Raw genomic sequence first — 56,050 nt, forward strand, 5'->3', positions numbered from 1 at the left:
CGTGCATGGGACATGCAGACTGGGGCAATCGCAGTACGTGGCCGAAACGTTCCCCTACGCGTTCGGCGGCAGCAGGCTTTTCACTGAGACGCGGAGGACGCAGGCGATGCGCAACAGGTGGCTGATCTTTGCGTCTGTCGTGCCGCCCTCAAGGCGCTGGATCGTTGAGCGGTCGATGCCGGCATGCTCCGCCAGTCGCTCCTGGGTCAGGTTCTCGTGAATCCGGGCTACGCGAATGCGGTCGCCCACCACTTTCTGGGCGTCGCGAATCCACTGATCTTGTTCGGGCGGCACCAGCCCAGGTCAACCTAGCAAGATCAACTTGTCAGCAGCAGAATTGCGGCATCTTGTGATCAACGTTGGTCGGTCGACCGATCGACGCACTTCTATCGGCGGGAGACGCCCCATGGAGCCCGAGGAGATCCTCGCCCTCTATCAGTGGCGGGAAGGCGCCTGCTTCCGCCATCCCGCACTCGGCACAACCCAGACAACCCACCTTGGGACGCTCCATCCCCGCGCCGGCGACGAGGCTGACATCCGCGGCTGCCGCGCCTGCGTGCTGGACCTCGAAGCGGAGAGGATGCGGGCGGCGATGAGAGCCGGCTTGCGCTACGAGCCTGGCCATCTGGGCAGTTAGGCCCTCGCCCTGGGGAGCAGCTGGGGAGAATCTGGGGAGTGGGGGGCGTCAGGGGAGACTCAGATGCCTCACTCAATCAAGCTCAATCTCACTCAATCAAGCTTAATCTCAGCAGGTCACGCCCTACGTGAGGTAGCTGGACGTGATCGTCGCAGACCGCGAGGTCACCGGGCGACAGAACCCGGCGTACAGGCCGGCTCGTCTGCCATTTCCGCCCCGAACCGCTTTCACCGGTCCGGGGCGGTTCTGTTCTCCGCAGGGGACGGGTGTGTGCCGGGGCGCTCCCCGCAGGGCGTCGAACGCACCGTGGCTCGGCCCTCCGCCCCCCCGCCACGTTCGGCGCCCGAGGAGACGCCCGGCGCGCGCCCGGCCCCACCCGAACCGGCGAAGCCAGCCGACCCGGCCGCCGGCCCCGGCCCCGGCCCCGCCCGAACCGGCGAAGCCAGCCGACCCGGCCCCGGCCGAACCCGCCACCCCGGCCGGCGAGGCCTACCGCAGGTGCGACGTGTCGTTCAGAAGGCGCACCGAGGCGTTGCCGTCCGCGTAGTAGGCGACGGCCGAGAGGGAGGCCGCCGAGAGTTCCATGCGGAACAGCGCTTCGGGCGGGGCGCCCAGGGCGAGGCGGACCAGGATCTTGACCGGGGTCACGTGGGTGACCAGCAGGACCGTGCGGCCCGCGTGCGCGGCCAGCAGCCGGTCGCGGGTGGCCGAGATCCGGCGGGTGGCGGCCGTGAAGCTCTCGCCGCCGCCCGTGGGGGCCGCCTTCGGGGAGTCCAGCCAGGCCTGGAGGTCGTCCGGGAAGCGCTCCTGCACCTCGGCGAAGGTCAGACCCTCCCAGGCGCCGAAGTCCACCTCGCGCAGGCCCTCCTCCACCGTCACGGTCAGGCCGAGGCGGTCCGCGACCGTCCGGGCCGTCTCGCGGCAGCGGCGCAGCGGGGAGCTGATGACGGTCTGGACGGTGCCGCGGGCGGCCAGCGCCTCGGCCACGGCGGCAGCCTGGCGGCGGCCGGCCGGGGACAGTTCGGGGTCGCTGCCCCCGCTGCCGGAGAAGCGCTTCTGCGGGGTGAGGGCGGTCTCCCCGTGCCGGAGCAGTACGAAGGTGGCGGGCGCCCCCATGTCCGGGCCCCAGCCGGTACCGCCGGCGCCGGCCGTGCCCGGGGCTTCTGCCCGGGCGGCGACGCGCGCCTCGTCCGGCGCGAACAGCGTGTCGGCGGCAGCCGGCTCGGCCGCGCCGCGGGCGGCCGTGGCACCGCCGGAGGCGAGGGCTGCCCGTACGGCTGCCGCGCCCGCCGCGGCGTCCCCGGGCGGGCCGGACGGCGGCGGGACCGCCAGGCTCCGGGCCGCCGAGGCGTCCAGGGCGGCCGTGGAGTCGGACGGCTCCCACTGCTTGCCGCGCTTGCCCGCGTCCATCGCCTCGTTGGCGAGCCGGTCCGCGTGCTTGTTCTGCTCGCGCGGGATCCACTCGTACGTGACCTGCGCGCGGGGCAGGATCTTCGCCGCCTCCGCCGCCAGGGGCTTCATGTCCGGGTGCTTGATCTTCCAGCGGCCCGACATCTGCTCGACGACGAGCTTGGAGTCCATCCGGACCAGGACCTGCGCGTCCGACGCGAGCTCGCGGGCCGCCTTGAGCCCGGCGATCAGGCCTTTGTACTCCGCCACGTTGTTAGTCGCGATGCCGATGTACTCCGCGCGCTCGGCCAGCGTCTCGCCCGTCGCCGGGTCGAGGACGACCGCGCCGTAGCCGGCGGGCCCCGGGTTGCCCCGGGACCCGCCGTCCGCCTCCACGACGAACCCGACGGGCCTCTGCATCAGATGCCCGAGTCCGCCGTACGGACCAGGATGCGGCCGCAGTTCTCGTGACGTACGACCTGGTTGCGGGCGGCGGCCTTGATCTCGTTCACCTCGGCCATGTCCAGCTCCAGCCGGCAGCCCTCGCAGCGGCGCTGGTACAGGCGCGCGGCGCCGACGCCGCCCTGCTTGACGCGGATCTTCTCGTACAGGGCCATCAGGTCGCCCGGCATGGACGTGACGATGACCTCGCGGTCCTTGGTGACCTTCGCGACCTCGGCGTCGATCTCGGTGGTGGCCGCGTCCCGGCGCCCGGTGGCGTCCGCCACCTTGGCCTCCAGGGCGGAGACGCGCTCGGTGAGCCCGGTGACGCGCTCCTGCGCGGCCTCCAGGCGCTCCATGACCTCCAGGACCACGTCCTCCAGGTCGCCCTGGCGCTTGGCGAGGGAGACGACCTCGCTCTGCAGGTTCGCCAGGTCCCGGGCCGAGATGCCCACGCCGGAGTCCAGCCGCTGCTGGTCGCGGACCGCGCGCTGGCGCACCTGGTCGACGTCCTGCTCCGCCTTGGTCTGCTCGCGCGCGGTGTCGCTGGCCTGGGTCTGGGCGGCGACGAGCAGGTCGCGCTGCTGCGTCAGGTCCTTGGTGAGCGAGTCGAGCTCGGCGTGCTCGGGCAGCGACTTGCGCTTGTGGGCGAGCTGAGACAGCCGGACGTCCAGCGCCTGGACGTCGAGAAGTCGGATCTGGTCGGCGGGCTCGGCGTTCAGTTGGGGGCTCCAGGGATAGAAGGGTGTGTGACGGACGGCGCGTGCGCCGTCCAGGGGTCGGTGACCGTGCGCGAGACATGGGTGCGCAGACCCCAGCCCTTGCGCTCGGAGATCGCGTCGAGCTGCGCGGCGGCCTGCTCGCACCAGGGCCACTCGGTGGCCCAGTGGGCGGCGTCGACGAGGGCGAGCGGGCTCTGCTCGCGGGCCTCGGACACCGGGTGGTGGCGCAGGTCGGCGGTCAGGAAGGCGTCCACGCCCGCGGCCCTGACCTGCTCGAAGAGGCTGTCGCCGGAGCCGCCGCTGACGGCGACGGTACGGATGAGGGCGTCCGGGTCGCCCGCGAAGCGGATGCCCTGCGCGGTCTGCGGCAGCCAGGCGGCGGCGCGGGCCGCGAACTCGCGCAGGGTCTCGGGGTGGTCCAGTTCGCAGATCCGGCCGAGGCCGCGGCGGCCCTCGGGGTCGGTCGGGTCGGGCACCAGCGGGCCGGTGATCCGCAGGTCGAGGGCGCCGGCGAGGGCGTCGGAGACCCCGGGGTCGGCGGTGTCGGCGTTGGTGTGGGCGACGTGCAGGGCGATGTCGTTCTTGATCAGCGTGTGCACGACGCGGCCCTTGAAGGTGCCGGCCTCGACGGTGGTGGTGCCCCGCAGATAGAGGGGATGGTGGGTGACGATCAGGTCGGCGCCCAGCTTCACCGCCTCGTCGGCGATCTCCTGTACGGGGTCCACGGCGAACAGGACCCGGCCGACCTCGGCTTCGGGGTCGCCGCAGACGGTTCCGACGGCATCCCACTGCTCGGCCCGCGAGGGGGGCCAGAGGGCGTCCAGCGCTGCGATGACTTCAGAGAGACGGGGCACGGGCCAAGGCTACCGTCCCCGTCACCACGACCCGCCCGGACTGCTTGACCGGGAAGCCGCGCAGCTTCGTCGAGGACCTCGTCGGCGGCGAGGGCGACGGCGGCGGTTCCGCGGCGTCGGAGGGGCAGGTCAGAACCCCTGCGGGTGGGGCGGAGGGCGAACGGAGGATCCGGTAAGGCTTACCTGAACCTCACCTCACCCTAAACGCCCAGATATCGCACAGCACAATCACCTCGCCCACCACAAACGAATCGCTGCCCGGACACCCGTATGTGTGAAGCCGGGTTGGTGGTGTTGTTCGGCAGGAACCCCGAAAACTAGCTTCACCGCGGAGGTGACGCACGGGTACCGGGATCCCCCTCCGACAAATGGAGCCGATCTGCTGCTCCTGTCGAGGGCCGCCGGTACCAGCATCAGCCAACAGCACACATGTCGAGGTGAAGGAAGTTGGCTACGTTCCACGTAGGCGAGAAGACCCACCGGCCCGTGCTTCCTCAGCGGGCCGCTCTGGAATTCGAGTCAGCAGACACCCCCCGGACCGGGGACGAAACGGGACTCGGACGCCGCCCTGCGGCAACCGGCGTGGAACATGTGCGAGGGGAGACCGCCGGTGCTTCACCTGGCATCGACGGCGTCACCCCCCATCGCAAGGTGGGGGAGAAGGCCCGTGAGGGTCACCCTGTCGTGTTCGTCCTGGACCGGCACCACACACCGTTGCAACCGACCAGCCCCGCCAGGGCCCGCAAGCTTCTCCATCAGGGCCGGGCGGTCGTGGTCCGGCACACCCCGTTCGTCATCAGGTTGAAGGACCGCTCCGCGGACCAGTCACAGGTCGACGGTGTGGAAGTCGGGATCGACCCCGGATCGAAGCAGACCGGCATCGCCGTCTTCACGGCCAGGAATGGCAACCGCCGCGGCCTTTACGCCATCGAACTCGCCCACCGGGGCAGCCGGATACGGGACGCGCTCACCCGGCGTGGCGCCTACCGCCGCGGCCGGCACACCCGCAACCTGCGCCATCGCGAGCCCCGCTTCTCCAATCGAGCCCGACGTGCGGGCTGGCTCGCCCCCTCGCTGCGTCACCGTGTGGACACCACGGTGTCGTGGACCACACGGCTCGCCCGCTGGGCACCCGTCCGCGCGGTGCACGTGGAGCGAGTCGCGTTCGACACCCATGCCGTGTCCAAGGGCGAAGCACTGGCGGGGGTCGACCACCGGCACGGCACCCTCTACGGCACAGAGGCCCGCGCATACCTCCTCGCCAAGTGGGGGAAGGCCTGCGCCTACTGCGGCACCACCGGAGTCCCCCTCAACATCGACCACATCCACCCCCGCTCACGCGGAGGCAGCGACCGCATCTCCAACCTGTGCACCGCCTGCGTCCCCTGCAACGAGGGCAAGTCCAACCAGCCTGTCGAAGACTTCCTCCGGCAGTCACCGGAGCGACTGGCCCTCGTCCTCGCCCAGGCCAAGGCCCCGCTCCACGACGCGGCCGCCGTCAACGCCACCCACTGGGCTCTGTGGCACGCCCTCGACGCCGCGTTCCCCACCGTGCGCACGGCATCGGGCAGCCGCACCAAGTGGAACCGGCTGCGGACCGGCACGCCGAAGAGCCACACACTCGACGTCCTGTGCGTCGGCGAACTCCAGGCCGTTGACCGCGCCCCGGCGCGCGTCCTCGTCGTCACCGCGACAGGACGCGGCTCGTACAGCCGCACCCGCACCGACAAGCACGGCTTCCCCCGCCTCCGCCTGCCCAGGCAGAAGCGGTTCTTCGGGTACCAGACCGGGGACCTTGCCCGCGCAGTCGTGCCCACGGGCAAGAACACCGGGACTCACACCGGCCGCATTGCCGTCCGCGCCGGCGGCAGCTTCGACATCAGGACCGCACGCGGTCTCGTCCAGGGCATTCGCCACAAACGTTTCCGCCTCCTCCAGCGGGCCGACGGCTACGCCTACGCCAACCGACCCGAAGGGCCCACGCCCTCTGCATGACGGGCACCCCCGTCGAAGAGATCTCCGCGCTCTCCACGAAGGACATGAAGAATGACTGCCTGTGCTGTGGCTGTTGCGGCGTTCACCATCGCCGCGGACGGGTCGTACGCCGCCCGGCTCGCCGGGGAGGGGGAGGCGCGCTTCGTGGAGCGCTGGACCCTGGCCGGGCCCGAGCCGTATGCGGTTCCGCTGCCGCTCGCGCAGCCCGAGGAAGGTGACAGCGAGGTGCTGCCGCTGGCCGACGGGCGGGTGCTGATCCACCGGCGGGTCGCGGAGCGGCACGCCTTCGCGCTGCTGTACCCGACGGGCGCGGCGGCCGGGCCGCGCACCGGTGAGCTGCAGCTGGGCGCGGTGGACGCCGAGGAGGGCGTACGGGTGCGCCTGCTCCCGCCGTCCCCGGACGGATCCTGCGCCTTCGCGCTGGCCGCGGCGGACGGGGTGACCACGGTCTGGCAGGTGGCCGGGTGCTCCTTCGGGCCGCAGCCGGTCGCCCGGATCCCGGGGCGGTGCTCCGGTGGCGTGTGGCTGGACCGGGCGGGCCGGCTGCTGGCCCTGGACCGGGAGCTGGAGGGCGCGACCAAGGCCGTCGCCGTGGACCTGGGGCGCGGTGAGGTGTCCCCGCTGCTGCAGATCGCCGAGGACAGTGACGACCGGCTGCTGCTGGCGGACCCGGACAGCGGGCTGCTGCTGATCCGCTCCGACGCCCCGGGCGAACCGCGCCTGGGCTGGGGGGTGCTGGGCAGTTCGCGCCCGGTCCGGTTCCCGGAGTGCCTGCGGCTCGGGGACGCGCTCCCCTTCGCCGCGCAGCCGGGGCAGGCGCTGATGCCGGAGACCTGCGGGGTGGCGCTGCGGCTGCCCGAGGGTGACATCGGTCTGTGGCGCCCCGCCGACCGGCACGTGTTCCGGCTGGCCGCTCCGGCCGGCTGGCTCGGGGGTACGGGCCTGTGGAGCCCGCAGGGCCGCCTGCACCTCCCGTACGCGACCCCGGAGGTGCCCTGCGGGATCGTCGGTCTGGCCCTGCCGGACTCCCCTCCCCCGCCGGTCCGCCTGGACCCGCCGCCGCAGCAGGCCCCTCGCCCGGTCCCTCTCCAGCAGGCCCCCCTGCGCTGACAGGCCGTCGGCCCCTCTCCGAGCGGTGCGCCTCGCCGGCGGCGGAGCCTGTTGCGAACGCCGGCTTGCGATCGAGGTTCGCCGGTGGAAGAACGTGGCCGCCGATGGCGGGACCTCCGTCCCGGGGCCTCGGTGACGTCCGATGCGTCTGTGCCGGCGCATCGGAACTGTCCTGAAACCGCGCCCGTGTCGTCCGCCTGCGGGACGGCCTCGCCGGGACCGGGCAGGCCGCGAACCCCGGTAACGCCTAGGGAATCAGTCCATTTATGCCCCGCGAGTGCAGCCGAAATCGACTCGGCGACCGCCTCTGCGAGCGGGATTCCGAACCCATCGGACTCTGGCTGAAAACTACATCTTGCGTGAAGTCGGGTTCACATTCCGGCCCGCGAATTCGGCCGCAAGCCCGGATCCGAACACTCCTGACTACGTAGGCAAACCTGCCCCCAATGGGTCATCGCGATTGTGAACCCGCGGACGCTAATGTCATTGACGTTGATCTTGCAGCCGGATACGGTCCTCGAACAGAGAGCCGGGGAGCCGCCCCGGTAGCAACTCTGAACCTACGAAAGGGGGCGAAGATGAATCCGCAGGAAGAGACCAGCATCAAGTCTATGGATGCCATCCTCGAGGCACTCAACGCGGCTCACGAGGCGCCGGTGGAAATCGCGCGCAGCATGGCTTGGTCCATCGGATGGCAGAACTGTTCTCTCTTTTGCCGCTGAACAACGTGAGCCGGTTGGCTGATCTGATGGCCAATGACGTTCTTGAGCCGCCCGACCAGCCTCGCACCACCGGAAGGGCATTCGAGATCATCGCCAAGTTCGATGAATCTCATATGTCCGCATCCGCAGCCTTCGGGCCAGTCTCCAAGGCCACCTGTATTGTCACCTGGGCTGCTCTCACAGAGATGTTTCGGCTATACACGAGTGTCGACTCCGCGTCGCATCACGAAGAAGTCCGCCCTTCGCTGGAGTTCCTCCGGTCCCGCTTGAACTCCCTGTTCGGCAGGATGACGATGGCTCCGCGACCAGAGCGCGAAATCATCACCGCGCGCGCGGGAGAGAACGGGCATCAGTCATACGTCTTCACGGGTGAAGATTCGGATATGCATACAGGACGGGCCTTGCTAGGTGCCTTCCTGGCGGCCCTGCATCAGTGCGGCGAAATCTGCGACATAGGGCTCCTCTACGCCGCCTCGGAGACCAGCGGGATTCGGGTTTTCAGGAACCCTCTGTCCTTTACTGAGCTGATGCATGGGGCGCGCTTCGGGTCGACAGTTGTGAAGCATCCCATGCTGGTCAGCCGTGGGGAATCCGTGATATGCGCCGGAGAAATGTTTCTGTCTTTTACGGAAACCCGCGAGCCGGCAGTATTCGTGACGCGAGCGTCCGGGCACTATCAGCCGCTGCTGCCGGCCGAGCATGCATTGGTGGAGCTCTTGCGGAAGACCCACCTGCGGCATCCTTGGGCTGTCCAGTCTCTCTCTAAGGCAATAACGTGATCCTGTTCCAGAGACAAGCCGATTCTCATCCTCGCGCTTTGCCTCGTGGAACGGTTTCGTTCATTGCGGCGCAGTCGCTCTCAAACGGATGCACGGCCATCGAGATTTTGACACTAAGCTGGCTGACGCTGTCTCCTCAGCAGATGGGCCTGGCACCGCACTACTTTGCCGCGGTCACTGGCGCTCTGTTCCTTCCGTTCCTGGTCGTCGGCCCACTCTATGGACGTATGGCCGCCCGGTGGGGGGCTAACTTCCTGTGGCGTACATGCCTTCTGGGTGAAGCAGTGGCCTGCTCTCTCTTCGGCGCCGCGATATTGCTCTTCGGGATGCCCGACTATCTCATTGTCGTGCTGTACGCCATTTCCATCGGAGTGCTTCAGGCCATTGAGGTCCCCTCACGTCAGACATCTCTGATGAATCACCTGGAGGATAGTTTCTCGACTGGTTACGCGGCTTTCACGTCCACAAGTCGCGGCATTTCGGCAGTGGCACCGCTGGCGGGTGGAGCGCTCATCGCGGTTCTCCCTATCGGAAGCGTGTTCCTGGTCAACGCGGCCAGCTTTGGGCTCGTCTTCATCGTTGCCCTGAAGTTCTTTGACCCCGCGGTGGCCGAGGCCGTTGGTTCGAAGCCTGAGGGCGGTGCAGGGAGTCCGTCTCTCGGCGCAACTCTTCTCCCGGTCCTGGCTATGGGATTCTGTATCGGCGCGCTCGGATATCAGTTTCCCGTCACGAACCTGTTGTCCCTGGACAGGCTGTCGGTCACTGGCAGCATGGATTTCGGGGTAATTTCGACTGCCGTTGCTGTCGGCGGAATACTGGGCCCGTGGCTGGGGGCGAAGCTTTCAGGGGCAAGAAGCCTGTGTGCGGTTGTCGTAATTTTTGGATCATTTGAGCTCTTGATGGGCATGAGTGACCGGTTGGCTGTTTACTGCGCGTTCGCGTTCGTATGTGGTGCAGCGTATTCGTCATTCACGGTCGTATCAATGGGTTACGTCCGGTCGGCCACCAGCGGAAACGACCGCGCGCGATGGGTGGGCGTGCTCTCCACGGTCACCATCGGGTGTGTTCCCGTCGGCACTCTGCTCGTCGGCGGCCTGGCAGCAATCGGTTCCGAGATGACACTGATACTGCCCGCAGTGCTCTGCGTGGCGGCCGGCGGAATCAGCTACCTTCTTTTGTGGACCAAGCGAGCTTCCACGTTGCCGCTTTCACATAGCGAGGAGAAGTGATGGACGACTTCGACGGCGTGGTGCGATTCCTTTCCTCGGACGTCGATTGGGATGCGTCCGAGGATGACAGCGTGGTATGGCGGGTTGGCGATTTCCTGCGCGAGAAACTGGCCCGTCATCCCAGTCTTGTTCAGGAGCGATTTTCTGCCATCGCGCGATCGTCGAAGCTCATGGACGAGCTGGTGCCGCATTCCGAGTTTCCCCACCAGCGTCGAGACAAGTTCGTTCTGTACCGGGACCCGCAGGAGAGGTTCGTGGTGCGGGTCCACCGCTTCCATCCTTGCGGCGCAGGGGATGCGGAGTTCGGGCCTGTGCACAATCATCGTTACCCTGCGGTCACGTTGCTGCTCAAGGGCTCCTATGAGGAACGTGCGTTCCGCGAGACGAGTCGCGACGAAGAGATGGGCACGGCCGAACTGACGCAGGTCAAGACCCATTCGCTCGCGCGGGGCGATGTGGATGTGAAGGGATGGGACCAGGCCCATCAGGTTCGCAATGCTGCCAGCGAAGAGGCTGCCTTCACTCTCTTCGTCCGCGGACCGTCTATCCGCCGTTTCGCGGACATCTACGATGTCGAGCAGGGCACGTTCAGACCTGCAGGCGGCATGCACGATCTGGCTCGGGTCGGTTTCATCGCCACCATGCTCGGGTCGTCCAGCATCCGTTCCAGGCATGAGGCCCTGCGCTTCATGGGCTCCGCAGAGGAATGGGCGGCGCGCAAGACCGGCATGCTGGATGCCGCTACGCAGGGACGGTTCGACCTGCCGGACGCAGGCAAGACCGGGTGAGCGTTCAGTTCGTCTGTCCGGCGAGGGTGAGATGGGGCAGGCGGGCGAAGCCGGGCACGCCGTGATGGCCGCCGTCGGCGATCGTCAGGATCTGGCCGACGGCGGCCCCGGCGCAGGATTCATCCGGCACCTTGCAGTCGTTTGCGGTTGCCGGCGGGCGGTCGGCCGACCACGGTGGCCGGCAGGCTGCCGGCGTCAGGCGTGCTTGAGGCCCAGGACCTCCGTCGCGGCGAAGGTCTCGTTCGCCGGGCGGGAGTCGTAGTGCGGGGTCAGGACCTCGTCGAGCTCCTCGTAGGAGAAGGCCTCCTTGCCCGTGTCGAACTTGGCGGCGACCTTCGGGCGTTCCATGACGACGACGATGCCGCCGTGTACGACGAACAGCTGGCCGTTGGCCTTGGCTGAGGCGGGTGAGGCCAGGTAGCCGACGAGCGGGGAGACGTGCTCGGGGGCCAGGGCGTCCAGCTTGCCGTCCTCCGGGACCTCGAACCCGGCGAAGACGTCCTCGGTCATCCGGGTGCGGGCGCGCGGGCAGATGGCGTTGGCCGTCACCCCGTACTTGGCGAGGGCCAGGGCGGTCGAGGTGGTCAGGCCCACGATGCCGCCCTTGGCCGCCGCGTAGTTCGGCTGGCCGGCCGAGCCGCCGAGGAAGGCCTCGGAGGAGGTGTTGACGATCCGGCCGTAGACCGGGCCGCCCGCCGCCTTCGACCGCTCGCGCCAGTGCACGGAGGCGAAGTGGGTGGTGTTGAAGTGTCCCTTGAGGTGGACGCGGATCACCGAGTCCCACTCCTCCTCCGACATCGAGAAGACCATCCGGTCGCGCAGGATGCCCGCGTTGTTGACCAGGATGTCGAGCTTCCCGAAGCTGCTCACGGCCAGCTCGACCAGCTCGCGCGCCTGCTCGAAGTCGGCCACGTCGCCCAGGTGCGCCACCGCCCGGCCGCCCGCGGCGCGGATCTCCGCGGCGACCTCCTCCGCCGGGGCGGCCGAGGCCTCCCCCGAGCCGTCGCGGCCGGGCTGGCCGAAGTCGTTGACGACCACGCTCGCGCCGAGCCGTGCGAGCTCGATCGCCTCGGCCCGGCCGAGCCCGCGGCCCGCGCCCGTGACGATGGCGGAGAGTCCCTCAAGTGGCAGTGACATCCGTACGGTTCCCCTCGGATTCGGCAGAACGGGCGGTCAGAGTTCGATGCAGGTGCGCAGGGCGACGCCCGTGCGCATCTGGTCGAGGGCCTCGTTGATCTCGGCGAGGCTCACCCGGTGGGTGATCAGGTTCTCCAGGTCGATGCGGCCGGCCCGCCACAGCGCGATGGTGCGCTCGTAGGAGCGGAGCACGTCGCCGCCGCCGTACATCGACGGCAGGATCTTCTTCTCGTCGAAGAACAGCGAGAACATGTTGATCTGGAAGTTGTCGTCGAGGGCGCCCGCGCCGACGATGACGACGGAGCCGCCGCGCCGCGTCATCTCGTACGCCTTCTGCGCGGTCGCGGACTTGCCGACGACCTCGAAGACGTAGTCGAAGCCCTCGCCGGCCGTGATCCGGTTCTTGGCGTCGGCGAACTCCTCGGGGGAGACCGCCTCGGTGGCGCCGAACCGCAGCGCCGCCTCCCGCCGCGACGCGACCGGGTCCACGGCGACGATCTGTGCGGCGCCCTGGACCTTGGCTCCCTGGATCACGGATATGCCGACGCCGCCGCAGCCGATGACGGCGACCGACGAGGCGGCCTCCACCTTGGCGGTGTTGATGGCCGCGCCGAGCCCGGTGGTGACGCCGCAGCCGATCAGCGCCGCGATGTCGAAGGGCAGGTCGTCGGGGATCGGGATGGCGCAGGCGGCCGGTACGACCATCTCCTCGGAGAAGGTGCCGGTGCCGGCGAAGCCGAAGATGTCGGTGGCCGCCCGCTTGAAGTTGGGGGTGGCGACGTTCCCGAAGGCCTCCAGGCACAGGTGCCCCTGGCCGCGCTTGCAGGAGGGACAGTGCCCGCACGGCGGCAGCCAGCAGACGAGCACCCGGTCGCCGATCTTGTGGCTGGTGACCCCGTCGCCGACGTCCGTGATCACGCCGGAGCCCTCGTGACCGGGGATGAAGGGGGCGGGCTGGGGCAGTACGCCGCTCATCGCGGAGAGGTCGGAGTGGCACAGGCCGGTGGCCTTGATGCGGATCCTGACCTTGCCTGGGCCGAAGCCCACGGCCTCCATGTCGTCGACGACTTCGAGCTTGTCCTGGCCGATCTCGCTCTGCAGTGCTGCGCGCACGGTGCGGCTCCTTGTGTGGGTGCGGTGCGGTGCTACGAGTGTTCGACGACGGTGTCGGCGAGGACCGGCGCGTCGTCCCGTTCGACGGCGGTCACCGACGCCAGGACGCGGCCGGGCTCCTGCCACATCCGGATGCGGAGCGTCTCGCCCGGGAAGACGATCCCGGCGAAGCGCGTGCGGTAGGCGCGGACCCGGGAGACGTCCCCGCCGAGGGCCGTGTCGACGACGGCCTTGAGGGTCATCCCGTACGAGCACAGGCCGTGCAGGATGGGCCTGTCGAAGCCGGCCAGCTTGGCGAACTCGGGGTCGGCGTGCAGGGGGTTCCAGTCGCCGGAGAGGCGGTAGAGCAGGGCCTGCTCGTCGCGGATGCGGCGCTCCTCGGTGCGGTCGGGGGCGCGCTCGGGGAGTTCCTCCTTGACGGAGGGGCCGCGCTCGCCGCCGAAGCCGCCCTCTCCCCGTACGAAGATCTGCGCGTCGCTGGTCCACAGCGGCCCGTCGGCGTCGGCGACCTCGGTGCGCAGCACGATCACGGCCGCCTTGCCCTTGTCGTACAGGGCGGCGACCTTGGCGGAGGAGGTGGCGCTGCCCTTGACGGGGATGGGCCGGTGCAGCTCGATGGACTGGCCGCCGTGCAGGACGTTGGCGAGGTTGACGTCGATCCCGGGTGCGGCGAGGCCCCCCATCATGGCCATGCCGGCGCCGGCGACGGTCGCGAAGCTGGGGAGGACGTGGAGCTTGGATTCGAGGGTGTAGCGGAGCTCGTCCGGGTCGGTGGCCGGCAGGCCCGCGCCGAGGCCGAGGTGGTAGAGCTGGATGTCCTTGTGGTCCCAGCCGATGTCCCCCTGGCGGGGGTCGGCGGCGAGGGCCCTGGCGGCATCGATCGGCATGAGGATGCGGCTCCCTGTCGTTGGAGTGTCGCTGCCCTGGAAGACCTCGGTGCGGCCGTCCGCACCGTCGGCCGCACCGAGGTCGTATACGGGGGCCGGTTCTAGAACGCGTTCTAGGACCGGCCGGTGAGGGAATGTATAACGCACGCCCCCGCAGTTGGGAAGACCAGCCGGGAAGACTCCTGACTTCGCGTCAGATAGGCTTTCCCGGTGGACGAAATGCCCGTGGAACACCGCCAGGCCCGCGCCCTGCGGGTCCTGCTGGATCCGCCGAACCCGGCCCTGGCGCTCCAGCTCGGCCTCGTGCCGGACATCGAGGTCGTGCGGGACCTGACGGCCAGGCCCGCGGTGGCGCTGGTCGAGGAGGTCGCGGCCGTGACGGCCCTGCTGGAGGAGGACCCGGAGTGCCGGATCCTCGTCCTGACGGGCTCGGCCCACCCCGGCCTGGCCGCCGCCGCGCTCGACGCCGGGGCGGCGGGACTGATCCTGCGCGACGGCCCGATCGAGGACCTGGCGGACGCGATCCGCCGCGCCTCGATGGGAGAAACGGTGGTCGATCCGGCCCTGGGGTGAATCCTTATCCGGGGGCCGCGCCTCTTGTGTGTACGTGCCGATGCCAAGGTCGGCACATGACCTGGAGGTTGTCGTGATCGCTGTTCTCGTGGGTGCCGGCGCGCTCGTCCTACTCTGCACGTGCGTCCTCGTACTGCGCCGTGGACGGGGCCGGACCCGTGGCTGACCGTACGGACTGGCCCGGCGAGGCCCTGATCGTCGCCGCGCAGGGCGGGGACCTCGACTCGCTCACCGCCCTGGTCACCGGATCGCACCCGAACGTACGGCGCTTCGCGCACTCGCTGTGCGCGTCGCGCGAGGACGCCGAGGACGCGGCCCAGGAAGCCCTGATCATCCTGTACCGCAGGATCGGCATGCTGAGGGCGTCCGGGGCACTGGCGTCGTGGATGTTCCGCATCGTCCGCAACGAGTGCCTGCGCCGTGCCCGGCTGATGCCGCGGGAGCGGGCGCAGCTGCCCGAGACCTCCGTGATGTCGGCCGAGGACGAGGTGCTGCAGCGTCTGGAGGCGGGGCGGGTGGCGGAGGCGATCGCCGCGCTGCCGGCGGACCAGCGGCGCGTACTGATCATGCGGGACGTCCAGGGCTACAGCGGGCGGATGGCCGCGGAGTCCCTGGGTCTCAGCACGGCCGCGATGAAGTCGCGGCTCCACCGGGCCCGCGCGGCCGTTCAGCACTCCCTGGGAGACACCCGTGCCCTCCACTGACGCCCCTTCCTCCCCGTCCGCCACGCGCTCCGATTTCGCGAGCGCGTCCGTGCCGCGGCACCTGGCGCGCGGCGCGGTGGGCTTCGGCGCGCTGATCGCGGCCTTCGCCCTGATCCCGGCCTTCGGCCCGGCCACCCTGCTCCTCGCCCCTGTCGGCCTGGTCGCCCTGCGCGGCTGCCCGACGTGCTGGGCGATCGGCCTGGCCCAGACCCTTTCCCGTGGCCGGCTCCGACGGGAGTGCGTGGACGGCCGCTGCGAACTGAAACCGGGCCGGGCTGCGACATAGCCCCGCCGGAGGTCGAGGTCCCCCGGAGCAGGTCCGGGGGAAGGCCGGGGCAGCGGACGGCGGGGCACGGCCCGCCCCGACATGGGCGCAAACGTTCGATCCTGGCCACCGATTGACGGATTCCGCCGCAGCGCGCGTCCACCTGCCGGAGCCAGGATGAGACCTCTCAGCCCAGCTTCGTGGAGGCAGAAACCATGCGCGTATCCGCCCTGTCCGCCACCGCCGCCCTCGTGGTCGCGACCCTCGCAGGAGGCGCGGCCCCGGCCGCCGCCGACACCCCGGCCGGCCCGGTCCTCCAGGCCGACCTGGAGGCCGGCACGGGCCTCCACCACAACATCGGGACGGTGTTCTACAAGCGCGTCGACGGCACGGTGAACTCGGTCAGGATCATCTCGGTGTACATCACCAGCGGCGAGCGCGACTGCGCCTGGGTGTCGTGGAACGACCCGCACAACATCAACGGCTGGACCAACCTGACCAGCGAGCCCTCCTGCAACGGCACCGGCCTGGAGGAGCATCCCGACATCATCATCAAGGCGCCGGCCGACCACCCGCTCAAGGTGCGCCTGGCCGCCGACCACCCCGGCTCCGACGTGGTGCACAAGGACATCGAGAGGCTCTGACCGGCCGGGTCGGGCCGGGCCGGGCGAGGCGTTACGAGCGGTCGCCGGCGCGCGCGTGCGCGAAGACGGCGAGGAGGTCGTTCTCGCCCGGGGCGGTGAACAGCCGCTTGGGCAGCACCACGAGACACCTCCGGCGGCGCGAGCGGCCCACGAACACGTGCAGCCGGGGCGTCTCGTGGTACCGGCGCACCTCGTCCCACACGATCCGCTGCGACTCGCCGCCCCGGAACACCTCGATGCCCGTACCGTCCACCACCACCCGCTTGTCCTCGGAGGCCCGGCCCGTGCGGAAGCCCCGGGCCACCGCCCACCGCGGCAGGACCAGCAGCACGACGAGGCCGTACGCCACCGCGATCCCGAGGGAGCCGGGGCGCACGGTGAGACCCCCGGGGGACGGCGTCACGCCCGCTGCGGCGAGGAAGACCGTACCGAGGGCGGCCATCGCCCGGCCCTGCCGGAACAGCCCCGCCGCCTTGGCGCCCTCGTCGTACTCGTCCCTGGTCAGGCTGCCGGTGGCACTGAAGGACGCCTCGCGTATCTCGCTCATGGGGGCGGAGCCTAGCGCTCCGCCCCCATGGGCGAACGGGCGTTCCCGTCCCCGCCGGCGTTGGCGGCGCGGGTCCGGGCGGCTACCTCCGCAGCAGCGTCACCACCGCCGCCCCGCCCAGCCCGATGTTGTGCGCCAGCCCGACGCGCGCACCGTCGACCTGCCGCGCCCCCGCCTGGCCGCGCAGCTGCCAGACCAGCTCCGCCGCCTGCGCCAGCCCCGTCGCGCCGAGCGGGTGGCCCTTGGAGATCAGCCCGCCGGAGGGGTTCACCACCCACCGCCCGCCGTACGTCGTCGCCCCGCTCTCCACCAGCTTGCCCGCGGCCCCGTCCCCGCACATGCCCAGCGCCTCGTACGTCAGCAGCTCGTTGATCGAGAAGCAGTCGTGCAGTTCCACCACGTCCACGTCCTCGATGCCTAGCCCCGAGTCCTCGTACACCCGCCGCGCCGCCGCGGCCGTCATCGGCTTGCCGACCACGTCGATGCACGAGCCCGACGCGAAGGACTCCTCCGTGTCCGTCGTCATCGCCTGGGCGACGATCTCCACCGCCTTGTCGTGCAGTCCGTGCGCCACCATGAACCGCTCCGACACCACCAGCGCCGCCGCGGCCCCGTCCGAGGTCGGCGAGCACTGCAGTTTCGTCAGCGGCGCGTGGATCTCCTTCGCCGCCAGGATGTCCTCCACCGAGTACACGTCCTGGAACTGCGCGTTCGGGTTGTTCGCCGAGTGCCGGTGGTTCTTGGCGCCGACCGCCGCGAGCTGCGCGGCCGTGGTCCCGTACCGCTCCATGTGCTCGCGCGCCGCGTTCCCGAAGATCTGCGCGGTGGGCGGGGACATCTCGAAGCCGTGGCCGGCCGCCATGATCCCGTAGTGCCGGGCGACCGGGGAGGTCTTGAAGTCGCCGCCGTCGGCCCCGCCGCCCAGCGCTCCGCGCTTCATCTTCTCGAAGCCGAGCGCCAGCACGCAGTCGTTCAGCCCGCCCTCCACGAACTGCCGCGCCATCATCAGCGCGGTCGAGCCCGTGGCGCAGTTGTTGTTGACGTTGTAGACCGGGACGCCGCTCAGCCCCAGCTCGTAGGCCGCCCGCTGGCCGGCCGTGGAGGCCTGGAAGCAGTAGCCCACGGGGACCTGCTCGACCAGTCCGTAGTCCACCCCCGCGTCGGCGAGCGCCGCCGACCCGGCCTCCTTCGCCATGTCCCAGTACTGCCAGTCCCGCGACTCCGGCTTCTCGAACTTCGTCATGCCGACGCCCACGATGTACGACTTGTGCGACTTCATGCCCGATGACTCCTAGTCCCTTAGTCCCTGGGGAGGCCGAGAATCCGCTCGGCGACGACGTTGAGCTGGACCTGCGTGGTGCCTCCGGCGATGGTCAGGCAGCGGGACATGAGCATGCCGTGCACCGCCCGCTCCCCGGCCCCCTCCCGTACCGCGCCCGCCGGGCCCAGCAGTTCGAGCGCGAGCTCGGCGGTCCGCTGCTGGTGCGGGGTCTGGACGAGCTTGCGTACGGAGGCGCCCGCGCCCGGCTCCAGCCCCGACACCTGCTGGAGGGTGGTGCGCAGCCCGATGCAGGCGAGGGCGTGCGCCTCGGCGGCGAGTGCGCCGATCCGCGCCCGGTACGTTCCGTCGAGGTCGGCGGCGTGCGCGAGGAGCGCTTCCAGGCCGGTGTCGAAGGTCATCTGGTCGGCCATGTGGACCCGTTCGTTGCCGAGGGTGTTGCGGGCGACCTTCCAGCCGCCGTCGGCCGCGCCGACCAGGGCGTCCGCGGGGAGTTCCACGTCGTCGAACCAGACCTCGTTGAAGAGGGCCTCGCCGGTGATCTCCTTCAGCGGCCGGATGTCGATGCCGGGGGTGTTCTTCATGTCGACGACGAAGTAGCCGAGTCCCTTGTGCTTGGGCGCGTCCGGGTCGGTGCGGGCCAGCAGGATCCCGAAGTCGGCGCTGTGCGCGGAACTCGTCCACACCTTCTGTCCGTTGACCTTCCAGGTGCCGTCCCCGGCCCGCTCGGCCCTGGTGCGCAGCGAGGCGAGGTCGGAGCCCGCGCCCGGCTCCGAGAAGAGCTGGCACCAGGTGACGTCCCCGCGCAGGGTCGGCAGGACGTACGCGTCCCGCTGCGCCTGCGTGCCGTAGGTGAGCAGGGAGGGCACGACCCAGGTGGCGATCCCGAGGTCGGCGACCTTGACCCCGGCCGCGGCCAGTTCCTGCTGGACGACGAGCTGCTCGACGGGTCCGGCGCCGAGCCCGTAGGGCGGCGGGAGGTAGGGGGCCGCGTAGCCGGTGGGGGCCAGGATCCGCCGGGCGGCGGCGGGGTCGAGCCCGCGCGCGTCCTCGATGGCGGTACGGGCCTTCGCGCGGTGGGTCTCGGCCTCCGCGGGCAGTTCCAGGCGCAGTTCGCGCCGTGCGCCGCCCGCGGCGAGGCGGACGGCCCGCAGGCGGTGCCCGTCGCCGGACCCCAGCAGCTGGCGGGCGACGAGTGCCCGCCGGAGGAGGATGTGGGCGTCGTGCTCCCAGGTGAAGCCGATCCCGCCGAGGATCTGGATGCAGTCCTTGGCGCAGGTGTAGGCGGCGTCCAGGGCGCTCCCGGCGGCGAGGGCAGCCACGAGCGAGCGCACCTCGGCTGGTTCGTCCATGGCCTGCGCGGCGTCCCAGGCCAGCGCCCGGGCCTGTTCCAGCCGGACCAGCATGTCGGCGCACAGGTGCTTGACGCCCTGGAACCGCCCGATGGGCCGGCCGAACTGCTCGCGCGCCTTGGCGTACTCGGCGGCGGTGTGCAGGGCCCAGGCGGCGGTGCCGCAGGCGTCGGCGGCGAAGAGGGTGCAGGCCAGGTCGCGGACCAGGGCCGCGTCCAGCTCCAGCAGCCGGTCCGGGGCGGTGGCGACCCCGCGCGCCCGGACCTCCGCGGTGGGGCGGGTCGGGTCGGCGCTCTCGTGCGTACGGATGTCCAGCGCGGCGGCGTCGACGGCGAACCAGCGGGTGCCGTGCGCGGCCTCGGCGGCCAGCAGGACGAGGTCGGCCTCGCCGGCGCCGAGCACGGGCGGCGCGAGGCCGTCGAGCAGGTACCCGCCGCCCTCGACGGCCACGGCGGTCAGGGTTCCGGGCCCCAGTGCGACCGCGCCGACCCGCCCGGCGAGGGGCTCGGCGCCGGCCCGCTGCAGCAGTACGGAGGCCAGCGCGCTCGGCAGGTACGCCCCGGGCAGCGCGGCCCGGGCGGCCTCCTCGACGACGACGGCCAGGTCGAGCAGGGTCCCGCCGTCCAGGTGCGGTTCCAGCAGCCCCTGCGCGGTCATCGCGTCCCAGTAGGCGGGCCGCGCCCCGGTCTGCGGCGGGGTGTCGAGCAGCTTGCGCACCTCTTCGGGAGGCACGGCCCGCGCGACCCAGCCCCGCACCGCCTCGGCCAACTCGCGCTGCTCTTGCGTGATTCCGATGCCCATGCGCGGCAGACTAGAACACGTTCCAATCTGACGGAAGGTCAGATGACGGTGTTCTTCGCGGCCGGGTCCGGGCGACGCAGCTCAGCGTGGCACGGCGGCCAGCGCCGCCCGGGCGATCTCCTTCGCCTCGGTCTCGCAGGTCTCGGCGGGGTGCTGCGGACCGCCGAGCGCCACCCGCACCAGGAGGTTGCCGTCGGTCACGCCCAGCGCGCACGTCTCCGTGGTCCCCGGAGTCGACCAGTTCGCGCCGTCCCCCGCCCCGACACCGGTCTCCGGCCGCCCGCTGCCCAGGTTGAACCGCGTCCGCGAGGTCCCGCTGCCCGCGAGGCGGCCGCTGCGTTCCAGGGACCAGCTGACGGACGCGTGCGGCTTCGGCTCCTCCTCGCCGCCGACCGCGTCGAAGGCCGCCACCCAGTTGCAGCCCACGTACGACTTCACGGGTGACTCGTTCTCGCCGGACTGGCGCGTTTCCAGCGGCGGCAGCGGCAGTTTCCCAGCCGCCTCCGCGCACCGCGGCACGCTCAGATACCGGTCCGCCGGGGCCACCGGCGGCTCCTCCCCGAGCAACGCGAACGCCGCCCCGACACAGGCCGCCGCGAGGACGACCGCGGGCGGCAGCAGGTACCACGGGCGCAGGCGCAGCCGCCGGCCGCGCGGCGCGTGGGAACGCGCCGGGCCGACGGCCTGCGGGGCGGTGGCGGTCGGCGCGTCCGGGTCCACGTCCGGGCCTGCGAGCGCGCGGGCCGCGCCGTCCGGGTCCCGGAGCAGCCCGTCGATCTCCTCCTGCTGGGCGGCGGCCATCCGCTCGACCGCGGGCGGCCACAGCGTGGCGTCGGCCGCGCCGGTCAGGCCCAGGATCTCGGCCGGGGACGGCCGGGCCGCCGGATCCTTGGCCAGGCACCGGGTGACGAGCTCGCGCAGCCCCGGCGGGAGGCCGAGGAGATCGGGTTCGGCGTGCACGACGTTGTACAGGGTCAGTGCCACCGTCGCCGCCACGAAGGGACTGCGCCCCGTCGCGGCCAGCACCAGGACGGACCCGAGGGAGAACACGTCGCTCGCCGGGGTCAGGTCACCGCCCTCGGCCTGCTCGGGCGACATGAACGCGGGCGAGCCGATCACCGTCCCGGCCTGGGTCAGCTCGGTGACCTCGCCTGGCCGGGCCACCCGCGCGATCCCGAAGTCGATCACCCGTACCCCGTCCCGGGCGAGCAGCACGTTGTCCGGCTTGAGGTCCCGGTGCACCAGCCCCGCCCGGTGGATCTCGACGAGGGCCGCCGCCAGCCCAGCGGCGAGCCTGCGTACGGTCTCCTCGGGCAGCGCCCCGGCGCGCTCCACCGCGGCCCCCAGTGAGGGCCCGGTCACGAACACCGAGGCCAGCCACGGTGAGTCCGTGTCCGCGTCGGCATCCAGGACGGCAGCCGTGAAGGCGCCGGACACCTTCCGCGAGGCGGCGACCTCGCGCCGGAACCGGACGCGGAAATCGTCGTCGTCGGCGAGCCGGGCGTGCACCTGCTTGACGGCGACGAGCCGCCCGTCCGGTGCGGCGCCGAGCAGCACCCGGCCCATGCCGCCCCGGCCGAGCTCGGCGAGCAGCCGGTACGGTCCCGCCGTGGCCGGATCGGACTCCTTGAGCGGTCTCATCACTTCCCCACCCGTTCCACGACCGAGGCGGCGAGCTCCCGCGTGACGGCCTCACATCTGCCGGTCGGGTAGCGGGGGCCCGTCACCGAGACCGTGGCCAGCATGTTGACCTCTCGTACGTACAGACGGCAGTTCGGAAACCCGTCGCCCTGGGGCTTCTGCCACAGCCCCTCGTCGGCGAACCCGAGGTCGTTATCACGCCGGGTCCGGCCGCGTTCGTAGAAATGCTCGTACATCCGCTTCGCCTGCTCGGCCCCGGTGCCCTCGCCCTGGCCGGTCGTGAAGAACATCCACTCCGCTTCGATCGCGTCACCGGTCCGGTTGGTCCAGGTGCAGCGGGCATAGGCCGAGCCGTACTTCTCGACCGGTCCGAACCCGGCCGGCTGGGCGAAACCGGACGGCACGCGCAGCTCGCCCCAGACCTGTTGGCAGGACGGGGGCTTCGCCGGGTACTTGTCCTTCTTCTGATCCAGCCCTGTCGACCGGACATCCGCGATGAACTCGCGGTAGGTGTCCGCGAGGAACGGCCGCCACACGGTCAGCCCCAGCACGACCACGACGCCCGCCACGGCAACCTGCACGATCCGCTGCCGGGGCCACGGGCGACGCCACCGGGGGGACGTCCGGGGAGCCGTCTGGGGAGCCGTGGTCCCGCTGACCAGCCCGCCCGTCACGGCGAGCGGCTCGTGCTGGTGCTCGTGCTCGTGCTCGTGCTCGTGGACCAGCGTGTTCACCGCCTCCGGCCACGGCCGCGCCGAGGGCGCCAGCTCGCCGACCGCGCTCAGCAGCTCGCCGGGGGTCGGCCGGTCGGCCGGATCCTTGGCCAGGCAGTGCGCGATGATCCCGCGCAGCCCGGCCGGTACGTCACCCAGCTCGGGTTCGCAGTGCACGACCTCGTGCAGGATCCGCGGCACCGAGCTCCCGGCGAACGGCGGCTTCCCCGTACAGGCCATGACGAGGGTCGCGCCGAGCGAGAACACGTCGGTGGCCGGGGTGAGTTCCTGCCCCAGGGCCTGCTCGGGCGACATGTACGCGGGCGAGCCGATGAGCGCGCCCGCGTGCGTGATCCGGGTCTGGTCCCCCACCGCGCGCACGATGCCGAAGTCGATGACCCGTACGCCGTCCTCCGCGAGCAGCACGTTGGACGGCTTGAGGTCCCGGTGGATCAGCCCCGCCCGGTGTACGTCGGCCAGGGCGTGCGCGAGCCCGGCCGCCAGCCGGCGCACCGCCTCCTCGGGCAGCGGCCCGGCGGCGTCCACGGCCTGGCTCAGCGAGGGCCCCGGCACGAACTGCGAGGCGAGCCACGGCGTCTCGGCGTCGGGATCGGCGTCGATCACCGCCGCGGTGTAGCCGCCGGCCACCCGCCGCGAGGCATCCACCTCGCGGCGGAACCGCGCCCGGAACCCCTCGTCCTCGGCCAGCTCGGCGTGCACCTGCTTGACCGCGACGTACCGCCCGTCCGGCCCCACCCCCAGCACCACCCGGCCCATCCCGCCCTGGCCGAGCACGGCGACCGTCCGGAACGGCCCCACGAACTCCGACGCGGACAGCTCTGATCTCTCCATGCCTGTACTGCCCCTCCCCGATACCGGCGTGGATCCCCCGGACCGTCACCCTGCGCACGAGGAGCCGTCATGTGCGTGCCGCCACCTCCGGTGCGGCCCGTGCCTCCCACTCGGCCTTCGCCCGGCAGTCCTCCGGCGGGCTCGGCCGCACGCTCACCCGGACGGTCAGGTTCTCGTCACGGACGACGAGCGTGCAGGCCCACCGGTTCCCGGAATCCGTCCGGTATCCCCCGTCACCGAAGCCGACTCGTCGAGCTCCGCTCAGCGGGGCATCGCGCCCAGCGCCCCCCGGACGAGGTCCTTGGCGTTCTGCTCACAGGCGGCGATGGTCCGCCCCCGGACCCCGAGGGTCACCTTGATGGTGAGGTTGCCGTCACGGAGGGAGAGGGAGCAGTTCACGGTGCTCCTGCGGGAGCCCCAATAGGCCTCGTCACCGACGCCGAGGCCGGTCTCCCACTCCCCCGCGCCCCGCTGAGCGCGGAAGGTGTCCCGCTGGACCGTCGTCGCGTCACGGCTTGAATTGGGGCTGCGCCTCAGGTTCCACAGGATCTCATCGGTCGGCGGGTCGTACTGGGTGAGCCTGTTCCAGGAACAACTCGTCAGTGCGTCGAGCGAATTCTCGGTGTGGTGGTCCAGGGTGAGGTTCCGGCCCGACGGAATGTTCTGCCCCATCCCCTCGCAGGTGGGAAGCCGGGAGTACTTCCCGGCCGCGGAGACCGGCGCGGACGGGGCACGGGACTGGGAACCGGGGGGCCCCGATGGTGTGCGGGCCCCGCCCTCGTTCCGCAACAGGCTGCTCGTGACGACGATGCCGGCCACCACGAACACGCCGGAGGCCAACATGGCCAGCAGGCGGCTCGGCCGGGACATCGGTTGCGGTGCGTACGTCGCCCACACGTCGGCGCGTTCGGTGACCATGGCGGTGCGTGCCGCCGTCGGCGCCTCGGCGGCAGGCACCGCCACCCCGGCCGGCCCGGGCCCCGGCTCCGGCTGCGGCTGCGGCTGCGGCTCCGGCTGCGGCTGCGGCTGCGGACGGGGCTCGGGCTGCGGACGGGGCTCGGGCTGCGGGTCAGGCTCGGGCTCCACGCCCTCCACGCCGGGCTCGGGCTGCACGCCGGGCTCGGCCAGCGGCTCCGGGCCGTCGTTCCCCAGCAGCCTGTCGATGTCCGCCCGCTGTGCGGCGAGCATCCGGTACACGCCGGGCGGCCAGAGCCGACCGGCCGGAGCCACGGGACCGAGGAGTTCGAGCAGCCGCGCCGGGGACGGCCTGGCGGCCGGATCCTTGGCCAGGCACTGCGCCACGATCGCGCGCAGCCCGGCGGGCACGGCGCTCAGGTCGGGGTGGAGTGGACCACGTCGTAGAGCGTCTGGAGGGTCGAGGTCCCGGCGAAGGGGCTGCTGCCGGTGACCGCCATGACCAGCACCGAACCGAGCGAGAACACATCGCTCGCCGGGGTCAGCGGCTTGCTCTCGGCCTGCTCGGGAGACATGAAGGAGGGCGAACCGATCACCCAGCCGGTGCGCGTCAGCCCGGTGTTGCCCTCGCCCTCCGTCATCCGCGCGATCCCGAGGTCGATCACCCGCACGCCGTCCTCGGCGAGCAGTACGTTGTCGGGCTTCAGGTCCCGGTGGACGAGGCCCACCCGGTGGATCTCCAACAGAGCCGTGGCCAGCCCCGCGGCAAGGCGGCGTACGGTCTCCTCGGGCAGCACCCCCACAGCCTCCACCGCGGCGCCCAGCGAGGGCCCGCGTACGAACACCGAGGCGAGCCACGGCGTCGGCGCGTCCGGATCGGCGTCCATCACCGCGGCCGTGTAGATACCGGGCGCCTTCCGCGAGGCGGCGACCTCACGGCGGAACCGGGCCCGGAAGCCCTCGTCGTCCGCGAAGTGGGCCAGCACCTGCTTCACGGCGACGAGCCGCCCGTCCGGCCCGGCACCCAGCAGGACGCGCCCCATCCCGCCCTGCCCGAGCACCCCGACCAAACTGAACGGCCCTAACTGTGTGGGCTCTTGAGGCCCTATGCGCTCCATACCGCCTGGTCCCCCTCCATCGGTCGGGAGCGGATCATACAGACAGCCGGAGCCCGTCCCGGGCGGGGCAGCTCGGGCTGGCACCACCACCGGGGGCGGGCGGGTCAGCGGCGCGGGGAGGCCTTCAGTGCGCCGCGGGCGACCTCCTTCGCCTTCGACTCGCAGGCGCCCTTGCTGTACGGCTTCGCCCGGAGGCCCACCCAGACGGAGAGGTTGCCCTCACGCACGGCGAGGACGCAGGTCCAGTCGGCACCGGGGGACCCCCAGTAGGCCTCGGTGCCGAATCCGAGACGGGGCGCCTCGCGCTGACCGACCGCCTCCGACTGGAAACGCGCCTTCTGCGTCACCGCGTTGGTGTCCGCGTTGCCTCCGAGGCTCAGGTCCCACCGGACGAGCGCGGTCGGCGAGGCGGCAGTACCGCCACTCGCGTTGCAGCTCGACCTCACCCCCTCTGCCGTCTCGGACCTGGTGTCCGTGGTCGACAGCAGCAACTCCGTCAGCAGCTCCCTGCGCGCCACCTGGCAGTTGGGGACGGCCGTGTAGGCGATGGGAGCCGTGACCCGGTCCCGTACGTACAGCGCCACCCCGGTACCGGCCACCAGCAGCACACCGGCCGCCGCCAGGGCCGCGATCCGGCGCGGACCGCGCCACGGGCTCCGGGGCGGCCCCGTCCCGGCGGGCGGTTCCGCCGGGCGGGAAGAGACGGGCACCGGCGCGTCCCGGGTCGGCGTCGGCGCGACCGGTTCAACGTCCGGTTCAGGGGCGGGTACGGGGACCGGCTCGGGCACGTACCCGAGCTCCGGGGCGGTCGGCTCCACCTCGCCGTCCGGGCCACCGCCGAGCAGTCGATCGATGTGCGCCCGCTGCTCGGCGAGCATCCGGTACACGGCCGGCGGCCACTGACGCCCCGCCGGAGCGACCGGGCCGAGAAGTTCGAGCAACTGCGCCGGGGTCGGCCGTTCGGCCGGGTCCTTGGCCAGGCACCGCTCCACGATGCCGCGCAGCCCCGCGGGTACGGCGCTCAGGTCGGGCGTGGAGTGCACGATGTCGTAGAGCGTCTGGAGGGTCGAGGTCCCGGCGAAGGGGCTGCTGCCGGTGACCGCCATGACCAGCACCGAACCGAGCGAGAACACATCGCTCGCCGGGGTCAGCGGCTTGCTCTCGGCCTGCTCGGGCGACATGAAGGAGGGCGAACCGATCACCCAGCCGGTGCGCGTCAGCCCGGTGTCGCCTTCGGACTCGCCCTCCGTGACCCGTGCGATGCCGAGGTCGATGACGCGTACGCCGTCCTCGGCGAGGAGCACGTTGTCGGGCTTGAGGTCCCGGTGGATCAGCCCCGCCCGGTGGATCTCCGCCAGGGCCGACGCCAGTCCCGCCGCGAGCCGGTGGACAGCGGCCCCGTCCAGCACCCCGTCCTCCCTGACCACGGCCGCCAGGGAGGGTCCGCCCACGAACACCGAGGCGAGCCAGGGCGTCGGCGCGTCCGGATCGGCGTCGATCACGGCGGCCGTGTAGGCCCCGGACACCTTGCGCGAGGCGGCGACCTCACGCCGGAACCGGGCCCGGAATCCCTCGTCGTCCGCGAAGTGCGCGAGCACCTGCTTGACGGCGACAAGCCGCCCGTCCGGCCCGGCCCCCAGCAGTACCCGGCCCATCCCGCCCTGCCCGAGCACGCCGACGACCTCGAACGGCCCCACGTGCGTCGGGCCGCCCGGCCCTACGTGCTCCATAACCTCTGCTCCCCCGGATCCCCTGCCCCCAGTAGGGAGCGGATCATACAGAGACGGCCCTCACGAACGTGGCGAAGGCCGCGGGATGGACGGTGAAGAAGGGACCCTCGGGGTTCTTGGAATCCCGGACGGCGACGAGACAGGGCTGAGCGGCCACCTCGACGCACTGCCCGCCGGTGTCACCGCTGTACGAGGACTTACGCCACTTCGCGCCCGTCAGGTGCTGGTTGCTGTCCATAGCGCTCCTCCAATACGCGGGCGATCAGGGCCGCCGAACCCTCCAGTGGTAGGGCGGCGGCCTGCAAATGATCGTATCGGAGCGAACCTTCCTTGAGAGCCTGCGGATTGGCCGTCATGTAGCCCTGAACGAAGTCCTCGGTATAGACGAGGTCATGCTCGTCTTCGAGCCGTAGGAGGGTGAACGAACCCATCTGCCCCGCATGGGCTCCCGACTCGAACGGCAGGATCTGCACCTGCACCCACTGGCGCTTCTGCATGGCCAGCAAGTGGACGAGTTGCTCCCTCATGACCTCCCGACCACCGACCTCCTGGTGCAGCACCGCCTCGCTCAGCACCGCCCAACTCAGTGGCGGATTCTCGCGGTCCAGGATCCGCTGCCGCTCCATCCGGGCTGCCACTTTCGCGTCGAGGTTCTCCTCGCTCCACGCCCCCAGTACGGCCCGCGCGTACGCCTCGGTCTGCAACAGACCATCCACCAACTGCGCCTGGAACGAGGAGATGTAGGCGGCCCGGGCCTCCATCTCCGCATACGGCTGGAACCACGTCGGCAGCACGCTCCGCAGGACCAGCCCCACCAGCCGCGAGAAGTGCCCGTCCGTGCCCAGCGCCGCGTCCACCCGCTCCGAGAAGTCCCGCGTCGGCACCCGCTTCGTGTTCTCCACCTGGCCGATCAGCGAGCCCGTGCAGTAGATGATGTCGCCCAGCTGCGACTGCTTCAGCCCGGCGCCCTCGCGCAGCCGGCGCAGTTCGTAGCCGTAGTAGTCCAGCGGTGAGGCGCTGGGATCGAGATCGCGTACGCCGACCATGGACGGTCACCCCCATGCCAGTTGCGGTTCCGTAGCCGAGCGTAATCGTCCGGCTGCGGACAGGTGGCCCGAACCACGCAATCGGCCCGCCCGGGCCCCGGCCTGGCCCCCTACCAGCCGGTAAGGCACCATGGGCCGCCACCGCCACACCACGCTCACCGCCGGAGGAACCATGGCCGCCCACCCCAAGCCGGAGACCCTCGCCGCCTTCGAGGCCGCCAAGGGGTTCATGCCCGTACGGGAAGGGCTCGCCCTGTACGAGGCGGCTGCGGCCGCGGCCGGGCTCGGGCTGCCGCTGCTGGAGGTCGGGACGTACTGCGGCCGGTCCACCATCCTGCTGGCCGACGCCGCCCGCGAGGCCGGCGTGGCGGCGATCACCGTCGACCACCACCGCGGCAGCGAGGAGCAGCAGCCGGGCTGGGAGTACCACGACCCGACGGTCGTGGACCCGGAGATCGGTCTGATGGACACGCTGCCCACCTTCCGCCGGACCCTGCACCGGGCCGGTCTGGAGGACCACGTGATCGCGATCGTGGGCCGGTCCCCGCAGGTCGCCGCCGCCTGGGGCGGCAAGCTCGGCTTCGTCTTCATCGACGGCGGCCACACCGACGAGCACGCCGGCGGTGACTACGAGGGCTGGGCCCCGCACGTCGCGGAGGGCGGCACGCTGGTCATCCACGACGTGTTCCCGGATCCGGCCGACGGCGGGCAGGCCCCGTACCGGATCTATCTGCGCGCCCTCGCCTCCGGTGCCTTCGAGGAGATCTCGGTCACCGACTCGCTGCGCGTGCTGCGCCGTACGGGGCCGGGCATCTGAGCAGACAAACGCCGGGCAGACCATCACACCACGCCCCCGGATGGCCCACGGTCCGGCCGGGCGGCGGCGCAGCGGTCTAGCATCGCCGCGTGCGCAAAGACGACGGTTACCCGCCCCCCGAGTCCGGTTCCTCGGTCAGTCCGGACCGGCCCTGGTTCACCCGACGCTCCACGCTCGTCGTCGGGGTCGCCGCGCTCGCCCCGGCCTGTCTGGCGGGCTGGGTGCTGACCCAGGTGCTGTCCGGCTCCGGGTCCGACGGGCAGCAGCCCCGGCCGCTGCCCGCCTCTCACTCGTCCCTGTCGCCGGGCCAGCGGGACGCGAAGCCGGGGTCCACCCCGAGCGGCAGCCCGAGTACGGACGCGAGCTCGCCCGCGGCCGCCCCCGTACCCGCTCCCGCGCCCGCCAAGGGCCGGCTGGCGGGCAAGACCGTGGTCGTCGACCCCGGCCACAACACGGGCAACTTCAAGCACACCGCCGAGATCGACCAGCAGGTCGACATCGGTACGGGGCGCAAGGAGTGCGACACCACCGGCACCACCACCAACTCCGGTTACATGGAGGCGGAGTTCACCTACGACGTGTCCCTGCGCCTGCGGGCGGCCCTGGAGGCCCAGGGCGCGAAGGTGGTCCTCACCCACCAACAGGACCGCCCGTGGGGGCCGTGCATCACCGAGCGGGCCCGCATCGGCAACGAGGCGAACGCCGACGCCGTCGTGTCCGTCCACGCCGACGGGGTCTCCGCGGGCAACCGCGGATTCCACGTGATCCTGCCGGCCAAGGTGAAGGGCGGCGCCGCGGACACCGCGAAAATCGTCGAACCCTCCCGCGAGCTCGGCGAGCGGATCGCCGGGAACTTCGCCCGCACCACCGGCTCGGCCCCCGCCAACTACCTCGGCAGCGGTACCGGTTTGGTCGTCCGCGACGACCTCGGCGGACTGAACCTGTCAACTCGGCCCAAGGTGTTCATCGAATGCGGCAACATGCGTGATGCCAAGGACGCGGCGCAGCTGACGAGTCCGGAGTGGCGGCAGAAGGCGGCGCAGGGCATCGCTGACGGCATCGTCGGTTTCCTGGGCGGGTAGTCCACCTCGGCAGCCCCGACGGGGCTGCTCGCCGCCCCGACCCTCTCGGCCGCGGGGAACCTCCGTACCATGGTGCCGCCCGCCCTGTGCAGGCGCGATCTGCGACCGCGGCACCACGAGACGACCGAGACCGAGAAGGACACCTAAGACGTGAACATCCGCTCCCTCACTCGAGGCGACGGCGTGGTGATCGGAGCAGCGGCGCTGCTGTTCATCGCCTCGTTCCTCGATTTCTACTCCACCACGGGTGGCGACCTGCCGAGCGCGTGGGACACCGACGCCTACCGGCTGGTGCTTCCCAGCGTCTTCCTGCTCGGCTTCATCGCCGCCGGCCTGCTCATCGCAGGCCGCTTCCAGCCGGAGACCCGCAAGGTTCTGGGCCTGCCGCTGACGGCATGGGGCACCGTGCTCGCCGTCTCGGCCGCCTGGTCCGCGCTGTGGGCGCTGATCACCTGCCCGAGCCAGCTCGACCTGGGCGCCGGCGCCGTCCTCGCCTTCCTCGCCACCCTGGCGCTGGCCGGCGTGGCCGTGGCCGGCGCGAAGATCCCGGCCCTCGCGGGCCAGCTGGTGCCGGAGCCGAAGCCGGCCGCCGTCCCGCCGTACGCGGGCCAGCCCCAGCCGGGTCAGCCCCAGCCGGGCGCCGGGTACGGCTACCCGGGCGGCCAGCAGCCCTACGGTTCCACCCCGCAGCCTGTCCCGCCGTACGGCGGCACGCCGACGCCGGCCCCGCAGGAGGCCCACCAGCCTGCTCCGGCGCCCGCTGCGGCGGCGGACTTCACCCCGTTCTGGTTCGCGGTCCCGGTGGCCCGCCCCCTCTTCGCCGAGGACGGCACCCCCACCCCGATCGCCGAACTCGCCCCGGGCACCTGGTACCTGGCGGTCGAGCAGCGCGGTGCGGCCACCCTGGTCGCGCAGACCCAGGACGGCCGCCGCGGCATCCTGAACGACACCTCGGGCATCCAGCGCGGCTGAGTCGCGCCCCCGTGCACACGACGGCCCCCCGCCCTTCCGGGCGGGGGGCCGTTGCCCTACAGTCACCTGACGCATCGTCAGATACGGCTGTCGGCACCGCGGAGGGACGTACATGCGCCTCGGACTCGCACTCGGCTACTGGGGCCGCGGCCCCCAGCCCGCGCACCTCGACCTCGCCACCGAAGCCGAAAGCCTCGGCTACGACTCGGTGTGGACCGCCGAGGCCTGGGGCTCGGACGCCTTCACCCCGCTGACCTGGATCGCCGCGCACACCTCGCGGATCCGGCTCGGCACGGCCATCGCACAGATGGCCGCCCGCACCCCGACCGCCACCGCCATGCACGCCCTCACCCTGGACCACCTCTCCGGCGGCCGGATGATGCTGGGCCTCGGCCTGTCCGGCCCGCAGGTGGTGGAGGGCTGGTACGGGCGCCCCTTCCCCGCGAGCCCGCTGACCGCGACCCGCGAGTACGTCGACGTCATCCGCCAGGTGCTGCGCCGCGAGGGCCCGGTCGCCCTGGAAGGCCGCTTCCACAGCCACCCGTACCGCGGCGAGGACGGCACCGGCATCGGCAAGCCCCTGAAGCCCATCACCCACCCGCTCCGCGCGGACCTGCCGCTCCTGCTGGGCGCCGAGGGACCGAAGAACATCGCGCAGACCACGCGGATCGCGGACGGCTGGCTGCCCCTGTACTGGTCGCCGACCCGCACCGACGTCTACCAGGCCGCGCTGACGGACCTGCCCGAGGGCTTCATGATCGCGCCGATGGCCCGCGCACACGTCTGCGACGACGTCGCCGAGGGGCTGCTCCCGGTCAAGGCGATGCTCGGCTTCTACATCGGCGGCATGGGCCACGCGGCCCGCAACTTCCACGCCGACCTGATGGCCCGGATGGGATACGAGGAGGAAGCCCGCCGCATCCAGGAGCTGTTCCTCGCCGGCCGCAAGGAGGAGGCCGTCCTGGCCGTCCCCGACGCCTTCGCCGACGAGATCTCCCTGATCGGCCCCCGCGAGCGGATCGCCGAACGCCTGGAACTGTGGCGCAAGGGACCGGTCACCGACCTCCTCGTGACGGCCCCGGACCCGCACACCCTGCGCGTGCTGGCGGAGCTCAACGGCTAGGCCCCCGACGGGACAATCGGAAGTGACAGCGGCTGACTGAAAGGGGATGATGATCGTCGCCGCTACGGGCTTCGCGTGCGCCCGACTGCCGCCGGGGGGAACTGGCCGCAAACAGGTCGCGATGCGCCGCACCCGTGGCGACCCACGTCGTCCTCTGCTCGAAGGAACCCTTCTGGTGCGTCCCACTCGCGCGACCGTCCTGCTGACCGCGGGTCTCGTCTCCCTCCTCGGCGTGCCGGCCACCGCGGCCGCCGCCGAAACCCCGGCCTCCCTCTACGTCAGCAATGCCGCCGGCTCCAGCTGCTCGGACACCGGGCCCGGCACGTACGCCAGCCCCTTCTGCACGATCTCGGCCGCGGTGAAGGCCGTTCAGCCGGGCCAGACCGTGCGCATCGAGCCGGGCAAGGCGTACGACGAGAACGTCACGATCAACCGTCCCGGGCTGCCGGGCAAGCCGATCACCTTCGTCTCCGACCGGGAGGAGGCCCTCCCGAAGTTCACGCTGGCGCCCGGCAAGACGCTGACCATCAGCAACGTCTCCCACGTGAAGGTCGTCGGACTGGACGCCCCGGCCGGTGTCCGGGTCGACGGGTCCACCGACGTCGAGCTCCGCGGGCTCGCCGTCGGCGGCAACCCCGACTCCGTCACGATCCAAGGGGGCAGCGCGGACGTACGCCTCCAGCACAGCAAGCTGAAGACGTCCGTCCGCGTCGAGAACGCGCACGACGTCGTGCTGAGCCGCAACGAGATCCAGGGCTACGTCAACCCGGCGGTCGTCGCCTGGGACGCGACCGGCCTGGTCGTCACCAACAACACGATCCGCCGCGACTGCGAGGCGGGCATCAAGCTCACCGGCGGCTCCACCGGCTCGTCCCTGTTCAACAACGTGGTCCACACCGACTTCGAAGCCGGCTGCGGTGACCCCGGCGCGCGCTACGGCATCGAGGTGGCGCAGACCGCGGCCACCGGCACCCGCGCGGACTACAACCTGATCACCGGCCCCTTCACCGCCGACCGGGTGGCCTACAAGTGGGCCGGCGCCACCTACCCGGACCAGGCTGCCTTCCACGCCGGGACCGGACAGGGCGCGCACGACATCCTGACCCCGTCGCCCAAGGGCGTCGGCGCCCTGGACGGCTCCCCCACGGTCGACTCCGCGGACGCGACGGCGCCGGGCGTACTTCTCACCGACTACTTCGGGCGGGAGATCGGGGACGACCCGCGCGTACCCAACACCGGCAAGGACGGCGGGTACCTGGACCGCGGCGCCTTCGAGCTGTACGACGACCTGCGCAGTGTCCGGGCGGAGCTCGAACCGGGCTGGGCCCCGGCCGGCACCACGGTGAAGGTGAAGGCGACCGCGGACAGCCGCTGGCTCACCGCGCTCACCTACGCGTACGACTTCGGCGACGGCACCGCCCCGGTCGTCACCTCGGCCGCCACCGCTGAACACGTCTACGACAAGCCGTGCGCGTGCACGGTCAAGGTGACGGTGTCCAACAAGGTCCGGCAGCAGGTCTCCACCTCCGTGACGGCCAAGGTCACCCCGGCCACCCCGCTGACCACGGCCTTCACCGCGCAGCCGGTCCTGCCGAGCCCGGACGCCCCGAGGGAGTTCGTGCCGCCGCTGTCCGTCGAGGCCGACCCGCGGACCGCCACCACGCCGTGGCCGGTCCAGCGCGTGGACGTGGACTTCGGTGACGGCACGAAGGAGAGCCGCAGCGCTCTGGAGCCGGTGCGGCACGCCTACAAGCAGCCCGGCACGTACAAGGTGACGACGACCCTCCTGGACGTCCAGGGCGCCACCTCCACGGCCGAGCGGACCGTGCAGGTCGCCTACACCCCGGCCGGCTACGTCTCCCAGCATCCGATGCGCGTCCTGGACACGCGCACCACCAACACCCCCGTCCAGGGCGGCACCGCCACCGCGTTCTCCCTGCCGGTCGTCTTCACCGGTTCGGGCCCGCACCACACGGCCGGCGCCTCCGCCGCGGTTGTGAACGTGACGGTCACCGACGCCACCGAGGACACCCACCTCAGCGTGTGGCCGTCGGGCCAGTCCCGTCCGGTGACCTCGAACGTCAACGTCAGGGCGGGCGGCACCTCCTCCAACACGGTCACCGTCCCGGTGGGCGCCGACGGCAAGCTCGCGGCGCAGCTCAACTCCGGCAGGGCCGCACTGATCGTCGACTTCGTCGGCTACTACCAGCCGGGCGGCGGCGACCGGTTCTCCCCTCTCGCCCCGACCCGCGTCCTCGACACCCGTACGACCGGCGGCGCCCTGGGCGGCGGCCAGACCCGTACCGTCAAGGTCGCCGGGGTCAACGGCATCCCGGCCGACGCGAAGGCGGTCGCCCTCAACCTGACCGCCACCGGCGCGACCGAGCAGGCGCACGTCATCGCCTACTCGGAGGCGGACAAGCGGCCGGTCACCTCGAACCTCAACGTCGAACCCGGCAAGGACAAGTCCAACCAGGCCATCGTCCCGGTCGGGCCGGGCGGCACCGTCATCCTCTACACCAACACCGGCTCCACCCACCTGATCCTGGACGCGGTGGGCTACTACGCCGCGAACGGCAGCACCCTCTTCACGCCCGCCGTTCCGCAGCGCCTCGCCGACAGCCGCACCACCGGCAAGCTCGCCCCCGGCGCCACCGCCTCGGTCGCCGGCCTGCCCGCAGGCGCAGTCGGCGCGGCCCTGAACGTGACCGCCACCGACACCACCGGCCCCGGCTTCCTCACCGTCTACGGACACGGAGGCACGCGGCCCGAGGCGAGCAGCCTGCAGACGCGCCCCGGCGAGACCGTCCCCAACCACGTCACCACCCCCGTGGCGGACGGCCGCGTCAGCATCTGGAACAGCTACGGCGGCAGCAACCACGTGATCACCGACCTGTTCGGCTACTTCACCCGGGGCTGACCCGCCCGCAGCACACCGGAGCCCCGGCCACCGCGCACACCGCGGCGGCCGGGGCTCCCGGCGTGTCAGGGCGAGGGGGTGTCCGGGTCCGCCTGCGGGACGGCCTCCAGCAGCTCGCGCAGGTCCAGCGGCATGACGGCGATCTCGATGCTCCCGCCGCCCTCGTAGGTGCAGGCGACGATCCGCGAGCCGGGGTTGATGACGATGCCCTCCTTCACGGAGGGGACCCGCACCCCGGTGGCCCGGCCGCCGGGCAGCGGTACGGGCTCGCCGCGCTCCGGAACCCAGCGGGCCGCGCCCCCCTCGGCGTACACCCGGCCCGCCCGCCAGCGCCCTTCGCCGGCGGGCCGGCGCGCCATCCCGGGAATCCCGGGCACGGGGCCGGTGGCCGTCCGCGCGAGGTGCTTGCGCCGCACCAGCCACGCGGCTCCGGCGGCCCCGGCGGCGAGGAACACGTACTCGATCATCCGCCCATTGAAACAGGCCGGAACCAGCCACCGGGCCGGGCGACGGGCGGGGCTGCCGGCGGGCTCAGCCGCCGGTCAGCTGGGACGTGCTGGGGACCTTGTCGACGACCTCGGCGCCCGCGCTCTTGCCCGCCTCCTTGACGCTGCTGATGACGTCGTCGAAGGAGTTGATGTCGGCGTCTCCGGCCTCGCCCTTGCGCAGCTTGGTGCCGAGGCCCTTGAGGGACGCGATGCCCGCCGTCAGCGGCGCCATCGCCTTCGACAGCAGCGGGTCGCCCTTGGCGTTGTCGGCCGCCGCCTTCAGCCGGTTGTACGCGAACGCTCCCGCGAGGCCGGCCTTGATGAGCGCGAAGGTACGGCCCTTCGCGCCCTTCTTGAACTTGCCCGCACGGTACGGCTTGATGATCCACTGGTAGGTCGCTCCGGCCGCGAGCCCGGCGTTGGCGACGAAGCGCGTCTTGGCGAACTTCTGCTTCTCGGCGGACGTGCTGGGCGAGGGCGTCACCGCGGCCAGTTCGTCGGCCTCGGCCGCAGCGGGCTCCGCCGCCGCGAGCGCGGCCAGCTCCCCCATCGACGCGGCGGACAGCTCCTCGCGCGGGCCGCTCCCGCCGCTGCCGCAGGCGGTGGCGCCGACCATCAGCGCGGTGGAGAGGACCACCGCCGTGACGGCGCGACGGAATCGGACGGTCGTGGGTACGGACACGGTTTCCTCCGGAGACTGAGGTGTCCCCCGCAGCCTCACCCCGGTCCCCCGGCCCCGCCACTCGCGGGACCCGTTCGGGTTTGCCGTCCGCCAACGCGGCAACACGAGCGGCATGCCCACACACACCCGAGCAAGCGCACGCGGAAGCAGTCAGGCCGGGCGGGCCGTCGCACTGGTGGCGGACGTACTGGCCTTCGTCATCGCCCTGTGGATCCTGATGTACCTGCTGGACGCCAACCGGGGCAACGAGCTCGTGGAGTTCGTCCACGACACCGCAAGCTGGCTGGCCGGCTGGTCCTACGACCTGTTCACCTTCAGCAAGGAATGGGTCCAGGTCGTCTTCGGCTACGGCGTGGCCGCCGTGGTCTACCTCCTCGTCGGCCACGCCGTGGCCGGCTGGCTCTACCGGCGCTGACGCCGGCCCGGGCTCAGCCGCAGCAGTCCGGCTCGAGTCCGGTCGGGAGCGAGGTCCCGCCGAACACCTCGGTGGTGGCCTCGTCCCCGCCCAGCGCCGCCACGGCCAGCAGCAGGGACCCGGCGGTCCAGGTGGTCTGCTCCACGGGCCAGACCGCCTCGTCCTGGAAGACGTAGCCCGTCCAGTACATGCCGTTGTCGGCGCGCAGGTGGGTGATCGACCGCAGGATCTCCAGGGCCCGGTCGGACTCCCCCGTCGCCCACAGCGCGAGCGCCAGCTCGCAGGACTCACCGCCCGTCACCCACGGGTTGGGCAGCACGCAGCGCACGCCCAGGTCCGGGACCACGAACTCGTCCCAGCGCTCGTCGATGCGCGCCTTGGCCTCGGCGCCGGTCAGGGCGCCGCCGAGGACCGGGTAGTACCAGTCCATCGAGTAGTGGTTCTTGTCGAGGAACCGCTCGGGGTGGCGCCGGATCGCGTGCCGCAGGGCGCCCGCGGCGAGCTCCCAGTCGGGCTGCGGCTCCTCGCGGTGCTCGGCGATGGCCAGGGCGCAGCGCAGCGCCTGGTGGATGGAGGAGGAGCCGGTGAGGAGGGCGTCGGTGACGGCGGTGCCGTCGGCCTCCCGCTTCCAGCCGATCTCGCCGCCCGGCTGCTGGAGCGTCAGGACGCACTCCACGGCCGCGTAGACGGCCGGCCACATGCGGTCGAGGAAGGTGTCGTCGCCGGTGGACAGGTAGTGGTGCCAGACGCCGACGGCTATGTAGGCGGTGAAGTTGCTCTCGCGGCTCGCGTCCTGCGGCTCGGCGGTGTCCACGCCGTCCGGCCGGTCGGCGTAGGCCGCGTACCAGGATCCGTCGTGGTTCTGGTGCCGCGCCAGCCACGCGTACGCCCGCTCGGCGGCCTCGTGCTCACCGGCCGCATCCAGCGCCATCGCGGCCTCGGTGTGGTCCCACGGGTCGAGGTGGTGTCCGCGGAACCACGGGATGGCCCCGTCCGCGCGCTGGGCGGCGAGGATGCCCGCCACCGTCGCGGCGGCCTGCTCGGCGGTCAGTACGCCGTCCAGGACCAGGTGTTCGGTACGCCCGGGCGAGCTCACTGGGTCGCGCCGACGGGGAGGTGGGGCTTGGTCGCGTACGCCACGAAGCTCTTGCCGATGAGCGGGTTCAGGGCCTGCTCGGCGAGCCGCGTGGCCAGCGGCTTCTTCATGATGTCCCAGACCAGGAGCTTGTGGTACGCCTTGACGGGCAGCGCCTTGTCGTTGTCGACGCCGAATGCGCACTTGAGCCACCAGTACGGGGAGTGCAGCCCGTGCGCGTGGTGCGTGCCGTACGGCTTGAGGCCCGCGGCCCGCATCTTGCCGAGCAGCTCGTCCGCCTTGTAGATGCGGATGTGGCCGCCCTCGACCTCGTGGTAGGCGTCGGAGAGCGCCCAGCAGATCTTCTCGGGGCCGTAGCGCGGGACGGTTATGGCGATGCGTCCGCCGGGCTTGAGCACGCGCACCATCTCGGCGAGCACGCCCTTGTCGTCGGGGATGTGCTCCATGACCTCGGAGATGATCACGACGTCGAAGGAGTCGTCGGGGAAGGGCAGGGCGAGGGCGTCGCCCTCCATGGCGGTGGCGGTGGCCCCGGCCGGGGCCTCGCCGGCCTCCTTCATGGCGGCGAACCACTTGGCGACCTCGCGGATCTCCTCGCCGTTGCGGTCGACGGCGACCACCTGGGCGCCTCTCCGGTAGCACTCGAAGGCGTGCCGGCCTGCGCCGCAGCCCAGATCGAGTACGCGGTCGCCTGCGGCGAGCGGGAACCGGGAGAAATCGACGGTCAGCACGGGGTCCTGCCTTCGCGGTCGCGGGGGTGTGGGGCGGGGGTGTGGATGAGGCGGAGGGTCACCGCGCGCGGCAGGTCACCGCGCGCGGCGGGTACGGGCGGCCTGCTCGATGGCGGCGCGGTAGTGCGCGGCGGTGCCTTCGGCGGCCTTGGCCCAGGTGAAGCGGGTCAGGACCCGTTCGCGCCCGGCGGCGCCGAGGCGGGCCCGCAGCTGCGGGTCGCCCAGCATCCGGCCCAGCGCGGCGGCCAGTGCGCCCGCGTCGCCCGGGGGCACCGCGAGGCAGGTCTCGCCGTCGGGTCCGGCGACCTCGGGGATCGCACCGCCGGTGGTGGCGACGAGCGGGGTGCCGGTGGCCATGGCTTCGGCCGCCGGGAGCGAGAAGCCCTCGTAGAGCGAGGGGACGCAGGCGATCTGGGCGCTGCGGACGAGGTCGACGAGTTCGGCGTCGGTGATGCCCTTGACGAAGCGGACGGCGTCCTGGAGCCCGTACGTCTCGATGGCGCGGGCGACCGGCCCCTGCTCGGCGCGCTTGCCGACGACGACGAGGTGCGCCTCGGGCTGCTCGGTGCGCAGCTTCGCGAGGGCCTCGACGAGGTACACGAGCCCCTTGAGGGGGACGTCGGCACTGGAGGTGGTGACGATGCGGCCGGGAACCTCGGCGACGGAGGCGTCCGGCGACCACAGGTCGGTGTCGGCGCCGATGTGCACGACGTGGATGCGCTCGTCCCGGACGCCCAGGTGCTGGGCGATCTCCTGCTTGGAGGATCCCGAGACGGTGAGGACGGACGGGAGCCTGCGGGCCACGCGGCCCTGCATGCGGGTGAAGGCGTACCAGCGGCGTACGGAGGCCCGCTTCACGCGGCCCTGCGCGGCGTCGAGGTCGAGCTTGCGGTCGACGGTGATGGGGTGGTGGATCGTCGTGACCAGCGGTGCGCCGAGGTCGCCCAGGAGGCCGTACCCGAGGGTCTGGTTGTCGTGGATGACGTCGAAGTCCCCCGCGCGCGCGGCCAGATGGCGGCGGGCGCGCAGCGAGAAGGTCAGCGGCTCGGGGAAGCCGCCGGTCCACATGGTGGCGACCTCGACGGCGTCGATCCAGTCCCGGTACTCCTCGCGCTTGGGCGTGCGGAAGGGGTCGGGGCTGCGGTACAGGTCCAGGCTCGGGAGCTCGGTGAGCGAGGCGCCCGTGTCGAGCACCGGGTAGGGCTGCGCGCCGATCACTTCGACGGAGTGCCCCAGCTGTACGAGCTCGCGCGAGAGGTGGCGGACGTAGACGCCCTGGCCGCCGCAGAACGGGTTCCCCTTATAGGTGAGGAGTGCAATGCGCAGCGGGCGGTCGCCGTCGGTGGCGGAACCCGCGAAAGGGCTCGTCACCATGGCCTCAGCGGTCACTCTCGGCCCCCTTCTCCCTGCAACTTTCGCCGGAGCGTAACCGCTCGGATAATGTAGAACAAGTTTCAGACTTGATCCGTCGAAGAGCATTGAATCTACCGGCCGGAAACTACACCGTAAGAGGCGGAGCAGGTGATTCGCGCCACGACTGCGGCGCCTGCCATGCTGACTGCGGACCAGCCCGGAATCAGCCCGCGCAACGACACGGAACGGGACACATGACAGCGGAAGTGAAGGCCGTCACCACACCGGCGTCGCCTCCCCTGACGGAGCGCCAGGAGGCCCGCCGCCGCCGGATCCTGCACGCCAGCGCACAGCTGGCCAGCCGGGGCGGTTTCGACGCCGTGCAGATGCGCGAGGTCGCGGAGGCGGCCGGCGTGGCGCTGGGCACGCTCTACCGCTACTTCCCGTCCAAGGTGCACCTGCTGGTCGCCACCATGCAGGACCAGCTCCAGCACATGCACACCACGCTGCGCAAGCGCCCGCCGGCCGGGGACGACCCGGCGGCCCGGGTCGCGGAGACCCTGATGCGGGCCTTCCGCGCCCTGCAGCGGGAACCCCAGCTGGCCGACGCGATGGTGCGGGCGCTGACCTTCGCCGACCGCAGCGTGAGCCCCGAGGTGGACACGGTGTCCCGGCTGACCACGGCGATCATCCTGGACGCGATGGGCCTGGAGGGCCCGCCGACCGCGGAGCAGCTCTCGGCGGTCCGGGTCATCGAGCACACCTGGCACTCGGCGCTGATCACGTGGCTTTCGGGCCGCGCCTCGATCGCCCAGGTCAAGATCGACATCGAGACGGTGTGCCGTCTGATCGACCTGACGGCCCCGGAAAAGGCCTGAAGCAGCCGCTGCGGCACGCCCGTGCATTTTCGGTGGACAGCGGCCGGACGCATCATCGATAGTCCGCCGCATGGCTTCTCTTGTGCGACACCTCACCATCGACTGCTCCGACGCTTACCACCTCGGGCAGTTCTGGGCGGCCGTCCTGGACGGCTCGCTCGCCGACGACGATTTCCCCGGGGACCCCGAGGCACTGGTCAGGGCTCCCGGCTCGACCCTGCTCTTCGTGACGGTTCCCGATGCCAAGACCGTGAAGAACCGGATGCACGTGGACCTTCAGCCGCAGGACCGGACGCGCGACGAGGAAGTCGAACGCATCCTCGCCCTGGGCGCCACCGTCGTCGGCGACCACCGGCGGGCCGACGGGGGCGGCTGGGTGACCCTCGCCGACCCCGAGGGGAACGAGTTCTGCGTGGAGCGGAGCGCCGCCGAGATGGCGAAGTGAGCCTGGACGGGCGCCGACCCGACACGGGGCGCGGCGGCACGGGGATCAGGGGCTGATGCCGGATTCCCGCAGCTTCAGGGGCTGATGCCGGATTCCCGCAGGCAGGCGGACATCGTCCGGTTCCGCTCTTCCGGCGTCGCCGTCGCGGGAACCCTGGCGGAGCACTTGGCCTCGATCTCGGCCCGCTTGGCCTCACCCTGCGGGTCGACTCCCTGGGAGGGCTGGTCGACCGGGGGGTTCTGCTCGGCCGGCGGAGTCGTGTCGACCGCGGGAGGGGTCCAGCTGTAGCCGGATTCCCTCATGCAGGCCGACATCGTCCGGTTCCGCTCTTCCGGCGTCGCCGTCGCGGGAACCCTGGCGGAGCACTTCGCCTCGAACTCGGCCCGCTTGGCCTCGTCCGCCGGGTCCGGCGCCTTGGGAGGGGTCCAGGCGTAGCCGGACTCCCTCATGCAGGCCGACATCGTCCGGTTCCGCTCTTCCGGCGTCGCCGTCGCGGGAACCCTGGCGGAGCACTTGGCCTCGGACTCGGCTCGCTTGGCCTCGTCCTGCGGGTCGGGTTGAGCCGGTGGCGGCGGGGGTGGCGGGATGTCGGGGTCCGCCGGGATCGGCCCCCCGATGGGCGGGCATCCGGCGTCCTTGAGCCCGGCGTCGTAGGCGGAGTTGAAGCCGTCCACGTATCCGTGGCGGAAGCGGTTCCAGGGGTCGCCGTAGGACTGGACGGGCTTCGGTCTGCATGCGGCGCCCACGCCCCAACCCTCGTTGGCTCCCTGCCGACAACCGTTCCAGTAGGGGTCGTCCTTGTCGAGGCAGAACGGGCTCCGGACGACCGCCGCCGAAGGCTGGGCGGCCAGTCCCGCGACTGCGAGGACTTGTGACAGGGCAAAGGCCACGAGGAGCGGCCGGGCAACCAGATTCGGACGGCGGCATTTCATGGCCGCGACCTTTCTGATCGATTGCCTTACTGGCGCTCGTTTCCAGTCAACGACGGCCCCCGGGTGATGTCAATCGGGGCCGGAAGCACCGGCTCCGGCACGGGTGCCGCGTCGTCGAAGTGGCGCCCGGCAGCGCCACTTCGACGACGCGGCACCCTCTGCTCCTCCTACTCCTCGGGCGGGAAGACGGGTTCGCCCGTGGCAGCCAGGGTGATCATGATGGCTTCCACCGGGCAGCCCTCCGCCGCCGTGAGGATCGGTTCGTTCGCGTCCGACTGTGCGGTGCGGGGGTGGGACTGGCGCGCCGAGTCCAGGACGAAGCCGTCCGGGGCGTGGTTCACGCACATGCCCGAGCCGATGCAGACCCCCCGGTCCACCTCGACCTGCCAGCGGTCACCCATCAGGCACCCGCCTCATAGCCTGCCGGGAGGTGGATCATCTTGTGCTCCAGGTACTCGCTCAGCCCCTCCGGGCCGAACTCCCGGCCCACGCCGCTGTTCTTGTAGCCGCCGAACGGGCCGAGCATGTCCAGGCTGAACGTGTTGACGTTGAAGGTTCCGGTGCGGATCCGCCGCCCGAAGTCGATGCCGTGCTCGACGTCGCCGGTCCAGACGCTGCCGCTCAGGCCGAAGTCCGAGTCGTTGGCCACCCGTACCGCCTCCTCCTCGTCCCCGTACGGGATCAGGCAGACGACCGGGCCGAAGATCTCCTCGCGCGCGATCCGCATGGAGTTGTCCACGTCGCCGAAGAGGGTGGGCTCCACGTACCAGCCGCGGTCCAGGCCCGCGGGACGGCCGCCGCCCGACAGGACCTTCGCGCCCTCCTCCTGGCCGATCCGGATGTAGTCCAGGGAGCGCTGCTGCTGCCGCTGGGCCACGAGCGGGCCGAGCTGCGTCGCCGGGTCGAGGGGGTCGCCCACGACCAGCGCGCCGGCCGCCGCCGCGAGGGCCTCGGCCACCTCCTCGTACCGGCTGCGCGGGGCGAGGATCCGGGTCTGGGCCACGCACGCCTGGCCGTTGTTCATCCAGGCCGCGGGCACGATCCCGGCGACGGCCGTGTCGAGGTCCGCGTCGGGGAGGATCACCGCGGCGGACTTGCCGCCGAGTTCGAGGGTGACGCGGGTGAGGTTGCGCGCGGCGACCTCCATCACGCGCTTGCCCGCGGCGACCGAGCCGGTGAAGGCGACCTTGTCGATGCCGGGGTGGCCGACCAGGTACTCGCTGACCTCGCGGTCGGCGGGCAGGATCGACAGCACGCCCTCGGGGAGTCCGGCCTCCCGCGCGATGTCGGCCAGGATGTAGGAGTCCAGCGGCGCTTCGGGGGACGGCTTGAGGATCACCGTCGAGCCGGTCAGCAGGGCGGGGGCCAGTTTGGCCGCCGCCACGAACTGCGGGACGTTCCAGGGGATGACGGCGGCGACCACGCCCACCGGCTCCCGGCGCACCAGGATCGGGCCGAGCACGCCCTGGCGGTGCTCCTCGTACGGGTAGGCGCGCGCGACGGTGATCGCGGCGTCGTAGACCATCATCGGGCCCAGCGCCTGGGCGAGGACGCTCCAGGAGTACGGGGACCCGTTCTGGGAGCTGATCGAGCGGGCTATCTCCTCGTGCCGGACGGCGATGGCGTCCTTGATCCGGGTGACGACGGCGATGCGCTCGTCGAGCGTCATCCGCGGCCAGGGCCCCTCGTCGAACGCCTTGCGCGCGGCGGCGACGGCGCGGTCCACGTCCCTCTTCGAGGCGTGCGGGACGGAGCCGATGACCTGCTCGGTGTGGGGGGAGACGATCCGGATCGTGTCGGTGCCCAGCGGATCCGTCCACTCCCCGCCGATGAACAGTTGTCCGTGTTCCACGAGCTCGGTCATGGCTGAGGCCTCCTGCGGCTTGGCGTTCCAGAACTGATACCAGTTCTAGTTCGAGGAGTCCACGGCCAGGACGGAACAGCGGAGAAGATCCAACGACTAGTCAGAAAGGCCCGGAGGTGGTCGACTTGGGCTACTACTGAAACACGTTCTCGTCAGAGGGCGGCAACGGGCGGAGGGCTCATGCCGGAGGACACGTCACAGGTCACCGATCACGGCGGAGGCGTGTGGGCGATCAAGGTGCCCATCCCCGACAACCCCCTCGGGCACACCCTCGTCCACGTCCTCGACACCGACCGCGGCCCGGTCCTCGTCGACACCGGCTGGGACGACCCCGCGTCCTGGGACACCCTCGTCGCCGGCCTCGGCGCGCTCGGCATCGCCGTCGCCGACGTCCACGGCGTGGTCATCACCCACCACCACCCCGACCACCACGGGCTCTCCGGCCAGGTCCGTGAGGCGTCCGGCGCCTGGATCGCCATGCACGCCGCCGACACCGAGGTCGTCGTGCGCACCCGCGCCTCCGAGCCCGGCGTCTGGTTCGACTACATGAGCGCGAAGCTCGCCGCAGCGGGAGCCCCCGAGGAGCACATCGCACCCCTGCGCGCCGCCCGGGCGAGCGGCCGCATGCGGACCCTGCCCGGGCTGCGCGCCGCCGTGCCCGACCGGGAGATCGTCCCCGTCGAACTGCTGCCCCTCGCCGGGCGTCGGCTGCGCGCGATCTGGACCCCCGGCCACACCCCCGGCCACGTCTGCCTGCACCTGGAGGAGGCCCATCCGGCCAACCTGCCCGGCAACGGCCGCCTCTTCTCCGGGGACCACCTGCTGCCCGGGATCTCCCCGCACATCGGCCTGTACGAGGCCCCGGAGGACACCCGCGTCACCGACCCCCTCGGCGACTACCTCGACTCCCTCGAACGCATCGGCCGGCTCGCGCCCGCCGAGGTGCTCCCGGCGCACCAGCACGCCTTCACCGACGCACCCGCCCGCGTACGGGAACTGCTGGACCACCACGAGGAACGGCTGTCCGGGCTGTGGGCGCTGCTGGCCGAACCGCTGACCCCGTGGGGGCTGGCGGAGCGCATGGAGTGGAACCGGCCCTGGGAGCAGATCCCGTACGGCTCCCGCAACATCGCCGTCTCGGAAGCGGAAGCCCACCTGCGGCGCCTGGTCAAGCAGGGCCGCGCGGAGGCCGTCCCGGGCACCGACCCGGTGACCTACCGGGCCGTGTGAGGGCCGCGACGCGGCGGTACGGGACCCGGGCCCGGACCGTCCAAGGGGCCAGGGCCGGCCGGTAAGGGGCCGGTGCCCGGCCGGTAAGGGGCGGGAGCCCCCGGCGCCCCGGAGTCGGCAGGCTACGGGCCGGTAGAGTGAAGCCGTCGTCCACACTTCCGTACGGGGGGAAGCCGGTGCGAATCCGGCGCTGACCCGCAACCGTGACCCGCCCCGGCCTCGACACCGACCGGGCGGGGAGCCGGAATGCCCCGTACGGGAAGTGCGCGGCTCGCGCCGCCGGATCCGCCGGCGGCCGGCACCGTCGAGGTAAACGGAGCCGGAGCCCGGTGCCAGTGCGTGCCCGCCTCCGGTTCCCCAGCAGGAGAGGCACCCTCCCCATGAACGTCCGTCGCAGCGCAGCCGCGCTCGCCGCCTCCGCCGTGCTCTGCGTGGGTGTCGCCCCCGCAGCCCTCGCCGACACCGCGCCGCCCGCCTCCCCCTCCGCACCCCCGGTCATCCCCTCCGGGCTCTACGGCAAGGAGGACCCCATGTACGACGGCGTGTGGCGGCAGTCCTTCGCGCTGCTCGCCCAGGACACCGTGGGCGTCAAGCCCGCCGCGCAGGCCGTGGACTGGCTGGTCGGCCAGCAGTGCGCGAACGGCTCCTTCCCCGCCTTCCGCGCGGACACCACCAAGGACTGCGACGCGACGGCGTACATCGACTCCAACGCGACGGCCGCCGCCGTGCAGGCGCTGACCGCGCTCGGCGGCCACGGTGAGAGCGTCAAGAAGGCAGTCGCCTGGCTGAAGTCCGTGCAGAACGAGGACGGCGGCTGGGGCTCCAACCCCGGCGGCGCCATGGACACCGGCACCGACGCCAACTCGACCGCCCTCGTGATCAGCGCCCTGACCGCGGCCGGCGAGAAGCCGGCCGAGACCAAGTCGAAGGCGGGCAAGACCCCCTACGAGGCGCTGCTCTCCTTCCAGCTGGGCTGCGCCGCCGAGCCGGCCGCCGACCGGGGCGCCTTCGCGTTCCAGCCGGTCGGCGGCAAGCTGCTCGCGAACGGCGACGCCACGGCCGCGGCCGCGCTCGCCGGCCTCGGCAAGGGCTCGGCCGTCGTCCCCTCCGGTACGGACACCCCCGCCACCGCGCTGACCTGCCCGGCGGCGGGCACCGCGGACCCGGCGGCAGCGGCCCAGGGCGCGGCGGGCTACCTGGCCGAGGCCCTCAAGAAGGACGGCCACCTGACGGCCGTGACCCCGGGCTCCGACCAGCCGACCCCGGACACCGGCAACACCGTCGACGCGGTGATCGCCCTGGCCGCGGCCGGGCACAAGCAGTCGGCGGCGGGCGCGCTGGAGTGGCTGAAGGCCAACTCCGCCGAGTGGTCCAAGGGCAAGCCGGCCGCCCTCGGCACCCTGATCCTCGCCGCGCACGCCACGGGCACCGACCCGAAGTCCTTCGGCGGCACCGACCTCGTCGCCGCACTGAACGCGACCGGCCCGGCCCCGCAGGGCGCGGACACGGACGCGACGGCCGTGGACAACGGGAAGGACGAGTCGTCCGGCGGCCAGAACCTCTGGTGGATCATCGGCGCGGGCGGCGCGGCCGGCGTCGGCATCGGCATCCTGCTGAGCGGCCGCCGGAAGAAGAACCAGCTCTGATGCGCCGCCGCCCCGCCGTGGCCCTGGTCCTCGCCCTCGGGATCGTCCTGGCCGCACTGGCCGCCGCCCCCGCGATGGCGGCGGGCTACCGCTACTGGTCGTTCTGGGACGGCTCGGGCGGCGGCCAGTGGTCGTACGCCACGCAGGGCCCCTCGATGGCCCGCCCGGCGGACGGCTCCGTCCAGGGTTTCCGCTTCTCGGTGAGCAAGGACGCGGCGGCCGAGGCGGCCCGGCCGCGCGCCGCGGCCGACTTCGAGGCCGTCTGCGGGGCCACCGCACCGGCGGAGGGCCGCAAGCGGGTCGCGCTCGTCATCGACTTCGGGGTCCCGGCGGACGCCCCGGCGGGCGAGGCCCCGCCGCAGGACGCCCCGCGCACGGCCTGCGCGCAGGTGCCCCCGGACGCCACGGCGGCCGAGGCGCTGGCCTCGGTCGCGAAGCCGCTGCGCTACAACAGCGCGGCGCTGCTGTGCGCGATCTCGGGCTACCCGAAGCAGGGCTGCGGCGAACCCATGGCGGACACCCCGGCGGCAAGCGCGTCGGCCGCGCCCGCCGCCCCGGCCCCGGACGGCGGCGGCCCGTCGGCCGGCCTCCTGGCGGGCATCGCCGCCGTGGCCGCGCTGGCCGCAGCCGGCATCTGGCAGTCCCGCCGCCGTACCCGATGACGAACCCGACGCCACCCGGCCCGGACCAGGCGGGGCTGCCCGAGGCCGGCGAGCCGCACCGGGCCGACCCGACCCAGCCGACCGGGCCGCGCACGGACCCGGCGGGCACGGCGGAGCCGGGCACGGCCACAGCAGGGTCGGCGGGCGCAGTCGCGTCCGCTGCCCTGTGGCTTCCCGCCCCGTCTCCGGGCTCCGGCCCGGCACCGGGCGGCGGCGCGGCACCGGGCGGCGGCGCGGTGGCCGCCGATGGCGCTCGGGCACCCGCCGGGGCCGCCCGCGGCCGGAGTGCGGGCCGCACCGGTGGTGCGGGCGGGTACGCGGGCCGGCCGGGGGCCGGGCGCACCCCCACCGGAGCCGCACGCGACGACGTGGCCCCGGCCCGCCGGAGCCTCCCCGCGGCGCAGGACCCGCCGCACCGGTCGACGTACGAGAAATGGCGGGCCCCGCTCGCCGGCCGGGCCACCGCCCTGCACGCCGGGGCCTGGTGGCTCTGGGCCCTCGGACTCGCCACCGCCGCCTCCCGCACCACCAACCCCCTGCTCCTCGGGCTGATCGTCGGCGTCGCCGGGTACGTGGTGGCGGCCCGCCGCACGGACGCGCCCTGGGCGCGTTCCTACGGGGCCTTCCTCAAGCTCGGCCTCTTCGTCATCGGCCTGCGCCTGGTCTTCTCCATGCTCCTCGGCTCCCCCGTCCCCGGTGCGCACACCCTCTTCACGCTCCCGGAGATCCCGCTGCCCGCCTGGGCGCAGGGCATCCGGTTCGGCGGGAAGGTCACCGCCGAGCAGCTGGTCTTCGCCTTCTACGACGGCGCGAAGCTGGCCGCCCTCCTCGTCTGCGTGGGCGCCGCGAACGCCCTCGCGAACCCGGCGCGGCTGCTGAAGTCCCTGCCGGCCGCCCTGTACGAGGCCGGGGTCGCCGTCGTCGTCGCCATGACCTTCGCGCCGAACATGGTCGCCGACGTCGTCCGGCTGCGGACCGCCCGCCGGCTGCGCGGCCGCCCCACCGGCGGGGTGAAGGCCGTCCTCCAGATCGGCCTGCCGGTCCTGGAGGGCGCCCTGGAGCGTTCCGTCGCCATCGCCGCGTCGATGGACGCGCGCGGCTACGGCCGCACGGCGAAGGTCCCGCCGGCCGTCCGGCACACCACCAACGTCCTCACCCTCGGCGGCCTCCTCGGCATGTGCGCGGGCACGTACGGGCTGCTGGCCGCGCAGGGCGCCGCGTACGGGCTCCCCGTGCTCGGCATCGGCGCCGTCCTGGCCCTCGCGGGCCTGCGCCTCGGCGGGCGCCGGTCGGTGCGGACCCGCTACCGGCCCGACCGCTGGGGTCCGCGCGCCTGGCTGGTGGCCGGGTCGGGCGCGGCCGTCGCCGTGCTCCTCATCCGCGCGGGCACCGTCGACCCCGCCGCGCTGCACCCGGGCGTGGTCCCGCTGGTGGCGCCCACGCTGCCGCTGTGGCCGGCGGCGGCGATCCTGATCGGCCTGCTGCCCGCGTTCGTGGCACCCGTACCGCCCAAGGAGGCGTCGCTGTGATCCGCTTCGAGCAGGTGTCGGTCACCTACGACGGCGCTGCCGGGCCCTCCCTCCAGGGCGTCGACCTGGTGATCCCGGAAGGCGAGCTGACCCTCCTGGTCGGCCCCTCGGGGGTCGGCAAGTCCACTCTGCTCGGGGCCGTGTCCGGGCTGGTCCCCCATTTCACCGGGGGCACGCTGCGGGGCCGGGTCACCGTCGCGGGCCGTGACACGCGCACGCACAAGCCGCGCGAGCTCGCGGACGTGGTGGGCACGGTCGGCCAGGATCCGCTCGCGCACTTCGTGACGGACGTAGTGGAGGACGAGCTCGCGTACGGCATGGAGTCCCTGGGCCTGCCACCTGCGGTGATGCGCCGCCGGGTGGAGGAGACCCTGGACCTCCTCGGCCTGAACGAACTCCGCGACCGGCCCATCGCCACGCTCTCCGGCGGCCAGCAGCAGCGGGTCGCGATCGGCTCGGTCCTCACCCCGCACCCTCAGGTCCTGGTGCTGGACGAGCCGACGTCCGCGCTGGACCCGGCGGCGGCGGAGGAGGTTCTGGCGGTCCTCCAGCGCCTGGTCCACGACCTCGGCACGACCGTCCTGATGGCGGAGCACCGGCTGGAGCGGGTGGTCCAGTACGCCGACCAGGTGCTGCTCCTGCCGTCCCCCGGGGCGGCGCCCGTCCTGGGGCCCCCGGCGGAGATCATGGCCGTCTCCCCGGTCCACCCCCCGGTGGTCTCCCTGGGCCGCCTCGCGGGCTGGTCCCCGCTCCCCCTCTCGGTCCGCGACGCCCGCCGCCGCTCCACTCCCCTCCTGGCCCGCCTGTCCGACTCCGTCGCAGCCCTCCCCAATCCCACCGTCTCCCAGGGCTCCGATCTTTCAGCCCCGCCGGCGTTTGAGGCGCGGGGTCTGGGGCGGAGCCCCGGCAGCGGCGGCGCGGCCGGGCTCATCGCGCGGCTGCTGCGCCGCGGCACACCGGCCCCGGCGGACGCCCCGGCAGGGGCCCCGGCCCACACCCGCGGCCTAGGCGTCCGCCGCAACCGCACGGACGTGCTCCGCAACATCGACCTGTCGGTGCGACCGGGCGAGACCATCGCCCTCATGGGCCGCAACGGCGCCGGCAAGTCCACCCTCCTCGCCACCCTCGTCGGCACGCTCGCCCCCACCACCGGCGAGGTGACCGTCGGCGGCCGCACCCCCCACCGCACGCCGCCGCCCGAAATGGTGCGCCGCGTCGGCCTCGTCCCGCAGGAGCCCCGCGACCTGCTCTACGCCGACACCGTCGCCGCCGAGTGCGCCGCCGCCGACTCCGACGCCGGCGCGGCCCCCGGCACGTGCCGGGATCTGGTGTCGGCGCTGCTTCCGGACGTCCCCGACGACATCCACCCCCGGGATCTCTCGGAGGGCCAGCGCCTGGCCCTGGCCCTGGCGCTGGTCCTCACGGGCCGCCCGGCCCTGCTGCTCCTCGACGAGCCCACCCGCGGCCTGGACTACGCCGCCAAGGTCCGCCTGATCGAGATCCTCCGCGGCCTGGCCGCCGACGGCCACGCCATCGTCCTGGCCACCCACGACGTTGAGCTCGCCGCCGAGCTGGCGCACCGCGTGGTGATCCTGGCCGGCGGGGAGGTCGTCGCGGACGGTCCGACTGCCGAGGTCGTCGTCTCCTCGCCCGCCTTCGCGCCGCAGGTGGCGAAGATCCTGGCCCCGGGCCACTGGCTCACGGTGGCCCAGGTCGCCGCGGCCCTCGATGCGGCGGAGGCCCGGTGACCCGCCCAGTCCGTTCCACTCACCCGGCCCGTTCCGCCCGTCCCGTCCGGATCGGCCCCCGGGCCGCCGCCGCCCTGGTCCTCGTCACCCTCATCGGCATCGCGGCCTTCGGCTGGCCGCTCCTCGCCGACCGGCAGTCGGGTCTCGCCCACTCCCAGGACGCCCCCTGGCTCTTCGCCGCGCTCCTGCCCCTCCTGGTGGCCGTGGTCGTGGCGACGATCGCCGACAACGGCATGGACGCCAAGGCGGTGGCGATGCTCGGTGTGCTCGCCGCGGTCGGGGCGGCGCTGAGACCGCTGGGCGCGGGCACGGCCGGGCTGGAGCCCATGTTCTTCCTGATGGTGCTCAGCGGCCGCGTTCTCGGTCCCGGCTTCGGTTTCGTCCTGGGCTCGGTGACGATGTTCGCCTCCGCCCTGCTGACGGGCGGGGTCGGGCCGTGGATGCCGTTCCAGATGCTGGCCATGGGCTGGTTCTCGCTGGGGGCCGGGCTGCTGCCTGGTCCGGAGCGGCTGCGCGGCCGGGCGGAGCTGCTGATGCTGGCGGCGTACGGCTTCCTGGGCTCGTTCGCGTACGGCACGGTCATGAATCTGCAGGGGTGGGTGATCCTGCAGGGCATGGGGCAGGGCATCTCCTTCCATCCGGGGGAGCCGGTCGCCGCGAACCTGGCGCGCTTCGTCGCGTACTGCCTGGCGACCTCGGTGGGCTGGGACCTGGGCCGGGCGGCGCTGACCGTCGTACTGACGCTCACGCTGGGGGCCACGCTGCTGAAGGCGCTGCGGCGGGCGACGCGCAAAGCCGCCTTCGACGCGCCCGTCTCCTTCGCTCCAGGGACCGGAGCGGAGCCTGAACCCGCCCTCGAAAAGGGTACGAACGGCAGCGGAGGGTGACATTCGGGCCCTCCCCCGGTGACCCGCCCCATAGGGCCCAGGTCACATACGAGGGCGGCTAGTAGACCCCCTGCCCGGTCCACCGCCGGGGTGCGGCGCCCGCGGCCGGCCCCTTGCTGCGAGGAGCGCTAGTAGGAACGACCTTTGCCAGGCCGTCGGGGCGTCTGTAGAACTGGATGAGTCGCAAGGCGGCAGAGGTACTCAGGTACTTCACCCGCCGCCGACGAACCCCTCTCCTTTGCGTGAGTGGCTCACGCGTGTCTTCGGCATGCGTGCGACCGCCCTTGTCCCCGTCGGAAGGTTTCCTCCGTGTCCAACACCGTCATCCGCCGCATCGCCGCTTCCAAGAAGGCCCTCGCGGGTTCCGTCCTCGCCCTGGGCGTCGCCGGTTCCATGCTTGCCGCGGTTCCCGCGCAGGCTGCCCCGACGAGCGCCAAGGCGATCGCCCAGCAGATGATCAAGGACCCGGCCCAGTTCGCCGCCTTCGACAAGATCATTTCGCATGAGAGTGGCTGGGACTACACCGCGACCAACGCCTCCTCCGGCGCCTACGGCCTGGCCCAGGCCCTGCCGGCGTCGAAGATGGCCTCCGCGGGCGCGGACTGGAAGACCAACCCGGCCACCCAGATCAAGTGGGGCCTGGACTACATGAACGAGCGCTACGGCAGCCCCGTCGGCGCCTGGAACTTCTGGTCCGCCAACCACTGGTACTAAGCCGCCGGTACACAGCAGTGACAGCAGCAGTGACAGTGGCACCAGCAGTCACAGACATACGAAGGCCCCGGTGGCCGGCCTCCCCAGGTCCGGCCGCCGGGGCCTTCTGCATCCCATCCCACGGGGTTCAGAGGCGCCTGCGCGGAAGGCTCACAGGCGCTGGATGATCGTCCCGGTCGCCAGCGCGCCCCCCGCGCACATGGTGATCAGCGCGAACTCCTTGTCGCGGCGCTCCAGCTCGTGCAGCGCCGTGGTGATCAGCCGGGCGCCGGTGGCGCCGACGGGGTGGCCGAGGGCGATGGCCCCGCCGTTGACGTTGACCTTCTCCAGGTTCTGGTCGAAGACCTGGGCCCAGCTGAGGACGACGGAGGCGAAGGCCTCGTTGATCTCGACGAGGTCGATGTCCTTGAGGGACATCCCGGCCTTGCCGAGCACGGCCCGGGTCGCGTCGATCGGCCCGTCCAGGTGGTAGTGGGGGTCGGCGCCGACGAGCGTCTGGGCGACGATCCGGGCGCGCGGCTTGAGCTTGAGCGCGCGGGCCATCTTGCGGGAGGCCCACATCACGGCGGCGGCCCCGTCGGATATCTGCGAGGAGTTCCCGGCGGTGTGCACGGCGGTGGGCATGACCGGCTTGAGCCGGGCCAGCGCCTCCATGCTGGTGTCCCGCAGGCCCTCGTCCCGGTCGACCAGGCGCCACATGCCCTGCCCGGCGGCCTGTTCCTCCTCGGTCGTCGGCACCTGCACGGCGAAGGTCTCGCGCTTGAACCGCTCCTCGGCCCAGGCGATGCCGGCCCGCTCCTGGGAGAGCACGCCGAGACGGTCGACGTCCTCGCGGCCGAGGCCCCGGTGGCGGGCGATCCGCTCGGCGGCCTCGAACTGGTTCGGGAGGTCGACGTTCCACTCGTCCGGGAAGGGCTTGCCCGGGCCGTGCTTGGAGCCCGAGCCCAGCGGCACCCGGCTCATGGCCTCGACTCCGCAGGCGATGCCGATGTCCATGACACCGCCGGAGATCATGTTGGCGACCATGTGGTTGGCCTGCTGCGAGCTGCCGCACTGACAGTCGACCGTCGTCGCGGCGGTCTCGTACGGCAGTCCCATGGCGAGCCAGGCGTTGCGGGCGGGGTTCATCGACTGCTCGCCGGCGTGGGTGACGGTGCCGCCGACGATCTGCTCGACGCAGTCGGGCTGGATTCCGGTACGGGCCAGCAGCTCGCGGTAGGTCTCGCCCAGCAGGTAGGCGGGATGGAGGTTGGCGAGCGCGCCCCCGCGCTTGCCGATGGGGGTGCGTACGGCTTCGACGATGACGGGTTCCGCGGCCATGAGCTCGTCCTCTCCTGCACAGCGCCAGCGCGGCGGGCCGTCCCGGCGCCCCGCCCGAACTAGTACGCGTTCTAGTTCTCCCCGCAGTCTTATGACCTGGGGCCCCACCACGCAAGGGTCTTGCACGCGCCCTGCACGGATTCCACACGCAACAGTTGGCGCCGCGACCCTTGTCACTTCTAGAACTCGTTACTACCTTCAAGCCAACTTCTGATGGGCCGTCAGACTTTGGAGTTGCCCCGATGACCTGTCCCGCGCTGCCCGAAGGCTTCGACGCCACCGACCCCGACCTGCTCCAAAGCCGGGTCCCCCTGCCGGAGTTCGCGCAGCTGCGGCAGACCTCACCCGTGTGGTGGTGCCCGCAGCGGCGGGGCGTCACCGGCTTCGACGACGAGGGCTACTGGGTCGTGACCCGGCACGCGGACGTCAAGTACGTCTCCACGCACCCGGAGCTCTTCTCTTCCACCACCAACACGGCGATCATCCGGTTCAACGAGCACATCCAGCGCGATGCGATAGATGCCCAGCGACTGATCATGCTGAACATGGATCCGCCGGAACACACCCGCGTACGCCAGATCGTGCAGCGCGGCTTCACCCCGCGGGCCATCCGCGGGCTGGAGGACGCGCTGCGGGACCGCGCCCGGAAGATCGTCGAGGAGGCCCTGGCCGTTTCCGCCGACGGCAGCTTCGACTTCGTCACGCAGGTGGCGTGCGAGCTCCCGCTGCAGGCCATCGCCGAACTGATCGGCGTACCGCAGAAGGACCGCGCCAAGATCTTCGACTGGTCGAACAAGATGATCGCCTACGACGACCCGGAGTACGCGATCACCGAGGAGGTCGGCGCGAACGCGGCCATGGAGCTCATCGGCTACGCGATGAACCTCTCCGCCCAGCGCAAGGAGTGCCCGGCCAAGGACATCGTCACCCAGCTCGTCGCGGCGGAGGGCCAGGGCAACCTCGGCTCGGACGAGTTCGGCTTCTTCGTCCTCCTCCTCGCGGTCGCGGGCAACGAGACCACCCGCAACGCCATCAGCCACGGCATGCACGCCTTCCTGACCCACCCCGACCAGTGGGAGCTCTACAAGGCGACCCGGCCGTCCACCGCCGCGGAGGAGATCGTGCGCTGGGCCACCCCGGTGGTGTCCTTCCAGCGCACCGCCACCCAGGACACCGAACTCGGCGGCCAGAAGATCAAGGCGGGCGACCGGGTGGGGATGTTCTACTCCTCCGCCAACCACGACCCCGAGGTCTTCGAGAACCCGGACGCCTTCGACATCACCCGCGACCCGAACCCCCACCTGGGCTTCGGCGGCGGCGGCCCGCACTTCTGCCTCGGCAAGTCCCTCGCGGTGATGGAGATCGACCTGATCTTCAACGCACTGGCCGACGCCCTGCCGGACCTCCGCCTGACGGGCGAGGACCCGCGCCGCCTGCGCGCGGCCTGGCTCAACGGCATCAAGGAACTCCGGGTCACCCACGGCTGACCCGGCCCCAGGACGGCAGGGGCCCCCTCCACCCACGCCCCGGCCCCTGCCGCCCCCTGGCCCACCTCCCCTTCCCCTCCTCACCGACCAATCCAGCCCCAGCACCGACTCCAGCCTCGCCGGCCAATCCAGCCCCGCCGGCGTTTGAGGCGCGGGGGCTCGGGGGCAGCGCCCCCAATCCAGCCTCGCCGGCGTTTGAGGCGCGGGGTCCGGGGCGGAGCCCCGATCTTTGAGCCCGGCCGAGGCACAGGCGGCACGGACCCACGCCCATCCGAGTGGCGGCCAGGCCCGAACCGGGCGATCCTGACAGACAGCGGCGATCCAGCCGAAGGGGCGCCGGGGCCACACGTGCCCCGGCGCCCCTTCGGCCCGAACACCCCCGCCGAGCCCCAGTGGCCAACGCCCAGGCGGGGTCGGTCCCCCAGTGCCAGACTGAGGACATGGCCCTGCTCAGCCAGTCCTTCCGGGGGCGGCTCGTGCGCCCCGGAGACCCCTCGTACGACGAGGCCCGGCGGGTGTGGAACGGCTCCGTCGACCGCTCCCCCGCCCTCATCGCCCAGTGCACGGGCGCCGCCGACGTCATCGACGCGGTGCGCTTCGCGGCCGGCTCCGGCCTCCCGCTCGCCGTCCGCTCCGGCGGCCACAGCTTCCCCGGGCAGTCGGTGTGCGACGACGGCATCGTCATCGACCTCTCGCCGATGCGCGGGATCCGGGTGGACCCGCAGGCCCGTACGGTCCGTGCGCAGGCGGGGGTGCTGCTGGGCGAGCTGGACCGGGAGACGCAGGCGTTCGGGCTGGCCGTCCCGGCCGGGATCGTCACGCACACCGGCCTGGCGGGGCTCACCCTCGGCGGCGGCATCGGCTGGCTGATGCGCAAGTACGGGCTGACCATCGACCAGCTGCTCTCCGTGGACCTGGTGACCGCCGACGGAACGTTCCTGAAGGCGAGCGCGGACGAGAACCCGGATCTCTTCTGGGGCGTGCGCGGCGGCGGCGGGAACTTCGGCATCGTCACGGAGTTCGAGTTCCGCCTCAATCCGCTGGGG

Annotated in this window: 55 protein-coding genes and 1 riboswitch (1 of these 56 cut by a window edge); of the genes, 28 read left to right on the plus strand and 27 right to left on the minus strand. The window is 72.1% G+C overall.

The window, feature by feature from the left end:
- Nucleotides 1-54: 54 nt before the first annotated feature.
- On the minus strand, nt 55-294 hold the full coding sequence (locus OG472_RS16025) for a helix-turn-helix domain-containing protein (RefSeq protein ID WP_405941652.1): 240 nt from the start codon (nt 292-294) through the stop codon (nt 55-57).
- A 112-nt stretch (nt 295-406) separates the two neighbouring features.
- Between OG472_RS16025 and OG472_RS16030 the strand changes: the two genes are divergently transcribed.
- Complete coding sequence (locus OG472_RS16030; RefSeq protein WP_405941653.1) at nt 407-637, plus strand: hypothetical protein; 231 nt, start codon at nt 407-409, stop codon at nt 635-637.
- Between the two features lie 489 nt (nt 638-1,126).
- Here the strand turns inward: OG472_RS16030 and OG472_RS16035 are convergent, their stop codons facing one another.
- From OG472_RS16035 to OG472_RS16045, 3 genes are read right to left on the minus strand one after another with little or no spacing between them, the layout of a single operon-like run.
- Complete coding sequence (locus OG472_RS16035) at nt 1,127-2,446, minus strand: bifunctional RNase H/acid phosphatase (RefSeq protein ID WP_401601623.1); 1,320 nt, start codon at nt 2,444-2,446, stop codon at nt 1,127-1,129.
- Nucleotides 2,446-3,189 (minus strand): zinc ribbon domain-containing protein, encoded by a 744-nt coding sequence (locus tag OG472_RS16040; RefSeq protein ID WP_401602473.1) that lies wholly within the window; start codon nt 3,187-3,189, stop codon nt 2,446-2,448. Before OG472_RS16040 ends, OG472_RS16035 begins: the two co-directional genes overlap by 1 nt.
- Complete coding sequence (locus OG472_RS16045; protein WP_383571984.1) at nt 3,186-4,043, minus strand: Nif3-like dinuclear metal center hexameric protein; 858 nt, start codon at nt 4,041-4,043, stop codon at nt 3,186-3,188. The genes OG472_RS16040 and OG472_RS16045 overlap by 4 nt, the downstream gene beginning before the upstream one ends.
- Nucleotides 4,044-4,727: 684 nt before the next feature.
- On the opposite strand from OG472_RS16045, the gene iscB reads away from it, so the two are divergent.
- From iscB to OG472_RS16075, 6 genes are all read left to right on the plus strand, one after another.
- Nucleotides 4,728-6,038 (plus strand): RNA-guided endonuclease IscB, encoded by a 1,311-nt coding sequence (iscB, locus tag OG472_RS16050; RefSeq protein WP_405941654.1) that lies wholly within the window; start codon nt 4,728-4,730, stop codon nt 6,036-6,038.
- A 51-nt stretch (nt 6,039-6,089) separates the two neighbouring features.
- Nucleotides 6,090-7,148: a hypothetical protein gene (locus OG472_RS16055; protein WP_405829922.1), complete on the plus strand. Its 1,059-nt coding sequence runs from the start codon at nt 6,090-6,092 to the stop codon at nt 7,146-7,148.
- 578 nt (nt 7,149-7,726) lie between these two features.
- Entirely contained in the window at nt 7,727-7,870 is a 144-nt protein-coding gene (locus OG472_RS16060; RefSeq protein ID WP_405829923.1) for a hypothetical protein, read from the plus strand.
- Entirely contained in the window at nt 7,840-8,649 is an 810-nt protein-coding gene (locus tag OG472_RS16065; protein WP_405941655.1) for a hypothetical protein, read from the plus strand. The genes OG472_RS16060 and OG472_RS16065 overlap by 31 nt, the downstream gene beginning before the upstream one ends.
- Nucleotides 8,646-9,878 (plus strand): MFS transporter, encoded by a 1,233-nt coding sequence (locus OG472_RS16070; RefSeq protein WP_405829927.1) that lies wholly within the window; start codon nt 8,646-8,648, stop codon nt 9,876-9,878. Before OG472_RS16065 ends, OG472_RS16070 begins: the two co-directional genes overlap by 4 nt.
- On the plus strand, nt 9,878-10,666 hold the full coding sequence (locus tag OG472_RS16075; RefSeq protein WP_405829929.1) for a hypothetical protein: 789 nt from the start codon (nt 9,878-9,880) through the stop codon (nt 10,664-10,666). The genes OG472_RS16070 and OG472_RS16075 overlap by 1 nt, the downstream gene beginning before the upstream one ends.
- Before the next feature lie 4 nt (nt 10,667-10,670).
- Here the strand turns inward: OG472_RS16075 and OG472_RS16080 are convergent, their stop codons facing one another.
- From OG472_RS16080 to OG472_RS16095, 4 genes are all read right to left on the minus strand, one after another.
- Nucleotides 10,671-10,796, minus strand: a complete 126-nt coding sequence (locus OG472_RS16080) for a hypothetical protein (RefSeq protein ID WP_405829931.1) — start codon at nt 10,794-10,796, stop codon at nt 10,671-10,673.
- A gap of 65 nt (nt 10,797-10,861) precedes the next feature.
- Nucleotides 10,862-11,803: a 3-oxoacyl-ACP reductase gene (locus OG472_RS16085; protein ID WP_362814726.1), complete on the minus strand. Its 942-nt coding sequence runs from the start codon at nt 11,801-11,803 to the stop codon at nt 10,862-10,864.
- A gap of 36 nt (nt 11,804-11,839) precedes the next feature.
- A complete protein-coding gene (locus OG472_RS16090; RefSeq protein ID WP_401601629.1) occupies nt 11,840-12,916 on the minus strand; it encodes a Zn-dependent alcohol dehydrogenase in 1,077 nt (358 codons plus the stop codon).
- Between the two features lie 32 nt (nt 12,917-12,948).
- Nucleotides 12,949-13,803, minus strand: coding sequence for a MaoC/PaaZ C-terminal domain-containing protein (locus tag OG472_RS16095; protein WP_401601632.1), 855 nt, complete (start codon nt 13,801-13,803; stop codon nt 12,949-12,951).
- Nucleotides 13,804-14,022: 219 nt separating this feature from the next.
- Here OG472_RS16095 and OG472_RS16100 point away from each other — a divergent pair, with 219 nt between their 5' ends.
- The 4 genes from OG472_RS16100 (at nt 14,023) to OG472_RS16115 (ending at nt 15,989) form a co-directional block, all read left to right on the plus strand.
- Nucleotides 14,023-14,376 carry a DNA-binding response regulator gene (locus OG472_RS16100; protein ID WP_405834872.1) on the plus strand — a complete coding sequence of 118 codons (354 nt, stop codon included), beginning with the start codon at nt 14,023-14,025 and terminating at the stop codon, nt 14,374-14,376.
- A gap of 158 nt (nt 14,377-14,534) precedes the next feature.
- Nucleotides 14,535-15,080 (plus strand): RNA polymerase sigma factor, encoded by a 546-nt coding sequence (locus OG472_RS16105; protein ID WP_401601634.1) that lies wholly within the window; start codon nt 14,535-14,537, stop codon nt 15,078-15,080.
- Nucleotides 15,067-15,366 (plus strand): hypothetical protein, encoded by a 300-nt coding sequence (locus OG472_RS16110; protein ID WP_401601636.1) that lies wholly within the window; start codon nt 15,067-15,069, stop codon nt 15,364-15,366. Before OG472_RS16105 ends, OG472_RS16110 begins: the two co-directional genes overlap by 14 nt.
- Nucleotides 15,367-15,560: 194 nt before the next feature.
- Nucleotides 15,561-15,989, plus strand: coding sequence for a hypothetical protein (locus OG472_RS16115; protein ID WP_401601639.1), 429 nt, complete (start codon nt 15,561-15,563; stop codon nt 15,987-15,989).
- A gap of 31 nt (nt 15,990-16,020) precedes the next feature.
- Here OG472_RS16115 and OG472_RS16120 read toward each other — a convergent pair whose 3' ends face one another.
- The 10 genes from OG472_RS16120 to OG472_RS16165 all read right to left on the minus strand — a co-directional run bounded on the left by OG472_RS16120 (nt 16,021) and on the right by OG472_RS16165 (nt 27,983).
- Nucleotides 16,021-16,536, minus strand: a complete 516-nt coding sequence (locus OG472_RS16120; RefSeq protein ID WP_405829934.1) for a YcxB family protein — start codon at nt 16,534-16,536, stop codon at nt 16,021-16,023.
- Between the two features lie 82 nt (nt 16,537-16,618).
- A complete protein-coding gene (locus tag OG472_RS16125; protein ID WP_383571956.1) occupies nt 16,619-17,815 on the minus strand; it encodes a lipid-transfer protein in 1,197 nt (398 codons plus the stop codon).
- A 20-nt stretch (nt 17,816-17,835) separates the two neighbouring features.
- Complete coding sequence (locus tag OG472_RS16130) at nt 17,836-19,968, minus strand: acyl-CoA dehydrogenase (protein WP_405829936.1); 2,133 nt, start codon at nt 19,966-19,968, stop codon at nt 17,836-17,838.
- A gap of 81 nt (nt 19,969-20,049) precedes the next feature.
- On the minus strand, nt 20,050-21,609 hold the full coding sequence (locus tag OG472_RS16135) for a serine/threonine-protein kinase (RefSeq protein ID WP_405829938.1): 1,560 nt from the start codon (nt 21,607-21,609) through the stop codon (nt 20,050-20,052).
- Nucleotides 21,609-23,174, minus strand: a complete 1,566-nt coding sequence (locus OG472_RS16140) for a serine/threonine-protein kinase (protein ID WP_405829939.1) — start codon at nt 23,172-23,174, stop codon at nt 21,609-21,611. Before OG472_RS16140 ends, OG472_RS16135 begins: the two co-directional genes overlap by 1 nt.
- A gap of 261 nt (nt 23,175-23,435) precedes the next feature.
- The gene (locus OG472_RS16145; RefSeq protein ID WP_405941656.1) at nt 23,436-24,500 is read right to left on the minus strand and encodes a hypothetical protein; all 1,065 of its coding nucleotides are present in this window, start codon (nt 24,498-24,500) and stop codon (nt 23,436-23,438) included.
- 5 nt (nt 24,501-24,505) lie between these two features.
- Nucleotides 24,506-25,150: a serine/threonine-protein kinase gene (locus tag OG472_RS16150; protein WP_405829942.1), complete on the minus strand. Its 645-nt coding sequence runs from the start codon at nt 25,148-25,150 to the stop codon at nt 24,506-24,508.
- A gap of 161 nt (nt 25,151-25,311) precedes the next feature.
- Nucleotides 25,312-26,937, minus strand: coding sequence for a serine/threonine-protein kinase (locus tag OG472_RS16155; protein ID WP_405829943.1), 1,626 nt, complete (start codon nt 26,935-26,937; stop codon nt 25,312-25,314).
- Nucleotides 26,938-26,980: 43 nt separating this feature from the next.
- On the minus strand, nt 26,981-27,175 hold the full coding sequence (locus OG472_RS16160) for a DUF397 domain-containing protein (RefSeq protein WP_405829945.1): 195 nt from the start codon (nt 27,173-27,175) through the stop codon (nt 26,981-26,983).
- The gene (locus OG472_RS16165; protein WP_405829946.1) at nt 27,135-27,983 is read right to left on the minus strand and encodes a helix-turn-helix transcriptional regulator; all 849 of its coding nucleotides are present in this window, start codon (nt 27,981-27,983) and stop codon (nt 27,135-27,137) included. The genes OG472_RS16160 and OG472_RS16165 overlap by 41 nt, the downstream gene beginning before the upstream one ends.
- Before the next feature lie 172 nt (nt 27,984-28,155).
- Between OG472_RS16165 and OG472_RS16170 the strand changes: the two genes are divergently transcribed.
- The 5 genes from OG472_RS16170 to OG472_RS16190 all read left to right on the plus strand — a co-directional run bounded on the left by OG472_RS16170 (nt 28,156) and on the right by OG472_RS16190 (nt 34,897).
- The gene (locus OG472_RS16170; protein WP_401602477.1) at nt 28,156-28,800 is read left to right on the plus strand and encodes a class I SAM-dependent methyltransferase; all 645 of its coding nucleotides are present in this window, start codon (nt 28,156-28,158) and stop codon (nt 28,798-28,800) included.
- 89 nt (nt 28,801-28,889) lie between these two features.
- On the plus strand, nt 28,890-29,882 hold the full coding sequence (locus OG472_RS16175; protein ID WP_405829948.1) for an N-acetylmuramoyl-L-alanine amidase: 993 nt from the start codon (nt 28,890-28,892) through the stop codon (nt 29,880-29,882).
- A 150-nt stretch (nt 29,883-30,032) separates the two neighbouring features.
- Entirely contained in the window at nt 30,033-30,854 is an 822-nt protein-coding gene (locus OG472_RS16180) for a hypothetical protein (protein ID WP_401601668.1), read from the plus strand.
- 112 nt (nt 30,855-30,966) lie between these two features.
- The gene (locus OG472_RS16185) at nt 30,967-31,977 is read left to right on the plus strand and encodes an LLM class F420-dependent oxidoreductase (protein WP_405829950.1); all 1,011 of its coding nucleotides are present in this window, start codon (nt 30,967-30,969) and stop codon (nt 31,975-31,977) included.
- A gap of 175 nt (nt 31,978-32,152) precedes the next feature.
- Complete coding sequence (locus OG472_RS16190) at nt 32,153-34,897, plus strand: PKD domain-containing protein (RefSeq protein WP_405829951.1); 2,745 nt, start codon at nt 32,153-32,155, stop codon at nt 34,895-34,897.
- Nucleotides 34,898-34,962: 65 nt separating this feature from the next.
- Here the strand turns inward: OG472_RS16190 and OG472_RS16195 are convergent, their stop codons facing one another.
- Nucleotides 34,963-35,364: a hypothetical protein gene (locus OG472_RS16195; protein ID WP_401601677.1), complete on the minus strand. Its 402-nt coding sequence runs from the start codon at nt 35,362-35,364 to the stop codon at nt 34,963-34,965.
- A gap of 64 nt (nt 35,365-35,428) precedes the next feature.
- Nucleotides 35,429-36,001: a hypothetical protein gene (locus tag OG472_RS16200; RefSeq protein ID WP_401602479.1), complete on the minus strand. Its 573-nt coding sequence runs from the start codon at nt 35,999-36,001 to the stop codon at nt 35,429-35,431.
- Between the two features lie 178 nt (nt 36,002-36,179).
- On the opposite strand from OG472_RS16200, the gene OG472_RS16205 reads away from it, so the two are divergent.
- Nucleotides 36,180-36,482 (plus strand): hypothetical protein, encoded by a 303-nt coding sequence (locus tag OG472_RS16205; RefSeq protein ID WP_319723349.1) that lies wholly within the window; start codon nt 36,180-36,182, stop codon nt 36,480-36,482.
- 13 nt (nt 36,483-36,495) lie between these two features.
- Here OG472_RS16205 and OG472_RS16210 read toward each other — a convergent pair whose 3' ends face one another.
- The 3 genes from OG472_RS16210 to OG472_RS16220 all read right to left on the minus strand — a co-directional run bounded on the left by OG472_RS16210 (nt 36,496) and on the right by OG472_RS16220 (nt 39,698).
- Entirely contained in the window at nt 36,496-37,578 is a 1,083-nt protein-coding gene (locus tag OG472_RS16210) for a prenyltransferase (protein WP_405829952.1), read from the minus strand.
- The gene (locus tag OG472_RS16215) at nt 37,575-38,309 is read right to left on the minus strand and encodes a class I SAM-dependent methyltransferase (protein ID WP_327413733.1); all 735 of its coding nucleotides are present in this window, start codon (nt 38,307-38,309) and stop codon (nt 37,575-37,577) included. The genes OG472_RS16210 and OG472_RS16215 overlap by 4 nt, the downstream gene beginning before the upstream one ends.
- A 75-nt stretch (nt 38,310-38,384) precedes the next feature.
- Entirely contained in the window at nt 38,385-39,698 is a 1,314-nt protein-coding gene (locus OG472_RS16220) for a glycosyltransferase family 4 protein (RefSeq protein ID WP_401601683.1), read from the minus strand.
- A gap of 218 nt (nt 39,699-39,916) precedes the next feature.
- Between OG472_RS16220 and OG472_RS16225 the strand changes: the two genes are divergently transcribed.
- Together OG472_RS16225 and OG472_RS16230 are read left to right on the plus strand one after the other, a co-directional pair.
- On the plus strand, nt 39,917-40,540 hold the full coding sequence (locus tag OG472_RS16225) for a TetR family transcriptional regulator (protein WP_030722921.1): 624 nt from the start codon (nt 39,917-39,919) through the stop codon (nt 40,538-40,540).
- A 70-nt stretch (nt 40,541-40,610) separates the two neighbouring features.
- Entirely contained in the window at nt 40,611-40,985 is a 375-nt protein-coding gene (locus OG472_RS16230; RefSeq protein ID WP_401601685.1) for a VOC family protein, read from the plus strand.
- 74 nt (nt 40,986-41,059) lie between these two features.
- Here the strand turns inward: OG472_RS16230 and OG472_RS16235 are convergent, their stop codons facing one another.
- The 3 genes from OG472_RS16235 to OG472_RS16245 all read right to left on the minus strand — a co-directional run bounded on the left by OG472_RS16235 (nt 41,060) and on the right by OG472_RS16245 (nt 43,781).
- Nucleotides 41,060-41,917: a hypothetical protein gene (locus OG472_RS16235; RefSeq protein WP_405941657.1), complete on the minus strand. Its 858-nt coding sequence runs from the start codon at nt 41,915-41,917 to the stop codon at nt 41,060-41,062.
- A 167-nt stretch (nt 41,918-42,084) separates the two neighbouring features.
- Nucleotides 42,085-42,318 carry a ferredoxin gene (locus tag OG472_RS16240; protein ID WP_383577913.1) on the minus strand — a complete coding sequence of 78 codons (234 nt, stop codon included), beginning with the start codon at nt 42,316-42,318 and terminating at the stop codon, nt 42,085-42,087.
- Nucleotides 42,318-43,781: an aldehyde dehydrogenase gene (locus tag OG472_RS16245; protein WP_401601692.1), complete on the minus strand. Its 1,464-nt coding sequence runs from the start codon at nt 43,779-43,781 to the stop codon at nt 42,318-42,320. The genes OG472_RS16240 and OG472_RS16245 overlap by 1 nt, the downstream gene beginning before the upstream one ends.
- Before the next feature lie 180 nt (nt 43,782-43,961).
- Between OG472_RS16245 and OG472_RS16250 the strand changes: the two genes are divergently transcribed.
- From OG472_RS16250 to OG472_RS16280, 7 genes are all read left to right on the plus strand, one after another.
- The gene (locus tag OG472_RS16250) at nt 43,962-45,011 is read left to right on the plus strand and encodes an MBL fold metallo-hydrolase (RefSeq protein ID WP_405829956.1); all 1,050 of its coding nucleotides are present in this window, start codon (nt 43,962-43,964) and stop codon (nt 45,009-45,011) included.
- 166 nt (nt 45,012-45,177) lie between these two features.
- Nucleotides 45,178-45,263, plus strand: a riboswitch (cobalamin riboswitch).
- Between the two features lie 128 nt (nt 45,264-45,391).
- Complete coding sequence (locus tag OG472_RS16255; protein WP_405941658.1) at nt 45,392-46,657, plus strand: prenyltransferase/squalene oxidase repeat-containing protein; 1,266 nt, start codon at nt 45,392-45,394, stop codon at nt 46,655-46,657.
- Nucleotides 46,657-47,319 carry an SCO2322 family protein gene (locus tag OG472_RS16260; RefSeq protein WP_405829958.1) on the plus strand — a complete coding sequence of 221 codons (663 nt, stop codon included), beginning with the start codon at nt 46,657-46,659 and terminating at the stop codon, nt 47,317-47,319. The genes OG472_RS16255 and OG472_RS16260 overlap by 1 nt, the downstream gene beginning before the upstream one ends.
- 368 nt (nt 47,320-47,687) lie before the next feature.
- Nucleotides 47,688-48,848, plus strand: coding sequence for an energy-coupling factor transporter transmembrane component T (locus OG472_RS16265; protein ID WP_405943185.1), 1,161 nt, complete (start codon nt 47,688-47,690; stop codon nt 48,846-48,848).
- On the plus strand, nt 48,845-50,596 hold the full coding sequence (locus OG472_RS16270; protein WP_405941659.1) for an ABC transporter ATP-binding protein: 1,752 nt from the start codon (nt 48,845-48,847) through the stop codon (nt 50,594-50,596). The genes OG472_RS16265 and OG472_RS16270 overlap by 4 nt, the downstream gene beginning before the upstream one ends.
- Nucleotides 50,593-51,483 (plus strand): ECF transporter S component, encoded by an 891-nt coding sequence (locus OG472_RS16275; RefSeq protein WP_405941660.1) that lies wholly within the window; start codon nt 50,593-50,595, stop codon nt 51,481-51,483. The genes OG472_RS16270 and OG472_RS16275 overlap by 4 nt, the downstream gene beginning before the upstream one ends.
- Nucleotides 51,484-51,792: 309 nt before the next feature.
- Nucleotides 51,793-52,197 (plus strand): transglycosylase SLT domain-containing protein, encoded by a 405-nt coding sequence (locus OG472_RS16280; protein ID WP_383576833.1) that lies wholly within the window; start codon nt 51,793-51,795, stop codon nt 52,195-52,197.
- Nucleotides 52,198-52,347: 150 nt separating this feature from the next.
- Here the strand turns inward: OG472_RS16280 and OG472_RS16285 are convergent, their stop codons facing one another.
- On the minus strand, nt 52,348-53,517 hold the full coding sequence (locus OG472_RS16285; RefSeq protein ID WP_401601708.1) for a steroid 3-ketoacyl-CoA thiolase: 1,170 nt from the start codon (nt 53,515-53,517) through the stop codon (nt 52,348-52,350).
- Nucleotides 53,518-53,759: 242 nt separating this feature from the next.
- Between OG472_RS16285 and OG472_RS16290 the strand changes: the two genes are divergently transcribed.
- Complete coding sequence (locus OG472_RS16290) at nt 53,760-55,004, plus strand: cytochrome P450 (protein WP_401601710.1); 1,245 nt, start codon at nt 53,760-53,762, stop codon at nt 55,002-55,004.
- A 440-nt stretch (nt 55,005-55,444) separates the two neighbouring features.
- A protein-coding gene (locus OG472_RS16295) for an FAD-binding oxidoreductase (RefSeq protein ID WP_401601713.1) crosses the window boundary here: on the plus strand, nt 55,445-56,050 show its 5' end (the start). It continues 762 nt past the right edge of the window; the window shows 606 of its 1,368 coding nt (coding positions 1-606); the start codon lies at nt 55,445-55,447; its stop codon lies off the right edge, out of view.

Origin of the sequence: Streptomyces sp. NBC_00207 (genome assembly GCF_045160965.1) — a bacterium.
In the GTDB taxonomy this organism is placed as follows: domain Bacteria; phylum Actinomycetota; class Actinomycetes; order Streptomycetales; family Streptomycetaceae; genus Streptomyces.

What these genes read in the sequence shown, in the direction of transcription:
- OG472_RS16095 (WP_401601632.1), bottom strand. Translation starts at nt 13,803, where the DNA reads ATGCCGATCGATGCCGCCAGGGCCCTCGCCGCCGACCCCCGCCAGGGG.
- OG472_RS16055 (WP_405829922.1), top strand. Translation starts at nt 6,090, where the DNA reads ATGACTGCCTGTGCTGTGGCTGTTGCGGCGTTCACCATCGCCGCGGAC.
- OG472_RS16120 (WP_405829934.1), bottom strand. Translation starts at nt 16,536, where the DNA reads ATGAGCGAGATACGCGAGGCGTCCTTCAGTGCCACCGGCAGCCTGACC.
- OG472_RS16125 (WP_383571956.1), bottom strand. Translation starts at nt 17,815, where the DNA reads ATGAAGTCGCACAAGTCGTACATCGTGGGCGTCGGCATGACGAAGTTC.
- OG472_RS16185 (WP_405829950.1), top strand. Translation starts at nt 30,967, where the DNA reads ATGCGCCTCGGACTCGCACTCGGCTACTGGGGCCGCGGCCCCCAGCCC.
- OG472_RS16135 (WP_405829938.1), bottom strand. Translation starts at nt 21,609, where the DNA reads ATGAGACCGCTCAAGGAGTCCGATCCGGCCACGGCGGGACCGTACCGG.
- OG472_RS16085 (WP_362814726.1), bottom strand. Translation starts at nt 11,803, where the DNA reads ATGTCACTGCCACTTGAGGGACTCTCCGCCATCGTCACGGGCGCGGGC.
- OG472_RS16165 (WP_405829946.1), bottom strand. Translation starts at nt 27,983, where the DNA reads ATGGTCGGCGTACGCGATCTCGATCCCAGCGCCTCACCGCTGGACTAC.
- OG472_RS16245 (WP_401601692.1), bottom strand. Translation starts at nt 43,781, where the DNA reads ATGACCGAGCTCGTGGAACACGGACAACTGTTCATCGGCGGGGAGTGG.
- OG472_RS16100 (WP_405834872.1), top strand. Translation starts at nt 14,023, where the DNA reads ATGCCCGTGGAACACCGCCAGGCCCGCGCCCTGCGGGTCCTGCTGGAT.
- OG472_RS16290 (WP_401601710.1), top strand. Translation starts at nt 53,760, where the DNA reads ATGACCTGTCCCGCGCTGCCCGAAGGCTTCGACGCCACCGACCCCGAC.
- OG472_RS16060 (WP_405829923.1), top strand. Translation starts at nt 7,727, where the DNA reads ATGAATCCGCAGGAAGAGACCAGCATCAAGTCTATGGATGCCATCCTC.
- OG472_RS16065 (WP_405941655.1), top strand. Translation starts at nt 7,840, where the DNA reads ATGGCAGAACTGTTCTCTCTTTTGCCGCTGAACAACGTGAGCCGGTTG.
- OG472_RS16140 (WP_405829939.1), bottom strand. Translation starts at nt 23,174, where the DNA reads ATGGAGAGATCAGAGCTGTCCGCGTCGGAGTTCGTGGGGCCGTTCCGG.
- OG472_RS16115 (WP_401601639.1), top strand. Translation starts at nt 15,561, where the DNA reads ATGCGCGTATCCGCCCTGTCCGCCACCGCCGCCCTCGTGGTCGCGACC.
- OG472_RS16170 (WP_401602477.1), top strand. Translation starts at nt 28,156, where the DNA reads ATGGCCGCCCACCCCAAGCCGGAGACCCTCGCCGCCTTCGAGGCCGCC.
- OG472_RS16285 (WP_401601708.1), bottom strand. Translation starts at nt 53,517, where the DNA reads ATGGCCGCGGAACCCGTCATCGTCGAAGCCGTACGCACCCCCATCGGC.
- OG472_RS16205 (WP_319723349.1), top strand. Translation starts at nt 36,180, where the DNA reads ATGCCCACACACACCCGAGCAAGCGCACGCGGAAGCAGTCAGGCCGGG.
- OG472_RS16075 (WP_405829929.1), top strand. Translation starts at nt 9,878, where the DNA reads ATGGACGACTTCGACGGCGTGGTGCGATTCCTTTCCTCGGACGTCGAT.
- OG472_RS16030 (WP_405941653.1), top strand. Translation starts at nt 407, where the DNA reads ATGGAGCCCGAGGAGATCCTCGCCCTCTATCAGTGGCGGGAAGGCGCC.
- OG472_RS16250 (WP_405829956.1), top strand. Translation starts at nt 43,962, where the DNA reads ATGCCGGAGGACACGTCACAGGTCACCGATCACGGCGGAGGCGTGTGG.
- OG472_RS16255 (WP_405941658.1), top strand. Translation starts at nt 45,392, where the DNA reads ATGAACGTCCGTCGCAGCGCAGCCGCGCTCGCCGCCTCCGCCGTGCTC.
- OG472_RS16260 (WP_405829958.1), top strand. Translation starts at nt 46,657, where the DNA reads ATGCGCCGCCGCCCCGCCGTGGCCCTGGTCCTCGCCCTCGGGATCGTC.
- OG472_RS16035 (WP_401601623.1), bottom strand. Translation starts at nt 2,446, where the DNA reads ATGCAGAGGCCCGTCGGGTTCGTCGTGGAGGCGGACGGCGGGTCCCGG.
- OG472_RS16155 (WP_405829943.1), bottom strand. Translation starts at nt 26,937, where the DNA reads ATGGAGCACGTAGGGCCGGGCGGCCCGACGCACGTGGGGCCGTTCGAG.
- OG472_RS16235 (WP_405941657.1), bottom strand. Translation starts at nt 41,917, where the DNA reads ATGAAATGCCGCCGTCCGAATCTGGTTGCCCGGCCGCTCCTCGTGGCC.
- OG472_RS16225 (WP_030722921.1), top strand. Translation starts at nt 39,917, where the DNA reads ATGACAGCGGAAGTGAAGGCCGTCACCACACCGGCGTCGCCTCCCCTG.
- OG472_RS16240 (WP_383577913.1), bottom strand. Translation starts at nt 42,318, where the DNA reads ATGGGTGACCGCTGGCAGGTCGAGGTGGACCGGGGGGTCTGCATCGGC.
- OG472_RS16200 (WP_401602479.1), bottom strand. Translation starts at nt 36,001, where the DNA reads ATGGTCGGCGCCACCGCCTGCGGCAGCGGCGGGAGCGGCCCGCGCGAG.
- OG472_RS16130 (WP_405829936.1), bottom strand. Translation starts at nt 19,968, where the DNA reads ATGGGCATCGGAATCACGCAAGAGCAGCGCGAGTTGGCCGAGGCGGTG.
- OG472_RS16230 (WP_401601685.1), top strand. Translation starts at nt 40,611, where the DNA reads ATGGCTTCTCTTGTGCGACACCTCACCATCGACTGCTCCGACGCTTAC.
- OG472_RS16160 (WP_405829945.1), bottom strand. Translation starts at nt 27,175, where the DNA reads ATGGACAGCAACCAGCACCTGACGGGCGCGAAGTGGCGTAAGTCCTCG.
- OG472_RS16195 (WP_401601677.1), bottom strand. Translation starts at nt 35,364, where the DNA reads ATGATCGAGTACGTGTTCCTCGCCGCCGGGGCCGCCGGAGCCGCGTGG.